Here is a 54678-nt window from a genome sequence, read left to right as displayed (position 1 = left end):
CTTCGGCAGCCGCGGTAAAGAAAAAGGTTGCGTTGCTCGACGAGTCCTTTGGCCGGTTTGCCGTGCGCTCCACCCTGGCGGGTGTGTACCTCGCCATCGGTACGGCGTTTGCTGCGGTGATGGGGATGGGCGTCGAGAAGCATGTGGAAGGCATGGGCTCGCTGGTGTTTGCCTGCCTGTTCGGCTTGGGCCTGTTTGCCATCGTCCTTCTCGGCGCGGAGCTGGCCACCGGCAACATGATGTACATGGTCTATGGCGCCGTAACTAAACAGGTGGGCTGGGGCAAGGGCCTGTGGCTGCTGGTGGTCACGACGCTGTTTAACCTAGTCGGTGCCGCCCTCTTTGCTGCAGCCATGGGAATGTCGGCCAAGCTGGGCGGAATCGACCCCAACCATCTCATTGCCAACCTCTCGATGGGCAAGCTGACCAAGGGCCCAGGCGGACTGCTGGTGGAGGCCATGCTGGCCAACTTCGTGGTCAACATGGCTATCGTCGGCGCGGTCTTTGCCAAGGATGTGGTGTCCAAGTTCTTCGTCATCGTGCCGATCATCGCCTGCTTCGTGGGCCTAGGCCTGGAGCACGTTATTGCCAACTTCTGCCTGATGACCCTGACCTTCTTCTGCGCCAGCCCGCTGCCGGAAGGCTTTACCCTCGGCGCGGTGTTGGCCAACTGGTCCATCGTGTGGGTGGGAAACCTCATCGGCGGCGGCTTCCTTATTGGCGGCGTGTACGCCTGGCTTAACTCTGGCCCGGAGGCGTACCGCGACTAGTCTTCTCACCGCCTCGGGCGAATCGGCCGTGGAGTAGCTTTCGGAACTGTTGGGGCTCTAAGAACCACGCAGTTCGTGGTCCGTGCAATGGTCCGGTTGGCCGATGGTTCGTCCAGTCATTCTTCCGTACTTCTTCAAGAATCCCTCCGCGGACAAAGACATCGGTTAAGGCACCGAGTCTCGTGGCTACGAAGACTGACAGTGCCGCTATTCGTGGTGTGGAAAAGCGGGCAAGATCTCTCCCTTCTTAAGAGCAACGCTGAGTCCATCTAGCGCAGATTAACGACAAGTAAACAGCCAAGATGGCCTAAAGATGAATCTTTTCTGTTGCGCCCAAAATATCCATTACGCCAGGTCAGCCAGAAAATTCGGGCGCTACACTGTGATTCGTACGTACTGAATTGTGCGAAGAGAGTTAGAGATTTCTTTTGGTATGAGGAGAGGCTATGACAATCGTTGTGTTTGATATTGGCAAGGTGTTGGTGCCGGAGGGAGATAGGGTTCCGCGCCTGGTTAACTTCATTACCGAGTGCGGATTGCCAGTGGATACAGAGGCGTTGATGAACGCGTATTGGGCCCATCGCGATGCTTACGACTTGGGGATGTCAGACGAGGAGTATTGGCCGAAGGTTCTTCTCGATGCGGGACTTGCACCTACTGAAATCGAGCATGTTGATTCCGCAGCATTGGGTGCCCTCGACGGTGAGCGGAACTCTGCAACTACCTCCGAGACTGCGGACTTCCTTGCGGAGCTTCATGCCGCTGAGGTGCCCGTTGCACTCTTGAGCAATGCACCGCATTCGATGGCGCGGGCGGTAAAAACTTCTCCGTGGGCGCAAGAGATTGCAGTACAAGTGTTTTCTTCTGAGGTGGGGGTTGCTAAACCGAGCCAAGAGATTTTTCGTATAGCCGAAAGGGAAATTGAGACATCCTTTGGCCCTCACAAGCGTGAAGACGTTGTGTTCTTTGACGATCGCCCAGTAAACATCGAAGGCGCCCAAGCGTTTGGCTGGCAAGGACAGCTCTGGGAGGGAGTGGGGGCCGCGCGTACTGTTCTAGCTGACGTATTGACCTAGCGTGACCCAGCTGAAAAAGATTGCCCTGGCCACACCAGAATGTGAGGCCAGGGCATTCTCTATTGTCTATCGCTCTCTCGGATCGAAGTAGAGCAAAGGCGGGAAGCTCTGCATGTCGTTAAACAAGGAGAAAAAAGCAGGTTCGAGGTTGATAACGCCCATCTCCTGTAACCAGGAATTATAAAGCTCCTCGGCCTCGGAGAGTTCCTCCAGGTTTCCTTCTGCCTGGGTAAGGCGGTAACCCAATGTGGAGTGTAGCTGGTAGTGCTCAAGGCTTGTCACGGGAATCTCGAGCGCCTCTCCAATATCACAACGAAACCGTTCGATCTCCTGACGAACTGACTCATCGGCCGGCTTCAATTTGACGGTCAGGTGTTCGTCGAGTGGGTACATCTCTACAGCGCGCACCGCAAGTGCCTTGGGCCCTTCAATGTTGGCTTCAACGAGGCGTTGACGCATCCGGACAACCGAATCAGGAAAATCATCGGTTTCGTTGAGCCAAGCTGGCCAAGCTTCTTTCTGACCGAGTAGAGATCGATGCTTGAGGCCATTGAGGAGGGTCATGTGGAAGCTGGAAGGAACGGTGAAGCCGTAATCGGTTTCCCAACCTCTAGACTTAATGTCGTCTTGAATTCTAATTTCAACTTGTTGGAACTCAGAGCCTTCAGGAACATGTGCAACAAAAGTAGAGCCTGGATGGCGACGAACATCGCCGCGCTCGGTGAACTTTTCCCAAGTATGGGGATTGGCAATCTTGGTCATTGAACTAGTACCTACTTACTTGCTCGTTTGTTATAGGAGGCAATGGCAGAGTCCGCCGTTTCTTGAGCAGTTTCGAATTCTGCCCTTGGGTCTTTGCCATTGGCGATGGCTGACATGGCTTGGCTATAGGACTTACGAGCGTCATTCAAGGCGCCGGTATGGCATCCAGCGGTAACAGTGTTGACTGGCGTAGAAGCATACTGCTCTAACAGCGACTTTTGCTGGGGGCTTAGATCTGTCAGAGAATCCATGGCTGCAGTTGTAGTCGGTAGGTAACCGGTTTCGTCAAAAATTTTCTTTTGAATTTCATCCGAACCGACAAACTTCATAAATTCCCAAGCAGCGGTTTGTTCCTCTTTTGAAGTACCTTCTTCGATTACCCACAGAGAGTTTCCTCCAGGAGCTGCGCCAGCGGCGTCAGTATCTCGTGGTAAGGCGTGAATGGACCAGTCCCAATCGAGGTTTGCCTCAGCGACGTTTCCGTAACCGCCAGAGGAGTTCATCTGGATAGCAGCATTTTGGCTAAGAAATGCGCCCGTGGCTGCAGACCCATCACTGCCCGCATCATGGATTGCGCCCTCCTTGTAGAGCTCACTGATGGTCGTCCACATATCGACAAGCTGAGGGTCGTCAATTCTGAACGTTGAAGCCTTTTCAGACGTAGTGCCATTCTCTGGTGTACAAAACTCGTTGCCCAACATGGCTGCCATCTCTTCGACATACCAGCCTGAGTGGTGGAAAGTTAATCCAGCCTTGCCAGTCTTGCCGTGCAGCTTTTCTACAGCTTCCATGAGCCCCTCGGTGGTGCTCAATGACGATGGATTGATACCAGCGTCTGCGAAGGCTTCGTCATTGACATACAAGACCGGTTGCGACACCATCGCTGGCATCGAGTAAATCTTGTCTCCCATCGTGTAGTAGTTGGCGACGATGGGAACAAGATCGTTGAAGTCATAGTCGCCATTTTCCTTTGCCAAGTCTTCAGCCGGGATAGCGAGCCCTGAGTCCATCATGAAGCGACTTTGAATGTCGCTAGCTTGCATGAGTGCTGGTAAATGGCCAGTTTGGACCGAGGCGATGAACTTGGAAATTGAGTCTTCATATGCTCCCTGATAAGAAGCATGAATTTCGTACTCGCCTTCATGCTCCGAATTGAATTGGTCAACAATAGCTTGGAGCGTGTCGCCAGAGGCACCTGAAGAGGAATGCCAGAAGTCCACCACAATTTCACCGGCTTCATTTCTTGGCACCGAGTCAGAGGATGAGCCGCAGGCGGTAACTCCAAAAGCAGGGATAGCCACGGCAGTGACTACAGACAAGAGCTTCGCGCGGGAAGAAAAAGGCATTACTTGACAGCTCCTTCGGTGAGGCCGCGGCTCAGGTATTTTTGGCCGAATATCACGAGGATTATTGTGGGCAGAGCGGCAATTAGAAGGCCAGCGAGCACAAGGCCAGTGTCGACGGCAGTTTCATCCGCCAAGGCTTTGATACCCGGCTGAATGGTGCGTACAGAGGGAGATTGGGTAATTAGCAGTGGCCACATGTAGCCATTCCAAGCGGCAATTGCACCGGTGACTAGTGCAGTCATGCATACCGAACGATTCAAAGGAAGAAGGAAAGTAAAGAGGAACCGAATCCTGCTGACGCCTTCGAGTTTCGTTGCTTCATAGATCTCCTTGGGAAACTGCTTGAAAGCTTGATAGAACAAGAAGATTGTGAAGGATGATGCGACATAGGGAAGGAAGATTGCGATGACTGTGTCGTAAAGGCCCATCTCACTCACAGTGAGATAGTTACCAATCACCGAGACCTCGGAAGGAATCATCATTGGGATGAGAAAGAAACCGAGGATCTTTCCAGGCATGGGAATACGGCCGAAAGCCAAGGCGAAGGCCGCAAGAACCGATGTAATAAATTGGCCTCCGGTTTGGCAAACCGTGACAATCAGTGAGTTCACAAGCTGTTGACCAACTTGGGACTGCTCCCATGCTCGTGGATAGTTTGAACCGACGAAATCACCGAAGAACAGCGTTTGGATGCCGGCTTGAATATCTGCTGTGGAACGTACAGACCCGACGAACGCGTAGACGACAGGAAATATGATAAAGATGCATGCAATAAGTAGCCAGACCCACATGAGTGCCGTCATCAACGGTGAGCGCAGCTGAGAACTGGGATTAGGAGTCGTTTGGGTAGTTTGGGAGCGCTTTTGTCGGCGGACCCGATTCACTCTTTTGTTCGGGGTGTCTGAGGTGCGAGACATCATGCTCCTCCTTTCAGATAATTCTTAAGACTGTTTCCGGCTTAGACGAAATTGGATGAGCGTGAGAACGAGGATGATGGCGAAAAGCACCATGCCGCGGGCTGAAGCTGCAGCAAAGTCTGCTGTACCGCCACCAAACGCCAAGTCATAGATGTCAAGTACGAGGGTCCTAGTGGATGATGCTGGGCCGCCGTCAGTAAGAACGTTGAAGATTGTGAATTCCTTCATTGCAGCCATGGACTGAGTCACAGCCAGGAATAGGAGCATTGGAGCAATTCCTGGAATGATGATGTAGCGCACGTACCTGATGCCGGTGGCGCCGTCGAGATTCGCAGCTTCTACGACGTCATCCGAGATCCCGTCGATAGCAACCATCAGCAGCAAAATGACAAAAGAAATACCGATCCACAGGTCTACTGTGATTGTGGAAAGTAGTGCGACTCGAGGACTGGTTAGCCACCCTACGGTCCCAAACCCGAGCATCGTCGCTAATTGATCAAAGAATCCGATGACGGGGGCAAACATATTTCGGAAAACGAGAGTGCCGATCGCCGTGGATACAGCCATAGGCACTAGCACTAAAGAACGCATCCAAAAAGTGCCCTTTAGTCGGTAGCTCAAGGGAAGCGCGATGGCCAAACCGATAGCGAGCTTGAGAACTACGGTGGTTACCGTAAACACCAGAGTTCGCACCAAAGTGGCACCGAAGGCTGGATCTGTGAACATAGCGACGTAATTCTCGAAACCAGCGAACCCTTTAGGTCGTCCAAAAAGGTCGGTTGAGGCGAACGACAAATACAGGGCGCGGAAGAATGGATAAAACTCAAAGATTAGAAAAAGGACAAGGGTTGGAAACAACATTGCCCAGGAAAGCCAGTCAATCCCTGCTCCGCGGCGCTGCTGTGCGTCCTCTTTGACGGTTTCCGCCGTACGGCGAGCTGAGGTAGCAGAGTTTGCGGTGATGCTCATTAGTTGATCCGCTCCTTTGTATGGCTGCAAAAAAGATGGAGCTTGTCGCGCTTGATGCGTACCGAAATGGGTGCGCCTTCGTCCAGCACCTCGGTGTTTGCAACGCGAACGAGAAGAGTTGCTGTGGTTTCCTCATCGCTGGTGTCAGAGGCTTTCGGGGGAGCGGCGACTGGTGAACTTTGCGGAACGATATGGACATATTTGTCGGAACCAAAGTTCTCGACATATTCAACAGTGCCCAAAATATCGGCCTCTGTTGACCCACATAACTCGAAGTCCTCTGGGCGAATACCAATGATGACTTCTCGGTCGTTTGGTTGATCTCGAAGTTCGGGTACAGGAAGAGTGAACCCATTGGCTTTCAGCTCTGAACCGTCTTTGACTGCAGAAACTAGGTTCATCGATGGTGACCCGATGAATGTAGCCACAAAAACGTTTGCGGGGCGTAAGTATAAATCCTCTGGAGTTCCGACTTGCTGCATGTTTCCTCCCTCCAGAACCGCGATTCGATCAGCCATGGTCATGGCTTCAGTCTGGTCGTGGGTGACGTAGAGCATCGTCGTCTCGAGCTTTCGCTGCAGACGGCTAATTTGCGAGCGAGTACTTACTCGCAATTTGGCATCGAGGTTGGACAGCGGCTCGTCCATCAGGAACACCTGCGGATTACGGACAATGGCACGCCCCATGGCAACGCGTTGGCGTTGGCCACCAGACAATGCTTTCGGTAGGCGGTCGAGGTAAGGCTCGAGTTCAAGTAGCTTTGCTGCTTCAGAGACGCGTTCAGCACGGCTCGCTTTGTCAACCTTCTGCATCTTAAGTGCAAACTCCATATTCTCACCGACCGTCATATGCGGATAAAGGGCGTAGGACTGGAAGACCATAGCGACATCGCGCTTAGAAGGCGGGAGCTGTGAGGCACGCTGATTGCCAATGAAGATTTCCCCACCTGTGACAGCTTCGAGACCTGCAACCATTCGAAGTGTCGTGGACTTACCGGAGCCGGAAGGTCCGACGACCGCTAGAAACTCACCGTCATGGACTGTGAGGTCGAGGTTATTGATGGTGGGTGTTTCATTGCCGGGGTAGAGCAGCGTAGCTGCGTCAAAAACTATGTCGGACATTGAGATAGCTTTCTGAACTAAAAGTGAACGAGCGTTATTGCTTTGATCTGCCGAATGCGGCGACATGGCGAAAGGTCGTAGGTCGCCGCCCTCTGGAAGCGAAAACACTGTCCCAGCTACAAGTAAACGGGATTACTCGGGTGCGTAAACAATAAACGAAGCGCCTCACGTCTTTTTTGGGGTGACATTTTTGCAGGTGGGAGCACTTTGCTTCGCTATTTCAAATCTGTGCAGCCTCCTGAACAGGGCGTTTACCTCTTTTGGTGATTGAGGGTTAGGTGAACAAGATTGCATGGTGGTTAACTGGCAGGATTTTGTTTACCCAATGCTCTGTAATGAGGCTAAGTTTCCCTTGGCGGAAGGGGGAAGTTTCCCCACTTGGGTAAAATGGCTTTTCTCACTTTTGGGTTAGTAGCGTCGGAGTATCTCCAAATGCCCCTCAAGCGGGGGTGTCTGATCGAGATATACTTAGTTGACGTGGCAAATGACCAGTTTCGATGAATGGCTGCGCAAATGGTGAAAGTAGAGCGGTAAAGGGCAACGGTGAGTACCGTTCAAGAAGGGCGACATAACGCAGCACTCTTCTAGCTCTGTCTTATGCTGCGAAGGAAGGGCTCTCCATGGGTGACTGTATTTCTAATGAAGCAGAGGGTCGACAGCCGACGCTGGGTGACATCGCTGCGCGAGCAGGCGTCTCTCGCAGCTCAGTCTCACGAGTTTTTCGGGGACAGAAGAAAGTGTCTGATGAAAACAGACGTAGGATCCTCGAAGCTGCGCATGAACTTGGCTACGTTCCGAATGTAATAGCTCGAAAACTATCGGCTCTTAGCGGGCGAACACTTGGTGCATTGGTCCGGGACCCTGCTAATCCTGCATACGGTTTACTTCTTCAGGAGCTGCAGGTTGCGGCTCATCGTCAAGGATATGATTTAGTTACTATGTCGGTAGCGCCAGGCAAGTGTGATGACCGGCAGCTAGACAGCTTGTCTCATCTCCTTGGCTTGGGGGTAGCGGGACTAATTGTCTCAACCGGAGATTTAGCGAGTGAGCTCTTGCTGCCGTTCTCAGAACGCGTACCAATCATCCGAGCAGGGCGACCGGAACCCGATGCGCTAATTCCCGCTGTGTCTTTCGATGCAGAACACGCAGGCAAGGTTTTAGCAGAGGCTGTTGTTAAAGCTGGCCACACGAAGATTGCGGTTGTGCGCACGTGTCCTGAAGTTTCGTTTCCTGAGTACACCCGAGCTCAGGCAACAATCGCGGAAATTCGTAAGCAAGGATTGGAGCCCTTTATTGTTGACGTGAAGTTCGATAGCGGGGAAGCGTATGTGGTACCTCTCATTAAGAGTGGAGCCATCACGGCTGTCATGTGTCCGACAGATTTGCGCCAGCTACATTACTTGCGTGTTTGCCAGGATGAAGGAATATCTGTTCCCAGCCATGTGAGCGTCACTGGCTGTGATGGGGCGTTGCCAGGCTTCGATATTATGGGTTTGACGACCTATTCTTGGCCTGTGCGAAAGCTAGCGACAGGAGCGGTAGCGTCCATTCTTGAGCTAATCGATGCTTATGGGGAGGTCGAGAAGCCGACCCCTTGGGTCCAGAGAAAGTACCAAGGAAAGCTAGTCCCCGGGCGTACTCTTTCGCCACCTAACCAAAGTTAGGTCTGGGATTCACGCAGTCGAGGTCGTGTTGTAAGCGAAGTATCTCCTGAAGAACTGCGCGGTAGAGCTGTGAGTATGATGTTTCCCGTAGTTAGGGAAACTGAGAACGCGGAGCCAGTTGAAGTGCTTGAGGTTTGGAAAGGTGCAATTGTAGCGATGGATCCGACGGTTTCGTAGCACTATTCATCGCGGTAATCGATCACTAGTACTACGAATTCCATATCCGGCGTTGCGACGATCCGCGCAGTACGCGAAGCTATCGTGTGACCAAGCTTCCGGAATAAAGGTTGAAGCGGTCGCCGCGGGCAAAGCCCACGAGCGCCATGCCGGTTTCCCGGGCGGTCTCAACCGCCAGCGAGGAGGCCGCGGAGACCGCAACGAGCATGCCGAAGCCGGCCATAGCAGCCTTGTTGACCAGCTCGAAGCTGGCGCGCGAGCTCATCACCAGGATGAGGTCGCTGGCGGGCAGCATTCCTTCCATCAGTAGGTGGCCGATGACCTTGTCGGCGGCGTTGTGCCTGCCGACGTCCTCGCGTACAACGACGGGTTCCCCCTCGAGCGTGAAGGCGCCCGCGGCGTGGATGCCGCCGGTTTTGCGGAACTGCTTCTGCTCCGCTTTCAAGGCGCCGGGCAGCTTGGCGACGACCCCCGGATCCACCGGCACCTGTGGGATTGAGTATCGCGACTGCTTCATTAGCGCCTCGATAGAGGAGGTGCCGCACACCCCGCACGCAGACGTGGTTGTCGTCAGGCGGAGATCGGCGAGGCTGATCGCGTGGGGGTTGGCTAGCTCAACGTCGAGCAAGTTATAGGGGTTGCGCCCGTCCACTGAGGCACCGGCGCAGTAGCGCGCCTCGGTGACATCGCTGGCCCTCTCGATGTGACCCTCGGAATGAAGAAAACCGTGGGTCAGCTCGACATCGTGGCCAGGCGTGCGCATCGTGGTGGTCAGCGTTTGTCCGCCCACGCGGATTTCCAAAGGCTCCTCGCCGGCGACGGTATCGCCGCGGGTATCGACCTGGATGACCTCTCCGTGCTCATCGAGGCGCACCTTGGTCACGGCGAAGGTGGCGTTGACGTGCCCGCTCATCGGTTGAGGGCCTCCTTGAGCGTGGCGATGTGGGTGCGGGCCTCGTCGACGTCCTTCGAGGCCAAACCGACCAGGTACGCCGTCAGCGGGGCAGCGGGGCGCGATTGGGTATGCGCGACGTCCTTGGTCAGATCGAGGAGTTCTCTAACCAAGGCGGTGGCGTCGGCCGGGGAGACGCCGACAAGCTCGGCAGCCTCCTCAAGCCACTGGTGTGCCGTGCGGATGGGGTCTTGTTCTTCACTCATGACTTCCCATGCTAACGCGTTTTGGAAAACAGCATGTCAGCGGGTAAAGTAAGCCGACGGACTTGCATTTTTCCTCCTCCGCGCCGCAAAAATGGCGCTGGAGGTGCGCAAATGTGCCAAGCCGGAAGAATTGAACACATCTACTTTGTTGTAGGCCCCTCGCCGTAGACAGCGGACCGTTGTCTGTATCAAAGGGTGGCGAGCGCCTCGCGGTATTGACCGCGGGGAGCGTGAGTAGCCCGAAATCACACGGAAAACGCTTTGGTGAGCTTTAAGGGAACCGCAACGAGAAAGGTTACAGGTCACTCATATGACTATGACTGATCCTATTGCCGACATGTTGTCGCGCGTGCGCAACGCATCCAATGCGCACCACGATTCCGTGTCGATGCCGACCTCCAAGCTCAAGGCGAACATCGCCGAGATCTTGAAGCAGGAAGGCTACATCGCTGACTACTCCGTCGAGGGCCGCGAGCTGTCCCTCGAGCTTAAGTACAACAATCGTGAGCGTTCCCTCTCGGGTCTGCGTCGCGTGTCTAAGCCGGGTCTGCGTGTGTACGCAAAGTCCACCGAACTGCCGCAGGTTCTGGGCGGCCTGGGCGTGGCCATCATTTCCACGTCTCAGGGTCTGCTTACCGACCGTCAGGCTCAGGAGAAGGGTGTAGGCGGAGAAGTTCTCGCCTACGTCTGGTAAGGGAGGATTGACACATGTCTCGTATCGGTCTAGCACCTATCGCCGTCCCGAAGGGCGTCGACATCACCATCAATGGCCAGGTTGTCAACGTGAAGGGGTCCAAGGGCTCCCTCGAGGTTGAGCTGCCGGAGCCGATCACCGCAGCCGTCGAGGACGATGAGATCAAGGTCTCCCGTCCGGACGACGACCGCAAGAACCGCGCACTGCACGGTCTGGCCCGCTCCCTGGTCAACAATGCCGTCGTTGGCGTGACCGAGGGCTACACCAAGAAGATGGAAATCTTCGGTGTTGGTTACCGCGTCCAGCAGAAGGGTAAGGACCTGGAGTTCTCTCTGGGCTACTCCCACCCGATCCTCATCAAGGCTCCGGAGGGCATCACCTTCGCTGTGGATGGCGCAACCAAGCTCTCCGTATCTGGTATTGACAAGCAACTGGTTGGACAGGTCGCCGCGTACATCCGCCGCCTGCGTAAGGACGATCCTTACAAGGGCAAGGGTATTCGCTACGACGGCGAGCAGATCCGCCGCAAGGTCGGAAAGACGGGTAAGTAAGCAATGGCTAACACTGAAAACGCAAAGCGCACCCCGGTTGGCAAGGACATTTCCTCGCGTCGTCGTGAAGCACGCGCGCGCCGCCACTTCCGCATCCGTAAGACCCTCCGCGGCACCCCTGAGGCACCGCGTCTGGTCGTTCACCGCTCCTCCCGCCACATGCACGTTCAGGTCATCGACGACCTGGCCGGCCACACCCTGGCCGCTGCTTCCTCCATGGAAGCCGACGTGCGTGCACTCGAGGGCGATAAGAAGGCCAAGGCTGCCAAGGTAGGCCAGCTCATCGCTGAGCGCGCCAAGGCCGCTGGCATCGAGAAGGTCGTCTTCGACCGTGCAGGCTACAAGTACCACGGCCGCGTTGCTGCGCTGGCCGAAGCTGCTCGTGAAGGTGGTCTGCAGTTCTAATGATTAAGGCATACGGAAACATCAACGGAAGGAACGCCTAATGTCGGACCGTGAACAGCGTGACGGCGGACGCTCCGCCGAGAACAACAACGACCGCAAGGGTCGCAACAACGGCCGTCGTAACGACCGCCGCAACCACCAGGACAACGAGCGCGATAAGTACATCGAGCGCGTTGTGACCATCAACCGCGTCTCCAAGACCGTTAAGGGTGGCCGCAACATGTCCTTCACCGCTCTCGTCGTCGTTGGCGACGGCCAGGGCATGGTTGGCGTCGGCTACGGCAAGGCCAAGGAAGTCCCGGCCGCAATCCAGAAGGGTGCAGAAGAGGCTCGCAAGAACTTCTTCCGCGTCCCGATGATTGCCGGCACCATTACCCACCCGGTTGAGGGTCGCGACGCAGCTGGCATCGTCATGATGAAGCCGGCCGCTCCGGGTACCGGTGTCATCGCCGGTGGTGCTGCTCGTCCGGTGCTTGAGTGCGCCGGTGTGCAGGACATCTTGTCGAAGTCCCTGGGCTCCGACAACGCTCTCAACGTCGTCCGCGCTACCGTGGACGGCCTCAAGCAGCTGGTTCGCCCGGAGGAAGTTGCTGCACGCCGCGGCAAGTCCCTCGAGGAGGTCGCACCGGCCCAGATGCTGCGCAAGCGCGCAGGTCAGGAGGCATAAGCAATGGCTCTGAAGATTACTCAGGTAAAGGGCCTTGTGGGCACCAAGCCGAACCACCGCGCCAACATTGAGGCTCTTGGTCTCAAGCGCATCGGACACTCTGTTGTAAAGCAGGACACCCCGATTATTCGCGGCATGGTTCACAAGGTGCGTCACCTGGTCACCGTCGAAGAAGTGGCAGGGGAGTAAACCATGGCTGATATCATCAAGCTCCACGACCTGCGCCCGTCCGCAGGCTCCAATAAGCCCAAGACCCGCGTCGGCCGCGGTGAGGCATCCAAGGGTAAGACCGCTGGTCGCGGTACCAAGGGCACCGGTGCTCGCAAGCAGGTTTCCGCTGCTTTCGAGGGTGGCCAGATGCCGATCCACATGCGTCTGCCGAAGCTCAAGGGCTTCAAGAACCCGAACCACGTTGAGTACCAGGTAGTCAACGTTGCTGACCTCGCAGAGGCTTTCGCTCAGGGTGGCGACGTCACCGTAGCGGACATCGTCGCTGCTGGCCTGGTTCGCAAGAACCAGCCGGTCAAGGTTCTGGGCAACGGCGACATCAACGTTAAGTTGAACGTCACCGCTGACAAGTTCTCCAAGTCTGCTGTTGAGAAGATCGAGGCTGCTGGCGGCACCGCCACCACCACCAAGTAAATCTCTACTCAGTAGATTTCTTCCCCCTGTCCACCGCATTCGTGCGGGGCAGGGGGATTTTTCATGCCTATTGTGCGCGCGGAGCTAAGAAGAGTAGTATGGCCCTTGGTTAAATCTTAGTAAGCGTTAAGGAGATTGTCATGTCGTCCGTATCTTCCATCGTGGCAACCGCCATCGCCGCACTTCTGCCCCTAGCTGGCGTTACTGGTCCCGTCGATGCACAGGAGATGCTCTCCCAGCCAGAGTCCGCCACCAGCACGGAGAACCTGCCCAGCGGCGAGCTGGCGGTGCAGCGCGAGCTGGCCCTTGCCACCCAGGAGCTCGGGCACGACTTCATGACCATTCGCTTTGAAGGCAATGACACCGCGCACATCGTCTTCCTGGAAACCTACAACCCGGATACCGACCAAGCCGCCGTGGACCGCGTGATGAAGGCTTTGGCCACCAACGGTTTTGATCGCGTCGATGCAGTTGCCTAGGAAGGCAGCGCGTTAGGCGTCGTTGACCGTCTTTTCATAGAGGCCGGGGAAGCGGCTGTCCGGGTCGGTGAGCGCTTTAATGCGCTCCGGCAGGTCACCGCCGTAGAGCTCGGCAAATTCTTCGGGGGAGTAGAAGGCTTCTGAGTACAGCGACTTATGCCCGCCAAGCTCGCTGACTTTAGCTTCGATGACGCGGTTGAAGGCGCCGTTGCCCGGGGCGGAGGGGTCGACGTGATTGCCCTCCACGCCCGACCAGAACCCCACGTTGACCCAGGTTTGGTCCGGGCGCAGCGGATACAGCGGCCACGGGGCGGGGGAATCAGCCGCGAGAGAGCCAGTGCCGACGAGGTCTTCGACGCCCTCACGTAGCCGAATCGGGCATAGCCATACCGGTTGTATATCTGAGGCGGTAAAGAACCAGCGCAGGAATTCCGGCAGGTTCTCCGGGGTGACCTCGATGTCCTGCACCACGCGCTCACCCCGCGGCAGGCCCTTTGGCTTCTTGATGAAGTTGTACTCCAGCTCGTATTTCCGGTCCAGGCGCACGAGCTTCCAGTAGAAGGAACTGCGCCGCAGCTGCCGCGGCCACACCTTGCGCACCCGCGGGTTCTGCGCGCCAAAGGCTCGCGAGCACCAGAACCAGTCAGTATCCCAGCGCCAGATGTAATCGCGCACCGTGAGGCGGTCGCGGCGAATACCCCGGGCGTGCTGGAGGCTGCGGTAGAAAATCTCCTCCCTCGTGTAGTCGGAGGTTGGGCCCTCCTCCTCCGTGAAACGGGCCATGACCAGGTAGGATTCCTCCGGAGAGAAGACCACGCCATCGAGGCCGTGGACATCGAGGCCGTCGTAGGAGTGGGTGCGGGAGACGTCGTCAAGCGTGCGTGCCAAGGACTCAAAGTCGTGGAAGCGCACCTCCCTCAGTTCCACGTAAGGCTTCACCGCGCGCAGCTCAATCTTGAGGCGCACCGCATAGCCCAAGGAACCGTAGGAGTTGGGGAAGAGGCGGAAGAGATCGACGTTCTCCTCACGTGAGCACGTGAGAATCTCGCCAGTACCGGTGAGGATGTCCATCTCCAGCACGGATTCGTGCGGCAATCCATCGCGGAAGCTCGTGGACTCCACGCCCATGCCCGTTACCGCGCCGCCGAGCGTAATGGTCTTGAGCTGCGGCACCACGAAGGGCATAAGGCCGTGCGGCAAGGTGGCGTCGACAAGGTCCTCGTAGGTGCACATGCCCTGAACCTCGGCGGTCTGCGCAATCGGATCGACCTCAATGACCCCACCCAGGCCGGACACGTCGAGCCCCACCTGCTCGCCGCTGCGCCCGCGGAAAAGGTTCGAGGTTTTCTTTGCCAGACGTACGCGCTTATCCTTCGGCACCGCGCGGAAGCTACGCAGGAGCTTATCGACGCCCTCCTCATGCGCCTTCCAGCCCACCGGCGGGATCTCCATGGCGTCGACGCTGCGGTGATTGCGAATGAGATCAGTCAACATAGAATTCCTTTAAGTCTTTAGAAGCGCGAATCTTCCCACCAGCGGCGCTCGGGCACGCCGGAACGAGAACCGGCCTCACCCAGCTTGACTCCCAAGAAGTGGTACAGGTTGATGATGTTGTGCTCGAAGCCCCACTCGGAGCCGGCCATATAGATGGCCCACAGGCGCGCGGTGGGAAGTCCAACCAGAGAGCAGGCCTCCTCCCACGTCTCTTTAAGGTTCTCGCACCAATCGTGCAGAGTGCGCATGTAGTCGAAGCGCAGGGATTCCGTGTGGACAACTTCGAAGCCGGCGTCCTGCATGCACTTCGTGATGGTGCCGGAGCCGGAGAGCTCACCATCGGGGAAGATATAGCGGTCGATGAAGCCGCCCTTCGGGGTCTTGTGATTATCCGGGTAGGTGATGCAGTGGTTGAGCATCAATCCACCCGGCTTGAGCTTGCCGTTGAGGAAACGGAAGAAGTCCGGGTAGTTCTTGACGCCGATGTGCTCGAGTAGCCCGATGGCGGAGATAGCGTCGAAGCCTTCCTCGGTGACGTCGCGATAGTCCATGAAGCGGATTTCCGCGAGGTCCTCGAGACCCTCCTCCTTGATCTTGGCCTGGCCCCACTCAGCCTGTTCCTTGGAAAGGGTCACGCCGAGGGACTTCACGCCGCGCTTGGCGGCGTAGCGCACCATGCCGCCCCAGCCGCAGCCGACGTCCAGGTGGCGGTCGCCCTCCTTGAGCCGCAACTTGTCAAAGATGAGGCGATACTTGTTTTCCTGGGCCTCATCAAGCGTGGCGTCGGGGGAGGGGTAGTAGGCGCAGGTATACGTCATCGAGTCGCCGAGGAAGAGCTCGTAGAAGTCGTTGCCCACGTCGTAGTGATCGGAGATGACTTCTGCGTCGCGCTCCTTGGAGTGCTTGGACAATCCTTCGTGCAGCTTGCGGCGCAGCCACGAGGCGCGCTCGACTTCCGGGACCGGCTGGATCTGGAAAGCTCCCATCGAGGCCAGGGAGCGTGCCACCCTGGCCAAGGTCTTCGTGTCCGGGCGGGTGAACTTGTCATACATGGCGTGCAGCGCATCGAAGATGCCGTAGGGGTGCGCCGGGTGCTCTCCCTCGACAGTGATGCCGTCGGTGACATAAGCGCGGGCAAATCCTACATCCCCTGGGTGAGTAGCGATATAGGCCAAGCCCTGGAGGTTGTTGATCTTGACGGTAAACTGCGCATCGGTTGGGCCGGTGGCGGAACCATCGAAAGCCTCCCAGCGGAAGGGGTTGGGGCTGGGGACGAAGGTATCGATAATCTCGGCCACGGTCATTGGGGAGAATCGCTTACTCATAAAACTACATACTTCTTTCGGTTCATTGGCTGGCAGAAAAAGAACGGCCATACTCCGAGACGCCCCGGGCGTCGCGGGGGAGGTCGAAAAGACGTAGAAATCTTGTAAGGACATTGCCTTCAGACAACACAGGCAATGGTAGGCCCAATCCGGGGATAGCGCTAAGGGAGAAACCAAAAAGGGGACCTCCGGGCGGCCATGTGCGGGGTTAATGTGGCGAAAGTGGCCAAGGCTGGTAGGGTAATGGGGTCAAAAGTGTTCAACCGTTCCTATGAGATGCCTTAAGAGGGCTCTTAGCTTTTGGGAACAGATGAGATCCACCCCCGTGCGCGGCGAATTCGAACCGCACAACAAGCGCGGTAGGCCAGGAGGATTAAGTAGTGTCCGCCATTTTGCAGGCTTTTAAAGATGCCGACCTGCGTAAGAAGATCATCTTCACGCTCGTGTTGATTATCCTCTACCGCGTTGGCGCGCAGATCCCGTCGCCGGGCGTTGATTACGCCACCATCGCCGGCCGCCTTCGTGACCTCACGGAGGAATCCGGCAACCTCTACTCGGTGATCAACCTGTTCTCCGGTGGCGCGCTGCTGCAGCTGTCGATCTTCGCCATCGGCATCATGCCGTACATTACGGCGTCGATTATCGTGCAGCTGCTCACCGTGGTGATTCCTCACTTCGAGCAGTTGAAGAAGGAGGGGCAGTCCGGTCAGGCCAAGATGACGCAGTACACGCGCTACCTCACCCTGGCGCTGGCGCTTCTGCAGTCTTCGGGCATTGTGGCCCTGGCGGACCGCGAGCAACTCTTGGGGCAAGGCGTACGCGTCCTGGCGGAGGACCGTAACTTCTTTACCCTCGTCGTGCTCGTTATCACCATGACCTCCGGCGCCATCCTCGTGATGTGGATGGGTGAGCTGATTACGGAGAAGGGCATTGGTAACGGTATGTCGCTGATGATTTTCGCCGGTATTGCTACCCGCCTTCCCACCGATGGTGTCAGCATCATGCAGAACAACGGTGGCCTCGTCTTCGCCATGGTGGTCGCCGGCCTCATCGTCCTCGTCGTGGGCATCACCTTCATCGAGCAGGGGCAGCGCCGCATTCCGGTGCAGTACGCAAAGCGTATGGTTGGCCGTCGCCAGTACGGTGGTTCGTCGACCTATCTGCCGCTCAAGGTCAACCAGGCCGGCGTTATCCCGGTTATCTTCGCTTCCTCGCTGATCTACATGCCGGTGCTTATCACCCAGATCGTCAACTCCGGCTCCCCGGGCGTGTCCGATAACTGGTGGCAGCGCAACGTGATTGCGCACCTGCAGGCACCGAGCTCCTGGCAGTACATCGTCCTTTACTTCGTCCTCACCATCTTCTTCTCCTACTTCTATGTCTCGGTTCAGTATGACCCTGCTGAACAGGCGGAGAACATGAAGAAGTATGGTGGATTTATCCCGGGTATCCGCCCGGGTCGGCCGACCGCCGAATACCTGGGATTCGTCATGAACCGCCTTCTGTTCGTCGGTTCGATCTACCTGGCGCTCATCGCTGTTCTGCCGAATATCCTTCTGGACCTCGGCGTGGGCCGCGCAGGTGCCAGCGGCACTTCCGCCTTCGGCGGTACCGCCATCCTCATTATGGTCTCGGTGGCCCTGACCACGGTCAAGCAAATCGAGTCCCAGCTCCTACAATCCAACTACGAAGGACTGCTTAAGTAATGCGTTACGTACTCCTTGGCCCTCCCGGTGCCGGCAAGGGCACCCAAGCCGCCCTCCTCAGCGAAAAGCTCGGCGTTCCGCACATCTCCACCGGTGACCTCTTCCGCGCCAACATTGGTGAGGGCACCCCGCTCGGCGTCGAGGCTAAGTCCTACATCGACGCCGGCAAGCTGGTGCCGACTGATGTCACCGCCCGCATGGTGGAGGACCGCCTCAACCAGGATGACGCCAAGGACGGCTTCCTTCTCGACGGCTTCCCCCGCACCGTGGAGCAGGCCGATATTCTTGAGAAGCTCCTCTCCGACAAGGGCCTGAAGCTCGACGGCGTGCTGAACTTTGAGGTATCCGAGGACGTCGTGGTCGAGCGCATGCTCGCCCGCGGCCGCGCGGACGACACCGAAGAGACCATCCGCACCCGCCTGGGCGTCTACCGCGAAGAGACCTTCCCGCTCATCGAGCACTATGGCGATGCCATCATCTCCATCAAGGCCGAGGGCTCCGTTGAGGAGATCAACGAGCGCACTCTGAAGGCGATGGGCAAGTAGCCCGTCTTTTTGTCATGGCTTTTCGTCGACGCACTAAAACCATCCCGGCCCGCACTCCGGGCGAGCTTGATGCCATGCAGGCGGCTGGCGAAATCGTCGGCCGCGCCCTGCAGGCGGTGCGTGCCGCCTCTGCAGTTGGCGTGAGCACGCTCGAGCTCGACCACGTAGCCGAGCAGACCATTCGGGATGCCGGTGCCGTGCCCACCTTCAAGGGCTACGGCGGTTTTCCGGGGTCCATCTGTGCGTCAGTCAACGACGTCATTGTCCATGGCATACCCAGCAAGGAGATTGTCCTCGCTGAAGGGGACCTTGTCTCCATCGACTGTGGCGCCACGCTTGACGGCTGGGTGGGGGATAGCGCGTGGACGTTTGGCGTCGGCAAGCTCAGCTCTGAGGCGCAGGCGCTGTCTGATGCCACCGAATGGGTCCTCCACGAAGGGCTTAAGGCCATGGTCCCCGGCAACCGGCTTACCGACGTCTCCGCCGCCCTCGAGCAGGCCACCTACCGCGCCGAGGATAAGTTTGGCGTTGACCTGTTTATTGTTGACGGCTACGGCGGCCACGGTATCGGCCACGAAATGCACGAAGACCCCTACCTGGCCAATGAAGGCAAGGCAGGGCGCGGTCCTATCATCCAGGAAGGCTCCGTCCTGGCCATTGAACCTATGCTGGCGTTGGGCACTGAGGACAACGCCGTGCTTGACGACGACTGGACCGTTGTCACCCTCGACGGATCGCTGGCTGCCCACTGGGAGCACACCGTGGCGGCAACGGAGAATGGTCCTCGAATTCTGACGCAGCGTTACTAAAACGCAACATTCAGGTAGGAAAACCGTGGAGGAAGGTTTATACTTCTCCACATGTCTAAGATTCGCTCCTTTGTTAGCGCTCGTTCCCTACGCCGTGCCACCGCAATTGGCCTGGTAGCCGCCACTCTCTCGGTTGCCCCCGCCGCAAACGCACAGACGGTCCCTTCGATTGATTCCCTGTCCTCCGACGTTCAGTCTCAGATTGATGAGTTCGCCGGCCAGACCCGTGAGAACGCGTGGAACAGCCGCAACCAGATGCTGGAGACGCTGCAGAACGTTAACCCGCAGGCCTCTGATGCCCTGCGTCCCGTCATCGACGGTGCCATTGAACTGGTCTTCCCGGGCCTCATTGAGCAGAAGAACGCCGAGATTCGTGCGGCTCGCGAAGCTGCAGAGCGCGCTCACGCTGAGCAGGTTGCACGCGAGAAGGCTGCCGCTGAGGAGGCTGCCCGCAAGGCCGAGGCTGAGCGCCAGGCTCAGCGCTTCGATGTTGGCCCGTGCCCCGCGGATGCCCGTATCTGCGTGGATCGTGATGGCCGCCGCTCGTGGCTGCAGGATGGCAACGGCAACGTGACCTATGTTGCTCAGGGCATGTCCACCGGTATGCCGGGCCAGGAGACCCCGGCCGGTACGTTCTACATCAACCGCAAGATCAAAGACGAGATTTCTTGGGAGTTTGGCAACGCTCCGATGCCCTACGCCATGTACTTCACCAATAACGGCCATGCTTTCCATGAGGGCTCCCCGGCATACCAGTCCAATGGCTGCGTACGCCTGACCCACCAGGATGCTGTGCGCTACTGGAATGATGTGCCGATGGGTTCCAAGGTCTTCATCTACTAGAACCGCAGCGGCTAGTAGCCGACTCTCTCGCATACCTCCCGCGCCTTTGGGCGATGGGAGGTTTTATATTTGGAAAACGCGTATCCGCAGCGTATGCTTTAGAGCTGGTGTCTGTACGCAGCCAAAGTGGTTGTGGAGGACACCAGGCAGTAGACACCAAACATGCAGGTGGGGGCGTCGTCAAGCGCGGCGCGAAGAACCCCACCAGAAAAGTAGAGGTTATGGCTAAGGAAGGCGCAATCGAGGTTGAGGGTCGCATCGTCGAACCCCTGCCCAACGCAATGTTCCGCGTCGAGCTCGACAACGGGCATAAGGTACTTGCCCACATTTCGGGCAAGATGCGTCAGCACTACATCCGCATCCTCCCGGAGGATCGCGTTGTCGTGGAGCTGTCTCCTTATGACCTAACCCGCGGACGCATCGTCTACCGCTACAAGTAAAGACAGTAAGCCTCCTCACCCACGGGACGCACTTGGTGCGTCCCTTTCTACCTCAGGCTGCGATGGCCTGAGCCCACGCTGCTAAGCATGCCCACAGTTCCCCGGCACGGCCCGGGGCGAAGCGTATGCGTGGCGGGGGACGGATGAGGAGAAAACCATCGTAACAACCCGAAAGGACTAGCCATATGGCACGTCTAGCTGGTGTTGACCTCCCGCGCAACAAGCGCATGGAGGTTGCTCTCACCTACATCTACGGCATCGGGCCTGCCCGTGCCAAGGAGCTGCTGGAAAAGACCGGCATTTCTCCTGACCTGCGCACCGACAACCTCGACGACGATCAGCTGTCGGCGCTGCGTGACGTCATCGAAGCTACCTGGAAGGTCGAGGGTGACCTCCGCCGCCAGGTTCAGGCTGACATCCGTCGCAAGATTGAAATCGGTTGCTACCAGGGCATCCGCCACCGTCGTGGACTGCCTGTTCGTGGTCAGCGCACCAAGACCAACGCTCGTACGCGCAAGGGTCCGAAGAAGACGATCGCAGGAAAGAAGAAGTAACACATGCCACCTAAGACTCGTTCCGGCGCGCGCCGTGGTGGTCGTCGCGTCGTAAAGAAGAACGTGGCCGCTGGCCACGCATACATCAAGTCCACCTTCAACAACACCATCGTGTCCATCACGGACCCGCACGGTGCTGTCATCTCCTGGGCATCCTCCGGCCACGTTGGCTTCAAGGGTTCCCGTAAGTCCACCCCGTTCGCAGCGCAGATGGCTGCTGAGAACGCGGCCCGCAAGGCCATGGACCACGGTATGAAGAAGGTTGACGTTTTCGTCAAGGGTCCGGGCTCCGGCCGCGAGACCGCCATCCGTTCCCTGCAGGCTGCAGGCCTCGAGGTTTCCTCGATCACGGATGCCACCCCACAGCCGCACAACGGCTGCCGTCCGACCAAGCGCCGCAAGGTTTAAGGGAAAGGAAGAGGTAAGAAAATGGCTCGTTATACTGGCCCCGCTACCCGCGTATCCCGCCGTCTGCGCGTCGACCTGGTCGGCGGCGACATGGCATTTGAGCGCCGCCCGTACCCACCGGGACAGGCTGGCCGCAACCGCATCAAGGAATCTGAGTACCTGCTGCAGCTCCAGGAGAAGCAGAAGGCAAAGTACACCTACGGTGTGCTGGAGCGTCAGTTCCGCCGCTACTACGCCGAGGCTAACCGTCTCCCGGGCAAGACCGGTGACAACCTCGTCGTTCTGCTCGAGTCCCGTCTCGACAACGTGATCTACCGCGCTGGTCTGGCCAACACCCGCCGCCAGGCTCGCCAGCTTGTCTCCCACGGTCACTTCACCGTGAACGGCAAGAAGATCAACGTTCCGTCCTTCCGCGTTACGCAGTATGACATCATCGATGTTCGTGAGCGTTCCCAGAAGATGGAATGGTTCGAAGAGGCTCAGGACCGCCTGGTAGACGCCAACGTTCCGGCGTGGCTGCAGGTCGTTCCGGACACCCTGCGCATCCTCGTGCACCAGCTGCCCGAGCGCGCTCAGATCGACGTTCCGCTGCAGGAGCAGCTCATCGTCGAGCTTTACTCGAAGTAATCCTTCGGCATTTTCATCTTTACCCCTTCTACCGGCGTCATATAGCGGGCGCCGACAAGGAGAAACTCCATGCTTATTTCCCAGCGTCCTCAGCTCACCGAGGAATTCATCGACTCGTCTCGCTCCAAGTTCGTCATCGAACCGCTCGAGCCGGGTTTTGGTTACACCCTCGGTAACTCGCTTCGTCGCACGCTGCTCTCGTCCATCCCGGGCGCGGCAGTAACCTCCATCAAGATTGATGGTGTGCTCCACGAGTTCACCACCATCAACGGCGTGAAGGAAGACGTTTCCGAAATCATCCTGAACATCAAGGGTCTGGTTCTGTCCTCCGACTCTGACGAGCCGGTGGTTATGTACCTGAGCAAGGAAGGCCCGGGTGAGGTAACTGCAGGCGATATCCAGCCGCCGGCTGGCGTGGAGATCCACAACTCGGATCTGCACATCGCATCGCTGAATGATTCCGCCAAGCTGGAGATGGAACTCGTCGTCGAGCGCGGCCGTGGCTACGTCCCGGCTGCCTCCACTTCCGGGGAAATCGGCCGCATTCCGGTCGACCAGATCTACTCCCCGGTGCTGAAGGTCTCCTACAAGGTCGAAGCTACTCGTGTTGAGCAGCGCACCGACTTTGACAAGCTGATCATTGACGTCGAGACCAAGAACTCGATTTCCGCACGCGACGCCCTGGCTTCCGCCGGTGGCACCCTGGTCGAGCTCTTCGGCCTGGCCCGCGAGCTGAACACCGCTGCAGAGGGCATTGAGATTGGCCCGTCCCCGCAGGAGACGGAGTACATCGCCGCCTACAGCATGCCGATCGAGGATCTGAATTTCTCCGTCCGCTCCTACAACTGCCTGAAGCGCCAGGAAATCCACACCGTTGGTGAGCTCGCAGAGTGCACCGAATCGGACCTGCTGGATATCCGTAACTTCGGTCAGAAGTCGATCAATGAGGTAAAGATCAAGCTGGCTAACCTGGGCCTGGCTCTCAAGGACACCCCTGAGGACTTCGACCCGACCCAGCTCGAAGGCTACGACGCTGAAACCGGCGACTTCAAGGACCCGGCTTCCGACGATTCCGAGTAAAGAATTCCACTGAATCGTGACGGCGCGACTTGTGCGCCCCGTCGCGCGCTCACTTAATCCGCACACGAGGAGTACACAATGCCTACCCCCAAGAAGGGTCCGCGTCTCGGCGGCTCCGCCAGCCAGCAGAAGCACCTGCTGAGCAACCTGGCAGCGAGCCTGTTCGAGCACGGCGCAATCAAGACCACCGACGCTAAGGCGAAGCTGCTTCGTCCTTACGCCGAGAAGATCATCACCAAGGCGAAGGCCGGCACCGTTGCTGACCGTCGCGCTGTTCTCAAGCTCATCCCGCACAAGGATGTCGTTGCCTACCTCTTCGACGAGCTGGCACCGAAGTTCGAGAACCGTGAGGGTGGCTACACCCGCATCATCAAGCTGGACAACCGCTCCGGCGACAACGCCCCGATGTCCCAGATCTCCCTCGTTCTCGAGGAGACCGTGACCTCCGAGGCTAACCGCGCTACCCGCGCTGCTGCCTCCAAGCAGGCTGAGGAAGCTAAGGCTGAAGAGGCTGAGGCTGAATCCGCTGAGGAAGCAAAGGCAGAGGCAACCGAGGCAGAGGTCGAGGAGACCGCTGCTGAGGAGTCCGAGGAGAAGTAAACTTCTCTCGCCTTAACTAGGCCGCAGTACCACCTTAGGTGGGGCTGCGGCCTTTTGTTATGCTTTCTGGGCTATATAACCCCGACCAGAACGTATACTCTATGACCCCGCTGTTTACTGTGCTGTACGTAATCGGCATCGTCTCCGAGGCGATGACCGCTGCGCTGTCCGCTGGCCGGCAAAAGATGGATCTATTTGGCGTCATCATGTTGGGCGCAGTCACCGCATTGGGCGGCGGCACGATCCGCGACATGGTGCTGGGCGCCTACCCGTTGACGTGGGTGGCGGAACCGCGCTTCCTCTTGGCCGTGGTGGCCGCCGCCGTCGCCACGGTTTATATGTCCTTCCTAATGCACTATTTCCGGCATGTATTCTTGCTTCTCGACGCCCTGGGCCTTGCGGTATTCAGTGTCCTTGGTGCTCAGAAGGCCTTGGAACATGGCCATGGGTTGGTTATCGCTGCCGTGGCTGCGGTGCTGACCGGTGTCTTTGGCGGTATTTTGCGTGACTTGTTGTCCGACCGTATCCCGCTGGTCTTGTCCGCCGAGCTGTACGCCTCCATTTCTGTTCTTGCAGCCTTTTCTTATGCGGGATTGATGGAGCTGGGGCTCAGCGATGAGGTCGCTGGCGTCGTGACGGTATGCCTAGCGCTGGCGCTGCGCGTGGCTGCGATCTACTTTGGATGGTCGCTGCCGGTGTTTGAATACCGGGGAGCCGAACAACCCATGGACCCGCGCCTGCGCTTGTCTGCCCGCATTGTTCGGGATGGCGCCCGCAAGGCCAAGCGCAAAGCCGGCCAGGCCAAGAAGAATCTAAAGCACCCCAAGCGGGCTGGCTATGCCGCTTTGAGCAAGCTGGGCGTGAGCAAGAGCGCGAAGCGCCAGCACGCGGCCCAGGATTGGGAACTCAATCGCGAGTGGAATGCCAACGACTAGGTAGAATCAGCATCCATGACTAACGTTCGCCTTCGCCTAGACTTGGCCTACGACGGCACCGACTTCCACGGGTGGGCCAAGCAGAAGGGCGGCCTGCGCACTGTTCAGCAGACCGTTGAGGAGAAGCTGAGCATGGTGCTGCGCCACCCAGTGGAGCTCACCGTGGCTGGGCGCACCGATGCCGGAGTGCATGCCAGCGGTCAGGTGGCGCACTTAGATACCACACGGGCGGCGCTGGGACAGCGCAGCATTGACGGCGATCCCACCAAGCTGGTGAAGCGCTTGGCCAAGTTGCTGCCTGCCGACGTCCGCGTCCACGCCTGCACCGAAGTTCCCGCAGATTTCGACGCGCGCTTTTCTGCCTTACGCCGCCGCTACGTCTACCGCATCACCACCCATCCGCGCGGTGCACTTCCGACTCGCGCACGCGATACCGCGACGTGGTTCAAGCCAGTGGACCTGGAGCTAATGCAGGCCGCGGCCGATCAGCTGGTGGGGCTCAATGACTTCGTGGCTTTCTGCAAGGCGAAGCCGCACGCCACGACCATTCGCGAGCTCCTTGCCTTTGAGTGGAAGGACGTGTCGACGCCCGCGGAGCCGCAGCTCTACGAGGCGCACGTAACCGCGGATGCCTTTTGCTGGTCCATGGTGCGCTCGTTGGTGGGCTGCTGTTTGCGGGTGGGGGAGGGCTCGCGCGGAGTTGACTTCGCCGCCCATATGCTGCGGGAAGAAAGCCGGTCCTCAGAGATCCCGCTTGCTGATGCTCAAGGTTTGAGCCTGGTGGGCGTGGACTATCCCGATGCGGACCAGTTAGCCGCGCGCGCGGAGATGACCCGTGGTCGTCGCGCTGCGGAGGACACCGAGTTGGGTTAATCTAGAACCCACTGCGCCGTGGGAGGGTGGCGCTGCGATTCGGGGGAGGATTCTCATGGCACGCGCGTTGCCAACTACCAAGGCCCAGGTATCGGGCCACAAGTTTCTATTGCGCCGCCTCGAGCACGGACTCGTGTTCGGGGATATCCGTATGATTCATGATCCATTGAAAAGGCGCCAACGCGCCCTGCTGGGCGGGGTAGCCGCAGTAGCCTTCTTGAGTCTTGGCTCGGGGCTCATCGCCTGGATGCAGCCGGACCCGCAACCCGGCGATGCGCCCGTCGTGCGTTCCTCCGAAGGGCAGCTCTTAGCGCTGGTCAACGGCACGTATCATCCAGTGGCTAACTTGGCTTCGGCCAGACTCATTGCCAACGAGCCGGTCGAACCGCATGTGGCAGGGGATAGCTTCTTAGAAGAGATGAGCCTGGGCACCCCGCTGGGGATTGCAGACGCCCCCAACCTTCTTGCAAGCGCAACTGGGCAGGAACCAGGATGGTCGGCCTGCTTGGAAGAATCAACACAGGGCGCGAACTGGCAATCCAGCAGCCGCGTTGGCACCGTGACCGTGGTTGCGCACCGCGCTGTTCCCAGGTTCGATGAAGAGCACGCTGCCGTAGTGGAAACCGATGGCACGCAGTGGCTGCTCACCGGCCAGGGGCGCGTCGTGCTGCCCGAGGCTACGAGCACACAAGGCCGGGTTCTGCGGCGCGCGCTGGGGATGACCGCGGAGACCGCCGTGTGGGCCATGCCCGCGGAGCTGCTCAACACATTTGCCGAACTGGAGCCGCTGAGCTTTCCGGCCGCCCCGCCGGAGATTCTGGATACTGGTGAGCAGCTCTGGGCGCGCACGGAGCAGGGTGTTTTCTCCATCACCCCCACACAGGCGGAGATGCTGGTCGGCCTGGGCGCACAGCGTTTGCCTGCGCAGGCGCAGGAGGTGGCCGCGCTGGGCGACGTCCCACCGTCCTTCAACCTCCCCACCACCCGTGTGGACTTCCTGTCCCCTGAGCAAGGCTGGTTGTGCGCAACTCACAAGCAAGGTGCCGGAACTATGCGGCCGGTGGCGGCCACGGTGGACTTGCCGGGGGACTCGGCCGCGCAGCGTTTCGCCGGCCTCCAGGCCGGCGTGGGCGTGGACAGCGGGCACGGCTACCACGTGGTTTCCGCCACCGGCAGGCGCCACGAGCTGGCTAGCGCGGCAGAGCTTAAAGCACTGGGTGTGGGGGAACCGGAGCGGGTGCCGTGGGAGATCCTGCGGCTGCTGCCGGAAGGCTCTGCTTTGAGCCGCGCGGAGGCCTTAGAGTCTGAGCACTGAGGGTGGCTACGAGGGCGAGGATGGCCACGGCGCCGAGGAGAAGGCGAACAATCGGCCAGCCCTTGGCTGGTGGCGCCGCCTGCGGCCTCACCGCGACGGCACGCTCCTCACGGGATTCGCTCGCGGGCCGATAGGTCACTGCTGTGAGAGGATCAACCACCCCATGCCCGGGCTCTGCTGAGTCAATGATGCGCTGGCGCAGCTGTGCTGGGGAGTCCCCGGGGTAGCGCTGCGCCAACAAGGCGATCGTGCCACTGACCAGGGGAGCTGCAAAGGACGTTCCCTGAAAGACGGTGTCCTCCTTTCCCGTGGCCCATCCGCCGCCGGGCTCCAGCGCGAGGGGAACGCTGCCTTCCGCGCTGAGCGGTGCCGTGATGGAATACTCCGCGAGGTCGTGCGGCGTGGCCAGAGCACCAACCGCGAGGACGGTTTCGGCTTCCGCGGGAAAGACCACGTCATCCTTTTCACAGCCGCCGGCCGTCGCGTTTCCCGACGCCGCCACAACCACCACCCCAGCCCCTTCCGCGCGCTGCAGCGCCGCGTCCAAGGCGGAACGATCGACCCGCGTGGCGGCCTCCGGTGGAACGCACGACACCACGGAGACGTTGATGACCTGAGCACCCGCGCTGACGGCGTCTTCGATGGCGGCAGCCAGGCTGGCCAGCGTGCCGGCCCCGGCGCGGTCCGCCTCACCGTTGTCCGGCGCTGGGGTCCGGTAGTGCGAGCTGGTCTGCCGGATGGAGTAGATTTCCGCATCCGGGGCCACGCCGAGATCCTTGCCAGCGATGACGCCAGCCACCACCGTCCCGTGCAGGTCGCAGTCCCGCAGCGGGTCAGGCTCCTCCGGGGTCACGAAGTCTGCTCCTGGCGTCACCCGTAGTTGTGGGTGGGCGGCCACCCCGGTATCGATGACCGCGACCTTCACCCCAGCACCCGTGGCAAAAGAATGCAGCCGTGCCCGGTACTCCGAGTACTGCGCGGAAGGCTGTGGCCCTGCCGTGGCGAGCGTGGCCTTCGCGCAGGCGGTATCCGGTTCGCGGGCGACGGCTACGGGCGCACACAGAGCACTGGTACCCCAAGCCAGGCAAACACCAAGCGCAGCGCCGACAGCGCCTATTTGGGTCAGCGTATTCATGATCCCAACCCCCGAATGAGCTCGAAGAGCCCCGCCACGTGCGCGGCCAGCGGCAGGCACGCGGCCAGGGCGAGAGCCTCGGCGCGCTCGAACCACACGATAGTGGTCGGCTCAATCTGCCGTAGCTTGCCTGCCCACACCGGCACGGACAGCATGGCCGCGATGACCAGACCCGCAACGATGCTAAGAACCCACGTTCCCGTCGTTGGGGCGGAAAGCAGCTGCCACTCGCGTAGAGGTACGGCCACCGCGGCACACGCAGCAGCAAGGCCATAGATTCCCAGCGCCCACGCAGCGACGGGCCGGGCGTGGCGTGCCGCATGCACGATGACACCGCCCGCGACACTCAGGCACAGGGCTTGGGAAACAATGACGGTTGCGCCCTCGTGAGCGTTGAGCGCGACGAGGAGAAGGGAAGGAACGCCCGCCAGCGCGCAGCCCACTGCGATTCCCTCGTAGGCCTGCCCGGCGCGCCGGGCTTTGAGCGAGTTATCCGTAGGGTCCTCATCGGAGATGCTCAGGTCTTGTCCGGCGGTGGGAAGTTGTGGCACCCGGAGGCCAGCGAGCCGCGTGGTGAACAGGGGAGCGCCTGCGAGTAGGGCCACGGTGGCGGCAAGCAGCGGGGCGGGGCCAAGCAGGCCGATGAGCACGAGCAGGCACCACGTCGCGGCACTTGCCCGAGCACGTATTCCGCCGATGCGCACCAGATGGGAGAGCACCGCCACGGTACCCACGGCCGCCGCCGCAGCCACGAGTGGCGCGGCCGGAATCGCGGTTCCGGATGGGCCAGCAAAGAAGGGCACCCCAGTGGCCAGCGCCCCCGCCAGCCCGGCAGCCACGTGGGAGGCCGCGAGCAGGGAGCCGCGCCGGGTCCACGCCGCGAGCACGAGGCCGATTATCGCAGCGGCGGTGCAGCCAACCGCGGGAGACAGCGCGGCGGCGAGCAACGCGCCGACGGCGATGAGCCCCGCTGCGCCCCAGAACCCGGCCAGGCCGGAAAACTGCGCTGCAGAGACGTCGGCAGCGAGCGCCTCCGCGGCATCGCGCACAATCGGCGCCGGCGATGGCTCATCGGGGCTGAGCACGAGGACGGAACCGTCTTCCACGCTGGTGCGATCCAGCGGCGTGGTCATCGAAATGGTCTTGCCCGCCGCGGTGGTAGCGCGCCACAGGATGGGGGCTGGTGGGACGTCGACAAGCACGAGCAGTTCCCCCAGCACCTCCCCGAGGCTGGAAGAAAGCGGCAAGGATATGTCCGCCTCTTTGCGGGTATGACCTGCGTGGATGCGGACGGTGACGTGGACAGAATGCGCGAGTGCGCGGGTCATGGAATGTACCTCCCCCGAGAAAAATTTCTGGGCAACCCCTTGCCCATTGCCTCACATTGTGGCTTACTAGTGGCACGCTGTCCACCGCTTCAGGAGGCGGTGGAGTACTTCGGGGGGAAGGACTTTGACATGCGCGTACCCACACGCGTCGTGGACACTGGGCAGCCGGCCTATCGGGAGCCGGCACCGCCGTTGCCGCAGGGCAGCATTAACGCCGAGGCCGTGCCGGAGGCGGCTCGCGCTCAACCCGTGCCACTGGTTCGCCTACTTATGCCGCTGGTCATGATCGCGGCCATGCTGGGCATGGTGGCGCTCATGGTTCTCGGGGCGGGGGACGCCCGCCGGATGAGCCCTATGAGCCTCATGTTTCCGCTCATGATGCTGGCCAGTATGGCCATGATGTTTAACCCGCAGGGAGGCGGGCAGGATCCGGATGAGACCCGCCGGACCTACCTGCGCCACCTCAAGGCGCTGCGGGAGGAAGCGCTGGAGCGCGGGGCGGCGCAACGCGCGCACGAAGAACACCGCAACCCTGACCCTGAGCAGCTTGGCGCGTTGATTCCGACAATGCGCCTGTGGGAACGGGATGCGGATGCCCCGGACGCCTTGGAGGTGCGGGTGGGGACGGGGCCGATGGCCCTGTGCACGCCCATTAACGTGCCGGATTCGGGCGCGGCGGAGGACCTCGATCCGGTGTGCGCGGTGAGCTTGCGCCAGACCGTGCGCGCGGTGGGAACGCTGGCGGACATGCCGGTGGTTATCCAGTTGCAAGCCTTTCCCATCGTTGGCCTGGCCGGCGAGGATGCGGCCGGGGTGGCCCGCGCGCTGCTGCTACACCTGGCCGTGCTGCACGGTCCGGAAACAGTGGGCATTGAGTACCACGGTGAGGAGTGGAACTGGCTGAAGTGGCTGCCACACGTTAGGGATCCGGGCCAAGCCCAGTTCCGCATCCGCGTTGTTGAGGAGGACCAGGCAAGCGGCGTTGCCGTGCCGCGCGGTGACGAGCTGGAGGATACCCCCACAACCACCATCGCCGTGGGCGTAACACCTCATTCGCCGCTCGGGCGCCGCGCTGAGGAAGAAGGCATCTACCTGCGGGCGGAGGGCGCGCTCTCCGTGGTTACTGCCGCGGGGGAGGAGGAGCTGGGACGCTGTGCGCTTGTCGACGATTCCACGGCCCTCCTGCGCGCCCGTACGCTTGCGCCCTATCACCGCCCCTTTGGCAGTGATGCTGCGGCAGCGCCCCGGCACGGTCGCGATGCAGACCTGCCGACCTTGCTGGGCTATCGGGACGTGGATGCGCTTCAGGCCTCCGGCATGTGGCAGGGACGTAGCCCGGCTGAACGGTTACGTGTGCCCATCGGCGTGGACGAGTCCGGGCACGCGCTGATGCTTGATGTGAAGGAGTCCGCGCAGGGCGGGATGGGGCCGCATGGTTTGTGCATTGGTGCTACTGGCAGCGGAAAGTCGGAATTACTTCGAACGCTTGTCGTAGCGCTGGCCGCCACCCATAGCCCGGAGGAGCTCAACCTCGTGCTCGTTGATTTCAAGGGTGGCGCAACCTTCCTAGGGTGTGAGGAGCTGCCGCATACCTCCGCCGTGATTACCAACCTGCAGGAAGAATCGACCCTGGTGGAGCGCATGTATGATGCCATCTCCGGCGAGATGAACCGCCGCCAGGAGCTGCTGCGCAAGGCAGGCAATTTTGCGAACGTGGGCGAGTTCAATGCCTCGGCTGCTGCGGTGGCCGAGCACGGACCTCTGCCGGCGTTGGTCATCGTGGTGGATGAGTTCTCGGAGCTCTTAGGCCAGCACCCGGACTTCGCCGAGCTCTTCGTCGCGGTGGGAAGGCTTGGCCGCTCGCTCCATGTGCACCTGCTGCTGGCCTCCCAGCGCTTGGAGGAAGGGCGCTTGCGGGGATTGGATTCGCACCTGTCCTACCGCATCGGATTGAAGACCTTCTCCGCGGGGGAGTCCCGCCAAGTTCTCGGAGTGGTCGATGCCTATCACCTCCCCGCCCAGCCGGGAGCCGGCTACCTCAAGACGGATGCCGATGCCCCCACTCGCTTCCACGCCTCCTATGTGTCTGGCCCGGTCACGCGCCGGGTAGCGCCTGATGATTCTGAAATGAATGCGCGGCACGCCGCGCGCGTGGAGCTTTTCACAGGGCAGCGCGCGGTGGAAGAAGAACTCGGATTTGCAGAGCTCGTAGATTCCTCGAGCACGCTCCTGGACACCGTTGTGGCCGCCGCCCGGGATGAGGCTGCTCGGCGTGGCCAGTCGGCGCGAAGAATCTGGCTGCCTCCCCTGCCGCCCGTGGTGGAGCTGTCCAGCGTTGCTTCCTTGCGGGAAGATTCTCCCGGCGCGGGCGGAGAGTTGCGCGCCGAGGTGGGGCTTATTGACCGCCCCTACCACCAGCGCCAAGACCCGCTCACCGTGGACTTTAAGGCAGGAGGTGGGCACCTGGCGTTGTGCGGTGGACCGCAGTCGGGTAAGTCGATGGCGCTGCGCAGTATCGCCTCCGGTCTGGCGCTGCGGCATTCGCCGGGACAGGTGCGTTTCTATGTCATTGACCTGGGCGGCGGGCAGCTGCAGGTGCTGGACCGGCTGCCCCACGTGGCGGGGGTGGCCGGCCGTGAGGAGCCGGAGAAAATCCGTCGCATCGTTGATGAAGTTGCCGGCCTTGTGCGTCGCCCGGAGCCCCGCCACACCTTTTTAATCGTGGACGGCTGGCACCACATCGGCACCTCCGGCGCGGATTTTGAGGACCTTGCTGAGCCGATCACCCAGCTGGTCGCCGACGGCGCCTCCGCCCGCGTCCACGTCGTGATCGCTGCAGCGCGGTGGACGAGCCTGCGGCCGTCTATTCGGGATCTCATCGCGGCCCGTATCGAGTTGCGGCTGGGCGAAGCAATGGATTCACTCATCGACCGCAAGGCGCAGCAGAAGCTCCCGGCAACGCCCGGACGGGGAATCACACCGGCAGGGGAAAACCTGCTTTTTGCCGCAACGTCCCCGCAAGACATCGCCCACATCTGCGGTGTGCATGCTGGTGCCGAGCCGGTTCCACCGCTGAAGATGCTGCCCGCCTTTCTCACCGAGTTGCCCGTGCCAGAAGACGGCTCGCCACCGGACGGGGTGGCCTGGGGAATCGGCGGGCCGGACCTCGAAGTCCTTAGCTGGGATCCGGCCGCGCAGCCGCACCTGGTGTGCATTGGCTCCCAAGGCTCCGGCAAATCGAACTTCCTCAGCGTAATCCTGGCCGGAATTAGCCACCTGGGCAGGGAAGCCGCCCGCCTGGTGGTCATCGATGAGCGCCGTGCACATTTGGGGACGTTGGATGAGGAGATGGTGGCGGCGTATGGGGCGTCGGCAAGCGCGGCCACCCAAGCCATCCTCGATACCGTGCGCACCTTGGAACAGCGCCTTCCCGGCCCCGAGGTCACCCCCGCCCAGCTTGCAGCGCGCAGCTGGTGGGAGGGGCCGGACATCTACCTGGTTATCGACGACCTCGACCTGGTCAGCGACATTGCCCTGGCACCCCTGCTCGAGCTCCTCCCGCACGCCCGCGATGTGGGGCTGCACCTGGTGCTTGCGCGCAAAGCCGGCGGCATCGGGCGCGCGATGTTTGGGCAGTTCCTCTCTGCGGTGCGGGACCTGCAGCCGGCGCTGCTGCTTCTCGACGCCGACCGCGACGAAGGCGCCATCTTCGGCATCAAGCCAACAGCGCTGCCGCCAGGCCGCGGCCAATGGGTCCTGCGCGGCATATCTCAGGGCTTGGCGCAGGTGTGTGCCGAGCGCCGATAGTTCACACAACCCACCACAGACCACACGCAACAAAGGAGACAACCAATGACCGCGACGCACGCACTGCGAACACCGACAACCGCGCCAGAGACCACGCTGATCGTCACGGTGCTCGATGCCGCCACAATTTATGAAGGCCCGGAAACGATTTATCGCTATGACCTGCCCGGCACGGGAATCGCCGAGGGGTGGGCGCTGGAGGCCGTCCTTGACCAGGCAGAAAAAGTCTGTGGGGCGGAATGGCCGGACGTCACCGTTGAGGTGGTAGCGGATCCATCCGGAACGGATGTCAGTGTCGAAGCTGTGAGTATCCTGCGCCGGCAACTCGCTGGTGCCGGTGCGACGGTCCTAGAGCCAGAACCATCGCCGCCGCCGGCACCGGTTGTAACCGGCACATCACAGGCTGCTTCCCGCTCGGCGGTGGGGGAGCAACAGTACGACTATGACGGTGCGAAGGAGATAACTGCTGAGCGGCCTCGGGCAGCTCGCCGTTTGCGCTCCCATCGCGCGGCGCAATCCCGTTGGACGGCGCTTTTGGGAGGCGTCGATCCCTTCTACATCGCGATAGCGGTCATGGTGGTTGTCGTCGCCGGGGTGTCCTGGTGGGCGGTGGGGCGCAAGGATGCGGCCGTGGCGGCGTCGACTTCCGAACAGGTGGATGAGAGCGCGTCTGTGGCTGCCGGCGCGCCGGGTACGGCCGCAGCACCCGATGGGGATGAGCGCCCTGGGGGTGCTGCAGCGGAGGTGGAGTCCGGGGGAGCCGGTAGCACGCAGCTGCGCCCTGGCCAGCAGGCCATCGAGGTGGAAGGGATGTCCCTGGTACTCCCGCAGGGATTCCGCACCAGCGTGGAGGATGGACTTGTCACTGCGGCCGGCGAAGACCCCAATTTGCGCATCCTTTTGGCAGCTGATCCGCTCTTCAATGTCCCCGTCGACGTCCTCTTCGCCGAGATTAAAGGACAGATCGACTCCGATCCCGCCCTCCGTGATCCGGTCGAGGAATCTGGGCGGCTGACGTATACCGAGGACCCTGGAGACGGTTCGCAGGTGACGTGGATGATGTGGGAGGACAAGGGCCATCAGATGTCCGTGGGGTGCCACACCAAGTTTGAGCCCAACGTGGTGCAGAAGGCCGCCTGCCGGATGGCTGCGGAATCTCTGGTCAAAAAGGAGTAGGCGGGAGCACGCCGCGAAGCTAAAAGATTTTTGAACGCGGCGGGAACCGATGAGCCACTAGCTCAGTCCAATAAGGGTGAGAAGGACACAGGGTGCTTCTCGGGGGAAAGAAACACGCACCAAGCCCTTGGAAAAGGGATATACCCCAGGTAGGGAACAAGACAGAAAGAGAAGAACATGACTCAAACGTTCCGCACAGAAGCCGACGTAATGGTGGCCACCGCCGGCCGCGTCGACTCCACCAATGACGAGGTACAGGGTGAGCTCACCCGTCTGCAGGGTGTTGTGGATTCCGTTCGCGGCAGCTGGGCAGGCCGCGCGCAGGTTTCCTTTGACAACCTGATGCAGCGCTACAACTCCTCCGCGCAGCAGCTGCGTGAGGCGCTGACCGCCATCAGCGAAAACATCAGGGATAATGCCCGCAACTTCGACACGGTTGAGGCGGATAACGCCCAGTCCTTCGAGAACGTCGGCGGCGCGGGACTGGCCTTGTAGCGCTAGCTGCGTTCACTGACTACAGCACACGTTGAATTACACACGAGCACACAGAAGATAAGGAACACGCAATGTCTGGAATCAAGTATCAGTTCGGCGCCATCGCCGGCGCCGCAGCCGACATCAACTCCACCTCCGGTCGCATCAATGGACTTCTCGGTGACCTGAAGGCCACCCTGCAGCCGATGGTATCGACCTGGGAGGGAGATTCCGCTGCGGCATATAACGCGGCGCAAGCTAAGTGGGATAAGGCGGCCGCCGAGCTCAACACGGTGCTGGCGACCATCTCCACCACGGTCTCCCAGGGCAACGACAACATGAGTGACGTCAACCGTCGCGCTGCCGCCAGCTGGGGATAAACCGACCCGGCTGTGAGTCTTGAACTGGGTGGGTGAGCTTTTTCTTTAACACCATTCACCACCATGAGTGATGAGCGGTAGGTAGGAAGGCGCGGAGGCTAGGAAAGGAAGGCGCAGGGAATGGAAGGGCTGGACGCGCCGCCTTGACTCAGTTTCTACCGCCCGCCCAGTGAAAGGCGCCGGTATCGCTTTTCATCAACGTTTCTGTCTCTACCCCCACCCCGAATGAATTGAGGTGGAGGCGTTGGTGAGGGGCGATATCGGCGTTTTGGGTTTTCAAACTGCTGCGTACTAAAGTGAAACACCTATGTGTCCGCACCCCGTCGTTAGTGGGTGCGCGCGGGCTGCAGGTCTCCACCGGCCGCTGTATGTACCGCGTCAAGGCTTACATAGCGATGGCCGGCAGTTCCGAGACAGACTTTCAAGGAGTCATTTTGTCTACTTTCCACCCGAAGAGCGGTGACATCACCCGCAAGTGGTACGTCATCGACGCTACCGACGTGGTTCTGGGCAAGCTCGCTTCCACCGTGGCTGACATGCTGCGCGGCAAGCACAAGCCCCAGTACGCACCGAACGTTGATTGCGGCGACCACATCATCATCCTGAATGCGGACAAGATCCACATTTCTTCCAACAAGCGCGAGCGCGAGATGCGCTACCGCCACTCCGGTTACCCGGGCGGCCTGAAGTCCATGACCCTTGGTCAGTCCCTGGACGCCAACCCGGTCCGCGTTATCGAGGAAGCTGTGAAGGGCATGATGCCGCACAACAAGCTTTCCAACGCCTCCATCAAGAAGCTGCACGTTTTCGTGGGCGAGGAGCACCCGTACGCCGGCCAGAAGCCGGAAACCTTTGAGTTTAAGCAGGTGGCACAGTAATGACCGAGCAGAACATCGACAACAATGTAGCCGACGCTGCCGACATCGCTGCAGCAACCGCCGCTACCGAGGAGTTCACCAACACCATCGGTGATTCCCTGGCAACCGATACCGAGGCTGAGGTTGAGACCGCTGCCCCGGCTATCCATGAGGGCCCGATCCAGACCGTTGGTCGCCGTAAGCGCGCCATCGCTCGTGTTCGCCTCGTTGCTGGTTCCGGAAACATCTCCGTCAACGGCCGTGCCTTTGACGAGTACTTCCCGAACAAGCTGCACCAGCAGGACATCCTGCAGCCGCTGACCATCCTTGAGCGCGATGGCCAGTTCGACATTAAGGTCACCGTCAACGGTGGTGGCCCGACCGGCCAGGCCGGCGCTCTGCGTCTGGCTATCGCCCGCGCACTGAACGTCTACAACCCGGCTGACCGCCCGGCCCTCAAGAAGGCCGGCCTGCTCACCCGTGACGCTCGTGCCGTGGAGCGCAAGAAGGCTGGTCTGCACAAGGCACGTCGTGCCCCGCAGTACTCCAAGCGTTAATCTTCGCGCACTGCATTTTCGAAAGCCGCTGCTTCCCTAGTACGGAGGCGGCGGCTTTCGCTTTGTGTAGGGCGTGCACAACGTGAAGCCGCGAGTCATAGACAGACATCGTTGGTGGCCCGATCTGCGGAAGCTATGGGGTAGCAGGCATAATGAACAACTATGACTCGACTTTTTGGAACCGATGGAGTTCGCGGCCTAGCGAACAAGAAGCTCACTCCGATCCTGGCCTTGCGCTTGGGACAGGCGGCGGCGGAGGTATTGACCTCGGACCGTGAGTCCTATGAGCGTCGACCGCTCGCGATTATCGGGCGCGATCCGCGCGTGTCGGGTGAGATGCTGGATGCGGCGATTGCATCGGGCTTAGCATCGCGTGGCGTCGACGTCGTACGCGTCGGCGTGCTGCCTACCCCGGCTATCGCGTTCCTCACCGATGACTTTGGGGCAGATCTCGGCGTGATGATCTCCGCCTCCCATAACCCGATGCCGGACAATGGCATCAAGTTCTTCTCCGCGGGCGGTAAGAAGCTGCCTGATGAGGTGGAGGATCGCATCCAGGCTGCCATGGGAAGCCTCACCGAAGACGGACCTACTGCGACCAAGATTGGTCGCATCATTTCGGAGGCCCCCGACGGCCGCGAGCGCTACCTCAAGCACTTGGCCGAGGTCGTGACCACGGATCTGAGCGGCATCAAGGTGGTCGTCGACACCGCTAATGGTGCTGCCTCCAAGGTGGCACCGCAGGCCTACGAGGCTGCGGGTGCTGAGGTCATTGCCATTCACAACAAGCCCAACGCTTTCAACATCAACGAGGACTGCGGTTCGACGCACATCGAGAAGACACAGGAGGCCGTCGTCGAGCACGGCGCCGATCTGGGCTTGGCTCACGACGGCGACGCTGACCGCTGTTTGGCCGTGGATGCCGAGGGCAACGTTGTTGACGGCGACCAGATCATGGCGATCCTCGCCGTGGGCATGAAGGAAGACAACGATCTCCGCTTCAACACCTTGGTGGCTACCGTCATGTCGAACCTGGGCCTGAAGCTGGCCATGCAGGAACAGGGCATCGAGGTCAAGGAAACCGCCGTGGGTGACCGCTACGTGCTGGAGGAGCTCAACCGCGGCGATTATTCCCTGGGCGGCGAGCAGTCCGGCCACGTGGTGTTGCCGGATGACTGCACCACTGGTGATGGCACGCTGACCGGCCTGTCCATCATGGCGCGCATGGCGAAGTCCGGGAAGTCCATCAAGGAGCTGGCTTCCGTGATGACGGTATTGCCGCAGGTGCTCATTAACGTGCCGGTTTCCGATAAGACCGTCATTCTTAAGGCTCCTGAGGTCAAAGAAGCTATCGCTGCCGCCGAGTCGGAGCTTGGAAACACAGGCCGCGTTCTGTTGCGCCCGTCCGGCACGGAGGAGCTCTTCCGCGTCATGGTGGAGGCTGCTGAAGAAGAGCAGGCGCGCAAGGTGGCGGGCAAGCTCGCTGCGGTTGTTGCTGCAGTCTAGTTCTACGCACCCACGCTAAACCCCGGGCCATGTGGCCTGGGGTTTCGTGTTTTGTGGGTGATGGGGGAACCGGAGGGGAGGTTTCTCAGTCCAATAAGGGCAGGAATCACTGTTTGTTGTGGACGAGAAGGAGGGCGCTCATGCCCGACGTATTTTTTGATGAGGACGAAGCCACGCGGCTTCTCGACGCCGTCGTGGACCAAACCCGCGCCCAAAGTGACGCGCATCGTGGGGACAGACCGAACTTTCCCGCGTCATCCGCGGGCAGGGACTTCGGCGGGCATGGGGCGCAGATTCAGGCGTTGCTGAGCCAGCTGCATGAGCGCGGAGCGTGGCGGTTGGACAACATATCGGCCACAGCGGATGCTGCACGCGCACAGCTGCGTGCTTTCGGGGAGATCGACCGTGGTCTTTCTGGCCAGCTTGGTGAGCAGGAAGCGGGGATGAACTGATGTCCACGATGGTCAAGTCACTTCTAGGTGATTATTCACAGGCGGTGTCCCAGTTCCAGGCCGCTAGCCTAGGAGGTTACTCCGGACCCAGCACACCTATTGGTCTGCTGGGGGACATGGTGGGCTCGGTCGATGGGATAAAAACGGATGACCTGGTTAGCAGTACCGCATCGGCGATGGGCGCTCGGCGCCCGCGGCGTGGCGGCAATGGTTTACGGGATTTCCTTTTAGGGACGGTCCTATCGCTTGCCGGGGGAGCGCTCATGGATCACCTGCGCGGCGTGCAGGATGACTTTGAGAAGGAAAGGGAGGAAGCCGATGACCTAGTGGAATCCGCGCAGCAGTGCTCGGAGGCCATTGAGGATGTGGTCGATGTTTCCGATTCTGCGGTGGCAGAGCTCATCTCCGCGGTCATTCCTCTGCTCAATATCCTGACGATGCTATTGCAGCGGCACCCTCTGGGGAAGGCCATCGTCCCGGTGATTTCGAGCATTGGTGGGGACCTGATCGATCAGACGAATGACACTATTACGCAGACCTGCCGGGACCGCGATACTGCCATCGAGAATTGCTATGGCGAGTTTGAGAGGCGTTGTTCTGAGGTGTGTGAGCGCGAGCTCCCAGAGACCCCGCCGGAACCCGAATGTGGCTGCGAGGACAAACCGAAGCAGTGTGCGCAACCTGCGCCTGAGCCTTGTGCGCCGACGAAGCCAGCCCAGTCCACTGAACCTGCTGTGCCAGCGCAGCCTTCTCCCGCACCGGCTCCTTCCACACCTGCCCCGCCGCAGCAACCGGTTGAGCAGGGGGTTGAAAAACCGGTAGCGCCACCGGAGGAACCGGCGCCGACTCGTCCCGCTGCGGCGCAGGAAAAAGAGTGCCCACCGGATGAAGAGAAGCCACAGCCTGCGAAACCGAGCCAGCCTCCAAGCGCACCAACTGAGGCGGTAGCGCAGCCTAAGCCGGAATCCACTGCGCCAGAAGCGCAGCACACACCGTGCGGCTGCCATGCGGAGAAAGAAGCGCAGTCCTGCGGTTGCAGTGAGCAGCAACGTGAAATAGAAACCACGAAGCCAGCCGATGCAGGGGTGGAGAGTCCCACCGAACCCCTGCAACAGAAGGTGATTGACTGCCCGGAGGATATGGAGCCGGTGGCTGAGGAGAAGGAGTGCCCTGAGGAACCAGTAGAAGGTGAAGACTGTGAGGCGCCAGAGCAGCTACCAGTTGCGGAGCCGGGTGAGTGCAAGCCTGAAGAATCCTGCTGTGGAAGCTTGGGAATCCTCGGCGTAGGGGTTGCCATCCTGGGGCTGGGCCTTCTGGCCGAGGCGGCTGTGGACTTTATCGAAAACCTGCCGGAACCAGAACCTGTACCGGTGCCTGAGCCCGAGCCCGAACCCCAGCCAGAACCAGAGCCCTGTCCGCCGCCTGCGCCGGAACCTGCTCCTGACAATGGTGTTACGCCGCCACCGCCGGAGCTGAACAATGTCCCGGAGCCAGAAGCACCGCCGGAGAAGCTTGCACACATGCAAGCAGCGGAAGTACCGGTGCCAGCACCGGATCCTGCGCCAGCACCCGCACCCGAGCCAGCGCCAGGGCCAGCTCCCGCAACTGAGGCTGCACCAGACATAGCGCCGCAAGAAAGCTCAGAGACATCGTCTGTACACGCACGAAAGGCAGGGCAGTGGTAATGCCGCACAATGATTTTGATGAGTTCGCGCGCGGATTCCGCGAGCGCACAGCAGCACGGCTACTGGAGTTTGAGAAAGCCATGGCTAAGGCACAGGATGAGCTGGAAAGATCTGCGCAGCGCGCGGCCCAAACCCAAGTGCACCCGGACCCACAGAGGCGAAGCCCAGCCGCCAGGGGTGTAGGGCACGGCCAAAGCCAGGGGCAGGGGCGGGGCCGCCCGCGCGGTCAAGTGCAATCGGTGCTCAGGCGCGGGTGACACGGAAACCGGGAAACTCCTCTGTGCGCCAGCAGCCCCAGGTGCTACCGTGGCGTGAGTAATCGCTGTACGTATCAACCAGGGTTTGGAGGAAGACCGCATGACAGTTCCTTGGCTTTATGACGTCTTGTGGGGCGTTCTTCCCATGCTGTACCTCTTGGTGGCTTTTGTTGTGCTTGGCATTGAGATTAAATACGACAGAGAAATGGCCCACATAAAACTGTGGACGGCCGCTCAGTTGCTTCTGCCGGGCATTGCACTTATCGCTTGGCTTTTCATTGAGGTTCCTCGGTTAAAACGACTAAAGCAGGACGAATAAACGATCGTCCTGCTTTAATCGGAGCACATGTGCGCCTTGCGGTGCTAGCTCGTCGAAACCTCTTCTGTCGTGCTAGAAACCGGCGCGTTTGGTGAGGTCTTCGCCGACGAAGCTCTCGACGCCCTTGGCGGAGGCGTCGGCAGCCGCAAAGTCGTCGTACTTGGATTCGCCAGCGAGGGTGGACAGGAAGAAGCCAGTGACAAGGCCGCGGGCAGTTTCGACTGCGGAACCTTGGAAGAAGCCGGAGCCAAGCGCCAACTTGAAGAGCTTGTCCTCGCTGAAGCCGGACTGCGTGCCCTTAGCAATTTCGCGGTAAGCCACCGGACCGCCCCAGGCGTTGGCCAGCTTCGCGGGGTTTCCCGCGCGGAAGATATCATCTTGGCCCGCGCCAATAACGAGGCCGCGTGCCTTCACTGTGTGTGCGGCCTGAACCGCGGACGGGGAAGTATCGGCGGGGTAGAGGGCCGCGACGGCGCGGACCTTCGGGTTATCCACGGCAGCCAGGGTAGCCACGCCGCCGCCCATGCCGTGGCCAAAGACACCCAGCTTGGAAGCGGAGACCGAAATCTTGCCAGCACCCAGCCTGACGCCGGCGGCAATTTGCAAGGCCGATTCGAGGTCGGCAGCCAAGTCGCGGTGTTTGGCAAAGACGCCCGTCTCCGTATCCGGAGCAACCACCACGATGCCCCAGCTGGCCAAGTGGCGCAGGGTGGCGTGGTAGTCCTTGATGCTCTTCGTCCAGTCGTGGGCAAACGCCACGGCGGACAGGCCCTTGCCCTCAACCGGGGTGTACACCTTGCCCTCAAGCCCTGCATAAGACAGGTCTCCGACGAGGACGCGGTGCGGGCCGCGCTTAGACAACGTACCGAGATGCTTCTTCAAATTCGCAGACACGCTTTACAGAATAGAGGAAAGAATAAGCAAAGCGGTGAACAGTGCGGGAGATTAAGTAGGATCCTTGCGATTCGGCATGTTAAATCATGCTGTAAAATTTCGACCTATGTGTGGAATCGTTGGATACATTGGCCATAACACCGATGGCCGTGAGTACTTTGCCCTAGACGTTGTGCTGGAGGGCCTGCGTCGACTGGAGTATCGCGGCTATGACTCAGCAGGCGTCGCAATGTACGCCGATGGCAAGATCGGCTGGCGCAAGAAGGCCGGAAAGGTCGCCGCGCTGGAAGCCGAAATCGCCGCGCGTCCGCTTCGGGATTCCGTCCTGGGCATCGGGCACACCCGCTGGGCCACCCACGGTGGCCCGACCGATCTGAACGCCCACCCGCACGTGGTGGATGGCGGCAAGCTCGCCGTCGTTCACAACGGCATCATCGAGAACTTCGCCGAGCTCAAGACCGAGCTGGAGGCCAAGGGCCACAACTTTGTGTCCGAGACCGACACCGAAGTCGCCGCCACCCTCCTGGCGGATGTGTTCCACAACGAGGCCGGCGGTGACCTCACCAAGGCCATGCAGCTGACCGGCAAGCGCCTGGAAGGCGCGTTTACCCTCTTGGCTATCCACGCCGAACAGGCAGACCGCATCGTGGCCGCGCGCCGCGATTCGCCGCTGGTTATCGGCCTGGGTGACGGGGAGAACTTCCTGGGTTCGGACGTCTCCGGCTTCATCGACTACACCAAGTCCGCCGTGGAGATGGACAACGATCAGGTCGTCACCATCACCGCGGATGATGTCGAGATCACCGACTATGCGGGCAACCCCGCCCAGGGCAAGCCCTTCGAGATTAAGTGGGATGCCGCCGCGGCCGAAAAGGGCGGCTTCAACTCCTTCATGGAGAAGGAAATCCACGACCAGCCGGCAGCCGTGCGCGATACGCTGCTGGGCCGCCTCGATGAGACCGGCAACCTGGTCCTCGATGAGATTCGCATCGAGGAGTCGGTGCTCAAGTCCATCGACAAGATCATCGTCATCGCCTGCGGCACTGCCGCCTACGCAGGACACGTCGCGCGCTACGCCATCGAGCACTGGTGCCGCATCCCGTGCGAGGTGGAGCTGGCACACGAGTTCCGCTACCGCGATCCGATCGTCAACGAAAAGACCTTGGTTGTGGCCCTGTCCCAGTCGGGCGAGACCATGGATACCCTCATGGCCGTGCGCCACGCCCGTCAGCAGGGTGCCAAGGTAATCGCCATCTGCAACACCCAGGGTTCCTCCATCCCGCGCGAGTCCGACGCTGCCCTCTACACCCACGCCGGCCCGGAGATCGCCGTGGCCTCCACCAAGGCCTTCCTGGCGCAGATCACCGCGACCTACCTGCTGGGCCTCTACCTGGCCCGCCTGCGCGGCAACATGTTCTCCGATGAGGTCAACTCCGTCCTCGAGGATCTGCGTGATATGCCCGATAAGGTTCAGGCAATCATCGACAACGAGCAACAGGTCTACGACCTGGCCAACGCCATGGAGAACGCCAAGTCGGTGCTCTTCCTGGGCCGTCACGTCGGTTTCCCCGTCGCGTTGGAGGGCGCGCTCAAGCTCAAGGAGATCGCCTACCTGCACGCTGAGGGCTTCGCCGCCGGCGAGCTCAAGCACGGCCCCATCGCGCTCATCGAAGAGGGCCAGCCGGTCTTCGTCATCGTGCCTTCCCCGCGCGGCCGGGATTCCCTGCATTCCAAGGTCGTCTCCAATATCCAGGAGATCCGCGCCCGCGGCGCCATCACCATCGTCATCGCGGAAGAGGGCGACGAGGCCGTCGAGGCCTACGCCAACCACATCATCCGCATCCCGAAGGCGCCGACGCTTATGCAGCCTCTGCTTGCCACCGTGCCGCTGCAGATTTTCGCCTGCGGTGTAGCCACCGCCAAGGGCTACGACGTGGACCAGCCGCGCAACCTGGCGAAGTCGGTGACCGTCGAATAGCGCCGCACCCTTAAGTGGCACAATGGTGGGCATGTTGAAAACCACCGTTGACCTCAACGCTATTGCCCACAATGTCGCTCGCGTGAAGGAGGCGGTGGCCCCGGCCCGCCTCATGTGCGTGGTCAAGGCGGATGCCTATGGCCACGGCATCGAGCGTTGCGCCCCGGTCATGGCGAAGGCGGGAGCGGACGCCTTCGGGGTGGCCACGCTGGCCGAGGCCGTGGCGCTGCGGAAGGTCATTGACACCCTTCCCATTGCCGCCTGGCTGTGGGAGCCGACGGAGGACCTCGCCCCGGCCCTAGCCGCCGGAATCCAGATCGGCATCCCTTCTTTGGCGCACGCGCAGGCGCTCATCGCCGCCACTGATGCGCCCACCGAGGTCTTCGTGATGGTGGAGACGGGGATGCACCGCTCGGGCGTCGACAAGCACGCGTGGGAGGAGACCTTCCGCCTGCTTGCCGACGCCCCCCACATCACCGTCCTGGGCCTCATGTCCCACTTTGCTTGTGCGGACGAGCCGGAGCACCCGCACAATGATCATCAGGAATCGGAGTTCCGCCAGGCCCTAGCGCTTGCCCGTGAGGTCGGGCTTGAGTGCCCGCTGAACCACCTAGCCAACTCGCCCGCGGCCTTGACCCGCCCCTCGGCGCGCTTCGAGCAGGTGCGCGTCGGGCTGGTCCTGTATGGGCTCGAACCGGTGGCCGGGCGCGACCATGAGCTGAAGCCCGCCATGACGTGGGAAGCGTCCGTCGTCGCGGTGAAGCCGATTTCGGCGGGGGAGTCCACCTGCTACGGCCTGACCTGGACCGCAGATAGCGACCGTCAACTCGCCACCGTCAGCGTGGGCTATGCCGATGGCCTGCCGCGAGCCTTTCAAGGGGCGCTGCAGGTAGGGATCGGCGGCGAGCTCTACCCGCAGGTGGGCAGGGTCTGTATGGACCAAATTGTCGTCGACCTTGGGGCCAATCCCCACGGTGTGCGCGCCGGGGAGACAGCCGTTATCTTTGGCCGTGGCGGCATGAGCGCTACCGAACTGGCCGAGGCAGCCGGGACCATCAACTACGAAATACTGTGCCGCCCCACCGGGCGCACCCAGCGCACATACCGCGAAGGAGCTAGCGATGCGCAGTGATTTTCCACACGAAGGACGCCGCGAGGCCGAAACGCCGGAGGATGCTCAGGCCTTCGGCGAGGAGCTGGGCGCGGCTTTAGAGGCCGGGGACCTGGTAATTCTTGATGGTCCCCTGGGCGCCGGGAAAACCACCTTCACGCAGGGCATTGCCCGCGGAATGCAGGTGAAGGGGCGGGTGACGTCGCCGACCTTCGTCATTGCGCGCGAGCACCCTTCGCGCGTGGGCGGGCCGACGTTGGTGCACGTGGATGCCTACCGCCTCTTGGATCATTCAGAGGATCCGTTGGGGGAGCTGGACAGTCTAGACTTAGACACCGAAATAGAGGACGCCGTCGTCGTCGCCGAATGGGGCGGGGGCTTCATGGAGCGGCTATCTGACTCGTACCTCGCCGTTACAATCAACCGCGATTCGGACGATGACGTCCGCGTATTCACATGGAAATGGGTGAATTAACGTGCTGGCTTTCCTTGCTGAACAGCCCCTGCTCACGCTCTTTCTGATCATAGCGGTGGGATTAGCCGTCGGCAAGATCAATGTCTTCGGCATCTCGCTCGGCGCCGCCGCTGCGATGTTCGTGGCCCTGGGATTGTCCGCGGCCAACCCAGACATCGTGGTCCCGGCGTTCGTGTATCAATTTGGTTTGGCCATCTTCGTCTATGTCATCGGCCTGAACTTCGGCCGTAGCTTCTTCCAAGATTTCCGCCGGCGTGGATGGAAGATGTCCATGGTGGTCATCGTCTTCTTCTTCGTGTTGGCGGGGCTGACCACCCTGGCGATGCGCATGTTTGATCTCGACCCGGCGATCAGCGTGGGCACGCTGGCGGGGTCGGTGAGCTCGACGCCTGGTATGGCCGCGGTCGTCGAAGCCTTGGGTGGCGATAGCACCCCGGTGGTGGGCTATTCCCTGGCCTACCCGGGCTGCATCATCGGAACCATTCTGGTTGCCGCGATTGGCGCCAAGGTGCTGCGCGTGAACCACATTGAGGACGCACGCGCCGAGGGCATGATCGCAGAACCGCTCGAGTGGCGGGCAGTGCGCCTGAACCGTGACTTCGACGCAACGGTGGGGGACCTCCAAGAGGTGACCGGCGAGCGCGTCATCGCCACCCGCCATGTCAACAACCCGCACGAGCACGACCTGGCCTACCCGGAGCTCCCGCTGCGCGCCGGTATGGAATTCCTACTCAACGGCACCGCGCCCGCGTTGGATAGCGCGATTTCCCAGTTGGGTGAGGAGATCCACATCAACCTTCATGAGGAGGATGGCCTGGTCTACCGGCGCCTGACCGTGTCCAGCCCACGTGTTGCGGGCTATCAGCTCAAGGACTTGGACACTGTGAAGGAAGGCTTCCTCATCGCGCGCGTGCGCCGCGGCGACTCCGACGTCGTGCCGAACGAAGAGACCGTCCTGAACTACTCCGATCGCGTGCGCGTCATCACCGCGCCGGGCAGGCTTGACGACGTCCGCCGTTTCCTCGGTGACTCCGAAGCCAAGCTCGGCAACGTCGATTTGTTGCCCTTTGCCCTAGGCCTCTTCATCGGTCTGCTCTTCGGCGCTATTCCGATTCCGCTTCCGGGCGGCACCACGTTGTCCTTCGGTTTTGGTGGCGGCCCCATCGTCGTTGGCCTCATCTTGGGCGCGCTGGGCCGCTCGGGCCCAATTAACTGGCAGCTTCCTTTCCACGCGAAGCAGACGATTTCCACGCTGGGTTTGACCTTGTTCTTGGCGGGCGTGGGTACGTCGGCAGGCGGCCAGTTCCGTGATGCGCTGTCGGATCCGACCTCCCTGAAGTACATGGGCGTGGGCATTGTGCTGTCGCTGGTGTCTGCCATCGGCATCGTTGCGGTGTCCATGCTGGCGCTGCGCCTCAAGTTTGATGAGTCGATGGGCATCGCCGCCGGCATGACCACGAACCCGGCGATCATGGCCTACCTCAACCCGCAAACCGGTACTCAGCTGGCAGAGCGCGGCTATGCCACCGTGTACCCCACGGCGATGATCGGAAAGATTCTCATGTGCCAGGTCTTGGCCTTGATTATTGTTTGATGGTTGTCGCGTAGGATATCCCCGTACTGTTTATTCCCGCTACCCCCGCGTGAGGAGCTAAAACACCTTTATGAACAAGCTTGGTCAATTCATCACCACTGTCGTTATCGGCGGCTTCGCCGTATTCCTTGCCGCCCTCATCGTGCTGCCGATGGTCCGGCCAGCGCAGGCGGAGACGAAGGAGCCGTCGACCGTTGCCCAGTCCCTGAGCGCGTACCCGAAGAACCTGGACTTCGCCATGTTCATTCCGCAGGATGTGTACGGCCAGGAGTGGGGTGCGGTCGCCGCCGTCTGCCCGGGTGCCACCGAAAATCAGCTCAAGAAGGGCGGCGTGGAGACGAAGAACCTGAACATTGACTTCGCCGACGGGGCCGTGCCTGATGACGTGAACTACATCCTGCTGGCTTCGCAGACCGGTGAATTCAAGGCGGAGAAGCTCCCGCGCGCACAGGTGGACCTGTGCGATGGTCTGCTGCAGCAGCTGAAGTCGCCGGAAGCAGCCAAGCAGGACATCCCGCCGCTGCTGCCGTTCCAGCAGGGCCAGCCGCTGCAGTTTATTCGCGATACCCAGGATTACGTGGAGCAGATGGGTAAGAACAATCCCGACTACGTCGATACCGACTGGCACCTCGCAGGCTAATGAAGGTTCTTGCACTCGATACCGCCACCACGGACCTGGTGACGGGCATCGTTGATACCGACACCGGGGAGAGCATCGACTGCGTCATTAGCGGCACGCGCGCTCACAACGAGCAGCTCATCCCCGCTATCGAGGAGCTGCTTGCCGACGCCTCCCTGACCTACTCCGACTTCTCCGCCATCGTCGTCGGCACGGGGCCCGGACCGTTTACCGGCCTGCGCGTGGGCATGGCTACCGCTTCCGCTCTGGGGGTGGCTCTTCACCTGCCGGTGCATGGCGTGTGCACATTGGATGCCATTGCGCACGGGCGCACGGGGGAGTGGCTGGTGGCTATCGACGCCCGCCGCAAAGAGGTCTACTGGGCCACCTACGCCGACGGTAAGCGTCTCAGCGGCCCGAACGTGTCGAAGCCGGAGGCCCTGGAACTGGGCGCCGCTGGGGTGTCGGGCGCGGATACCACGCGCCTGGTTTTCCCCGAGTCTATTGCCCCGCGCCTTCCGGAAGGTATCGCCGGCCTTCCCCGCGAGTGGGCTACCCCGCGCGCGGCGGGACTGGTTGCGTGCGCTGATCTTTCTGCCGAGCCCGCGCCGCTCGTCCCGCTGTACCTGCGGCGTCCCGATGCCGTGGAGCCGAAGGCGAAGCCGCGCTCGGCCGCTTTGGTCGGCGGCATCGGGGAAACACCGGCATCATGAGGCTGCGTCCGCTCGTGCTTGAGGACGCACCCCGCTGCGCCGAACTAGAAAAAGTACTCTTCCCCGGTGAAACTCCCTGGCCGGCGCGTGCCTTCGAGCAGGAAATCGCGGCGGGGCACACAACCTACTGGGCGGTTGACGCAAGCGTCAACCGCGATGACCACAACGACAACCGCGTGGGCCATAACGTCAACCGCGTGGGCCATAACGTCAACCGCGGCGAAGCTCTCGGCTACGCCGGCGTGGGGCGGATGGGGCCCGCGGCGTGGCCGGAATACGAAATCCGCACCATCGGCGTCGACCCTGCGGCCCAACGGCAGGGCATCGCGCGGCTGATGATGGACGCCATCGTCGAGCTCGCAGATTCCCACGACGCCCCCATCTTCCTCGAAGTGCGCGTGGGCAACGATCCCGCCATCCGCCTCTACGAGGCTTATGATTTTGTCATCAACGGCCTGCGCCGCAACTACTACCAGCCCTCCGGCGCGGACGCCCACACCATGTACCGACCACGAAAGAGTGAGAGATGTTAATCCTCGGCATCGAGTCCTCCTGCGACGAAACCGGCGTGGGAATCATCGAGCTGTCTGACAACGGCCACATGGAGATCCGCGCCGACGTCGTCGCCTCCTCCATGGAGCAGCACGCGCGCTTCGGCGGCGTGGTGCCGGAGATTGCCTCCCGCGCCCACCTCGAAGCGATGCCGCAGGTGATGAAGGCGGCGCTGGAGGAGGCGGGCGTCGAGAAGCCAGATGCAGTGGCCGCCACCGTGGGGCCGGGACTGGCCGGCGCGCTCCTCGTCGGGGCGTCGGCAGCCAAGGCCTTCGCCTCCGCGTGGGGCGTGCCCTTCTACGGCGTCAACCACCTCGGCGGGCACGTCGCGGTGGCCAACCTGGAGGGCGATGAGCTTCCGCACTCGGTGGCGCTGCTCGTCTCCGGCGGCCACACCCAGCTGCTCGAGGTCGAAGCCGTGGGCAAACCCATGAAGGAACTGGGCACCACGCTTGACGACGCCGCCGGCGAAGCCTACGACAAAGTCTCCCGCCTGTTGGGTTTGGGGTATCCGGGAGGGCCGGTCATCGATAAGCTGGCCGCCCAAGGCGAGCCCACCATCGATTTGCCGCGTGGTTTGTCCAAGGCCGAGGACCTGCGCGGGCCCAACCGCCACAACTTCTCCTTTTCCGGCCTCAAAACGGCAGTAGCGCGCCACGTGGAAAAAGCCGAGCGCGAGGGCGCGACGGTCCAGGTTGAGGACCTGTGTGCCTCCTTCCAGGAGGCGGTGGCAGATGTGCTGACCGCCAAGGCCGTGCGCGCCTGCCAGGACACTGGCGCCAAGGTACTGCTGCTCGGCGGTGGCGTGGCGGCGAATTCGCGGCTGCGCGCACTGGCGGCGAAGCGCTGCGAATCCGCGGGCATCGAGCTGCGTGTGCCGCGCTTCAAGCTGTGCACCGATAATGGCGTGATGATCGCGGCGGTGGCCGCCCAGCTCATCCACGAAGGCGCAGAACCCTCCGGCCTGGCATGCGGGACCGATACACAGCTTGAGGTGGAAGTGCCGCTCGTGGCTGCTGCGCGCTAGCGGATGCGCAACCCCCGGGGTGCAGGTAGTGTGATGACCGATAATTGCCTCGCTCGCACATAAGGAGCTCACACCGCTATGACCACTGGATTCCTCGTTAACCCCGATCTGTCCCGCCGCACCATCGAGTTTGAGCTCGAGCACGCAAATCAATTCCTCGGCGGCACCACCGAGGATCGCGTCTCTGTGGCCTTCCAGGATGATGGCCAGACCTACGCGGCGCTGTTTAACCCGAACGCCAAGGCTGAAGGCGCCGACCCGAACCCGGTGGCTTCCCTGGCGCGCAATGCAGCTGCGACCGGCAATTCCGCCTTCTTGCAGGACCCAATCCGTTCCATCTGCGGTCCGGTTATCTTCGTTGCTGCCGACGGCGACGACAAGAACATCGACGAGGTCGCCGAGGCCGTGGAGCACGGCATCCGCGCGGTGAAGAACTACCACGAGGACAACCCGGAGGAGTACCAGCTGTGGCGTGCGGCTGTGCTGAACTCCCACCGGCAGGTCTAATTCCAGCCCTTGTTTGTAGGGCCTCAGCGCTTTTCTAGCGCCCGGTGTGGCGCAGCCATGCCAATACGGCCTTCACCCGCCGGTTGGAGTCCTCGGGTCGAAACCCGAGCTTTATAAATACATTGGAGACGTGCTTGCTTACTGCTCCGGAGGTAAGGACGAGTGTGTCTTCAATGTCTTTATTGCTCAATCCTTGGGCCATAAGCCCCAGTACCTCCCGCTCGCGAGCGGTGAGTCGGGCTAGACCAGTGTGCCTTGCAGAAAGCAGCGCCGTGACCACCTCTGGGTCCACCACGGTGCCGCCGCGGGCGACATCGTTAAGCGTGCGCACGAATTCTTCAACATCAGAAACGCGCTCCTTGAGTAGGTACCCGAATCCGCCGTGCTCCAGGAGGCGGTCGAGATAGCTCGCCGCTACGTATTGGCTCAGCACCACCACGGGTTGGGTGGGGTCGGCTGCCCGTAGATCGTGCACGGCTTGAAGCCCGTCATCGGTCATCGTGGGCGGCATGCGCACATCGCTGATAATGAGGTCGAAGTCTTCCTGCCCTGCGATGGCGCGCAGTGCTTCGGCATCTGTGACCGCCGTGACGCTATGGCCGAGAGCACCGAGTAGTTGCTCCAGACCCGCGCGCAGGAGCGCGGAATCTTCTGCGAGTAGTAGCTTCATTCCGCCTCCTTCAGCGGTAGTTTGACCAGCAGCTGGCCGCCGCCTTTACCTGTAGCATTGGTGCTATCAGCACCAAAGGTTACTGTGCCGCCGAGTGCAGCAGCACGCTCGCGCAGCCCGGCGAGGCCCGTGCCCGAACCCACAGCTGCACTCTCACCGTCCGGCTCTTCGTCCGTGGGGCCCGTGCCATTATCTACGATTTTTAGGCGCAGCATATCCCTAAAAGCGACCGTTACCACGGCTTCGGTGGCTGCGCCGTGCTTAGAGGCATTTGTGAGCGCCTCGGCGACTGCATGGTAAGCCAGCAATGCTGTGGTCTCGTCAATCGAGCTCTCGGCGCCCTCTACGCGAAGTGTGGTCTCAAGCCCGGAATGGGCGAGTAACTCGTCGAGGGCGGGGATAAGCCCGTCATCGAAAAGCACCTGCGGCGCAATGCCACGCACTGTCGCCCGCAATGAAGCCAGAGCCAAAGAGGCATTATGTTCTGCGTCAGTCAAGGCCTGTTGTGCCTGGGGCGGGGCTTGTAGTTTTGCCGCGGCCAAGTTGAGCTTGAGCGCGGTGAGGTACTGCTGCGGGCCATCGTGCAGTTCGCGTTCGATGCGGCGGCGCTCGCCGGAGAAGGCATCGATAAGCGTGGCACGCGAGGCCGCCATTTCCTCGGCCGAAGGACTCAATGCCAGTCGGGTCAGCGAGACCGACACTAAGACCAAGAGGCGGTTGAGACCTACCAGTAACACCACAAGCAACAGGGCAGCCAGCCAGCAGGTTAAGAAAATGAGCGGTCGGTTGGAGGTGGACCACTCGCCAACGGAGAACTCGGCCTTAGGTACGAATGGCGTTATCGCTAGCACACCCGCTGTGAAACCCAGGGCCGTCCACGCGGTAAAGCATGCAGCCGAAATCAATAACTGCAACACAAGGTGATAGAACTGCTGCCAATCAAACCATCGATCTGCGCGCCGGGGTGGAATTTCCACGCCCATCCACTGCGCGCCCAACCGGCCGACAAGTTCCGCGGCGCGACCCACCAACGGGATCCACGGCAGCATCAGCACCGAAATCACCAAGGTTGGGATACACAGCATGCCGAGGAGGAGGCTCCACGCACAAGCTTTGAAGGTTCGCATAGTTTTCGACCCTATCCGCCATGCCGGTGGAAGGGCAGTGGAGCTAGCTCCACCATTTTCCGGGCAGCCCGCCCCATGTCATTGTCGTGCGTGGCCGAGTGGAATCAAAGGCATGTTAAAAGCAGAAAATCTTAGTAAGCGCTACGGCCGCCGCACCGTGCTTAATCGCGTCAATGTGTCTATCGCCCCAGGCGAATTCGTTGCCATCATGGGGCCATCTGGAAGCGGCAAAACCACGCTCCTGAACCTGCTATCCGGGCTCGATAAGCCCACTTCCGGCCGAGTCAACGCGCCGGGGCGCAAGCAGCGTGCATTTGTATTCCAAGACTACAACCTGCTGGAATCCCTCAACGCGCGACGCAATGCTACCTTGACGGCGCGTTTTTCCGGACGGCGCCCTGCACGCGGCCGGGTGGCAGAGGTCTTCGACTCGCTCGGTCTCGCTGGATTGGAGAGCCGCCTGCCCGCACAGCTTTCTGGTGGGCAGCAGCAACGCGTGGCTGTCGCCCGGGCATTGCTGGCCCAAGCGCCCTATATCTTCGCTGACGAGCCCACGGGCGCGCTTGACGACGCCACCGCTTCCACCGTCCTTTCCCACCTTCGCGCCGTTGCCCGCGATGGAGCCAGCGTGATCATGGTGACTCACTCGCACCTTGCCGCCGAGGCGGCCGACCGGGTCATTTCCTTGGAGGAGGTGGCCCATGCTGGTGTGGCTTAAGGACTTACAGTCCAATTGGCTATCGTGGCTGGCCGTAGCGCTGACCCTGGTGGTGTCTTCCACCTCGTGCACCCTAGCGCTAGCCATGCTGGTCGCTTCCCCCGGAGCCGAAGAAAACCCCGCCGGCCAACTGGGCGGCACGGTGCTGGGTATGTCACTGTGCGTGGTGGTGCTAGTGACGCTCTCGCAGATGCGCCTTATTATCGCCGAGCGCGAACCGGTCTACCGTTCCTGGCGCATGGTGGGCATGCCTGGGTGGGTGATCCTGTTTTTCATTCTGGGCCAAGTCGCGGTGGTCAGCGCGGGCGCCGGGCTGCTCGGCGTGCTGCCGGCCCTCCCTCTGCTTGCCCCGTGCGTGCGCGCCCTGCGCAGCGACGGCATCCCCTTGCCAGACATTGCTATTACTGGCCAGGTCGTAGTCATTGCAGTAGTTGTTTGTATGTCCGCGGCCCTGGTTGGCGCGCTTCCTCCACTGCGCCGCGTGTTCCGGCCGCGGGCCGCCACGCACCCAGCATGGCTCATGGTGAAATTCCTGCTCGCGTCCGTTGCTGTCGGCAGTACGGTCTATGGATGCCTACACATCGATGATCCCGGCGACCTCCTCTCGGCCGAGATGGGTTTGGTCATCCTTGTCGCACTCTTTTTGCCCTGGCTTATGCCCGTCCTGGATCAATGGACCCGCGCGGCCGGCATCGCTGGGGCTAATGTGCGCGTGCGCCGAAGCTTTTCCACCCCGCACATCGTGCCGTGGGTGCTCGTCGGCGGCTTTATCGTCGCCGTCGGCTCGGGCCTGCGCTTTGGGAACGACGCAGGCGCCGGAGGCACCCTGTCCTCGTGGCAGGCCTTCCTCGCCCTTTTGGGTCCAGTCTTCGCACCTAGCATCGTGGGCGCCGTGCTTACCTCGCTGCTTATGCACGGGCGCATCGCGGCCGATATTCGTGGCCTCACCTTGGCGGGCGCCGCCCCCTCGGCCTGGGCGCGCGTGCAAGTGGGGGAGGCGGCGTGCCTCACCCTGACTGCGGCCGGCGTGGTCTGGGCGCTGTGTTTGGCGACGCTCCTGCCCCTCCAGCACCTGCTCACCCCACAGGCTTCCTTCGGTCGAACGCTGGTAGAGGAGTTGTGGTGGCCGTCCTTCGCCGTAATATTCGGCGCAATGTTTATTGCCCTGGGCGTCGTCAAGCTGGCGTTGGCCGGCTTTGTACACACCCGAGCCGCGTCGTTCGCGGAGGGCGAACGGGTTAGCGGCCCACAACGTTGAGGGCTAGCAGTCGCGAGGGTAGAGTGCTAGGCAGGTTGTTTTGACCCACAGTTGTTCACCCGCGACGACGGCTGTGCTGGACACCCACAACCGGCACGCGCGCGTCCATGTGGACGCGCACTAGGAACACTTTGGAGGAAATCATCATGGCAAACATTAAGCCGCTGGAGGACAAGGTCCTCGTCCAGATCGTTGAAGCTGAGACCACCACTGCATCCGGCCTGGTTATCCCGGACTCCGCGAAGGAGAAGCCGCAGGAGGCCACCGTCGTCGCTGTCGGCCCGGGCCGCACCAACGACAAGGGCGAGGTCGTCCCGGTTGGCGTCAACGAGGGCGACACCGTCATCTTCTCCAAGTACGGCGGCACCGAGCTGAAGTACGACGGCCAGGAGTACCTCCTGCTGTCCGCCCGTGACCTGCTCGCTGTCATCGAGAAGTAAAAGTAGGCGATTAACCCTATGCCAAAGCTGATTGCATTTGACCAGGAGGCCCGCGAGGGCATCCAGCGCGGCGTAGACACGCTGGCCGACGCCGTCAAGGTCACCCTCGG

The 54678-nt window shown here is 61.1% G+C and carries 59 protein-coding genes (1 of these 59 running past the window's edge); 45 read left to right on the top strand and 14 right to left on the bottom strand.

The features are described from left to right. Together HMPREF2967_RS04620 and HMPREF2967_RS04615 are read left to right on the top strand one after the other, a co-directional pair. Nucleotides 1-770: the 3' portion of a formate/nitrite transporter family protein gene (locus tag HMPREF2967_RS04620; protein ID WP_070530801.1), read on the top strand. The gene continues 16 nt to the left of window position 1, outside the view; 770 of the gene's 786 nt are visible here — the last part of the coding sequence; its start codon lies beyond the left edge, outside the window; the stop codon is at nucleotides 768-770. A gap of 446 nt (nucleotides 771-1216) precedes the next feature. Then, nucleotides 1217-1846, top strand: a complete 630-nt coding sequence (locus HMPREF2967_RS04615; RefSeq protein WP_070563562.1) for an HAD family hydrolase — start codon at nucleotides 1217-1219, stop codon at nucleotides 1844-1846. A gap of 66 nt (nucleotides 1847-1912) precedes the next feature. On the opposite strand, the gene HMPREF2967_RS04610 is transcribed toward HMPREF2967_RS04615, so the two are convergent. From HMPREF2967_RS04610 to HMPREF2967_RS04590, 5 genes are read right to left on the bottom strand one after another with little or no spacing between them, the layout of a single operon-like run. Next, on the bottom strand, nucleotides 1913-2608 hold the full coding sequence (locus HMPREF2967_RS04610) for a DUF1868 domain-containing protein (RefSeq protein ID WP_070521719.1): 696 nt from the start codon (nucleotides 2606-2608) through the stop codon (nucleotides 1913-1915). Between the two features lie 11 nt (nucleotides 2609-2619). Beyond that, nucleotides 2620-3954 (bottom strand): ABC transporter substrate-binding protein, encoded by a 1335-nt coding sequence (locus tag HMPREF2967_RS04605; RefSeq protein WP_083303817.1) that lies wholly within the window; start codon nucleotides 3952-3954, stop codon nucleotides 2620-2622. Beyond that, entirely contained in the window at nucleotides 3954-4874 is a 921-nt protein-coding gene (locus HMPREF2967_RS04600; protein ID WP_083303816.1) for a carbohydrate ABC transporter permease, read from the bottom strand. Before HMPREF2967_RS04600 ends, HMPREF2967_RS04605 begins: the two co-directional genes overlap by 1 nt. Nucleotides 4875-4895: 21 nt before the next feature. Further along, complete coding sequence (locus HMPREF2967_RS04595) at nucleotides 4896-5840, bottom strand: carbohydrate ABC transporter permease (RefSeq protein WP_070563560.1); 945 nt, start codon at nucleotides 5838-5840, stop codon at nucleotides 4896-4898. Continuing rightward, on the bottom strand, nucleotides 5840-6961 hold the full coding sequence (locus tag HMPREF2967_RS04590) for an ABC transporter ATP-binding protein (protein ID WP_070563557.1): 1122 nt from the start codon (nucleotides 6959-6961) through the stop codon (nucleotides 5840-5842). Before HMPREF2967_RS04590 ends, HMPREF2967_RS04595 begins: the two co-directional genes overlap by 1 nt. Nucleotides 6962-7581: 620 nt before the next feature. Between HMPREF2967_RS04590 and HMPREF2967_RS13540 the strand changes: the two genes are divergently transcribed. Beyond that, the gene (locus HMPREF2967_RS13540; RefSeq protein ID WP_083303815.1) at nucleotides 7582-8625 is read left to right on the top strand and encodes a LacI family DNA-binding transcriptional regulator; all 1044 of its coding nucleotides are present in this window, start codon (nucleotides 7582-7584) and stop codon (nucleotides 8623-8625) included. A 256-nt stretch (nucleotides 8626-8881) separates the two neighbouring features. Here HMPREF2967_RS13540 and fdhD read toward each other — a convergent pair whose 3' ends face one another. Both fdhD and HMPREF2967_RS04575 read right to left on the bottom strand, forming a co-directional pair. Then, nucleotides 8882-9715, bottom strand: a complete 834-nt coding sequence (gene fdhD, locus HMPREF2967_RS04580; RefSeq protein ID WP_070563551.1) for a formate dehydrogenase accessory sulfurtransferase FdhD — start codon at nucleotides 9713-9715, stop codon at nucleotides 8882-8884. Further along, nucleotides 9712-9960 carry a DUF6457 domain-containing protein gene (locus HMPREF2967_RS04575; protein ID WP_070563549.1) on the bottom strand — a complete coding sequence of 83 codons (249 nt, stop codon included), beginning with the start codon at nucleotides 9958-9960 and terminating at the stop codon, nucleotides 9712-9714. The genes fdhD and HMPREF2967_RS04575 overlap by 4 nt, the downstream gene beginning before the upstream one ends. Before the next feature lie 310 nt (nucleotides 9961-10270). Between HMPREF2967_RS04575 and rpsH the strand changes: the two genes are divergently transcribed. The 7 genes from rpsH (at nucleotide 10271) to HMPREF2967_RS04540 (ending at nucleotide 13398) form a co-directional block, all read left to right on the top strand. Further along, nucleotides 10271-10654, top strand: a complete 384-nt coding sequence (gene rpsH, locus HMPREF2967_RS04570; protein ID WP_070521703.1) for a 30S ribosomal protein S8 — start codon at nucleotides 10271-10273, stop codon at nucleotides 10652-10654. Nucleotides 10655-10668: 14 nt separating this feature from the next. Beyond that, nucleotides 10669-11205 carry a 50S ribosomal protein L6 gene (gene rplF / locus HMPREF2967_RS04565; RefSeq protein WP_070521700.1) on the top strand — a complete coding sequence of 179 codons (537 nt, stop codon included), beginning with the start codon at nucleotides 10669-10671 and terminating at the stop codon, nucleotides 11203-11205. 3 nt (nucleotides 11206-11208) lie between these two features. Further along, nucleotides 11209-11610 (top strand): 50S ribosomal protein L18, encoded by a 402-nt coding sequence (rplR, locus tag HMPREF2967_RS04560; RefSeq protein ID WP_070521697.1) that lies wholly within the window; start codon nucleotides 11209-11211, stop codon nucleotides 11608-11610. A 40-nt stretch (nucleotides 11611-11650) separates the two neighbouring features. Then, on the top strand, nucleotides 11651-12277 hold the full coding sequence (gene rpsE / locus HMPREF2967_RS04555) for a 30S ribosomal protein S5 (protein WP_070521694.1): 627 nt from the start codon (nucleotides 11651-11653) through the stop codon (nucleotides 12275-12277). A gap of 3 nt (nucleotides 12278-12280) precedes the next feature. Then, the gene (gene rpmD, locus HMPREF2967_RS04550) at nucleotides 12281-12466 is read left to right on the top strand and encodes a 50S ribosomal protein L30 (RefSeq protein WP_039673747.1); all 186 of its coding nucleotides are present in this window, start codon (nucleotides 12281-12283) and stop codon (nucleotides 12464-12466) included. Nucleotides 12467-12469: 3 nt separating this feature from the next. After that, nucleotides 12470-12919, top strand: a complete 450-nt coding sequence (rplO, locus tag HMPREF2967_RS04545) for a 50S ribosomal protein L15 (RefSeq protein ID WP_070685196.1) — start codon at nucleotides 12470-12472, stop codon at nucleotides 12917-12919. A gap of 140 nt (nucleotides 12920-13059) precedes the next feature. After that, nucleotides 13060-13398 carry a hypothetical protein gene (locus HMPREF2967_RS04540; RefSeq protein WP_070563546.1) on the top strand — a complete coding sequence of 113 codons (339 nt, stop codon included), beginning with the start codon at nucleotides 13060-13062 and terminating at the stop codon, nucleotides 13396-13398. 12 nt (nucleotides 13399-13410) lie between these two features. On the opposite strand, the gene HMPREF2967_RS04535 is transcribed toward HMPREF2967_RS04540, so the two are convergent. Then, on the bottom strand, nucleotides 13411-14892 hold the full coding sequence (locus HMPREF2967_RS04535) for an FAD-binding oxidoreductase (protein WP_070685195.1): 1482 nt from the start codon (nucleotides 14890-14892) through the stop codon (nucleotides 13411-13413). A 17-nt stretch (nucleotides 14893-14909) separates the two neighbouring features. Further along, nucleotides 14910-16217, bottom strand: coding sequence for a class I SAM-dependent methyltransferase (locus tag HMPREF2967_RS04530; RefSeq protein ID WP_070561301.1), 1308 nt, complete (start codon nucleotides 16215-16217; stop codon nucleotides 14910-14912). A gap of 380 nt (nucleotides 16218-16597) precedes the next feature. Between HMPREF2967_RS04530 and secY the strand changes: the two genes are divergently transcribed. From secY to eccB, 13 genes are all read left to right on the top strand, one after another. After that, entirely contained in the window at nucleotides 16598-17923 is a 1326-nt protein-coding gene (gene secY, locus HMPREF2967_RS04525; RefSeq protein WP_070521679.1) for a preprotein translocase subunit SecY, read from the top strand. Further along, nucleotides 17923-18468: an adenylate kinase gene (locus HMPREF2967_RS04520; protein ID WP_070521676.1), complete on the top strand. Its 546-nt coding sequence runs from the start codon at nucleotides 17923-17925 to the stop codon at nucleotides 18466-18468. The genes secY and HMPREF2967_RS04520 overlap by 1 nt, the downstream gene beginning before the upstream one ends. A gap of 14 nt (nucleotides 18469-18482) precedes the next feature. Then, a complete protein-coding gene (gene map, locus HMPREF2967_RS04515) occupies nucleotides 18483-19277 on the top strand; it encodes a type I methionyl aminopeptidase (protein WP_070685192.1) in 795 nt (264 codons plus the stop codon). Between the two features lie 51 nt (nucleotides 19278-19328). Next, nucleotides 19329-20120 carry a L,D-transpeptidase gene (locus tag HMPREF2967_RS04510; protein WP_070685190.1) on the top strand — a complete coding sequence of 264 codons (792 nt, stop codon included), beginning with the start codon at nucleotides 19329-19331 and terminating at the stop codon, nucleotides 20118-20120. A gap of 221 nt (nucleotides 20121-20341) precedes the next feature. Then, complete coding sequence (gene infA / locus HMPREF2967_RS04505; protein ID WP_003854422.1) at nucleotides 20342-20560, top strand: translation initiation factor IF-1; 219 nt, start codon at nucleotides 20342-20344, stop codon at nucleotides 20558-20560. A 185-nt stretch (nucleotides 20561-20745) separates the two neighbouring features. Beyond that, entirely contained in the window at nucleotides 20746-21114 is a 369-nt protein-coding gene (gene rpsM, locus HMPREF2967_RS04500; protein ID WP_010189542.1) for a 30S ribosomal protein S13, read from the top strand. Between the two features lie 3 nt (nucleotides 21115-21117). Continuing rightward, nucleotides 21118-21522 (top strand): 30S ribosomal protein S11, encoded by a 405-nt coding sequence (gene rpsK, locus HMPREF2967_RS04495; RefSeq protein ID WP_010189540.1) that lies wholly within the window; start codon nucleotides 21118-21120, stop codon nucleotides 21520-21522. A 21-nt stretch (nucleotides 21523-21543) separates the two neighbouring features. Then, complete coding sequence (rpsD, locus tag HMPREF2967_RS04490) at nucleotides 21544-22149, top strand: 30S ribosomal protein S4 (protein WP_010189536.1); 606 nt, start codon at nucleotides 21544-21546, stop codon at nucleotides 22147-22149. 69 nt (nucleotides 22150-22218) lie between these two features. Continuing rightward, nucleotides 22219-23229, top strand: a complete 1011-nt coding sequence (locus HMPREF2967_RS04485) for a DNA-directed RNA polymerase subunit alpha (RefSeq protein ID WP_070521667.1) — start codon at nucleotides 22219-22221, stop codon at nucleotides 23227-23229. Between the two features lie 78 nt (nucleotides 23230-23307). Further along, nucleotides 23308-23829, top strand: coding sequence for a 50S ribosomal protein L17 (rplQ, locus tag HMPREF2967_RS04480; RefSeq protein WP_070521664.1), 522 nt, complete (start codon nucleotides 23308-23310; stop codon nucleotides 23827-23829). A gap of 101 nt (nucleotides 23830-23930) precedes the next feature. Further along, nucleotides 23931-24764 (top strand): trimeric intracellular cation channel family protein, encoded by an 834-nt coding sequence (locus HMPREF2967_RS04475; protein WP_039674330.1) that lies wholly within the window; start codon nucleotides 23931-23933, stop codon nucleotides 24762-24764. Between the two features lie 15 nt (nucleotides 24765-24779). Beyond that, a complete protein-coding gene (truA, locus tag HMPREF2967_RS04470) occupies nucleotides 24780-25637 on the top strand; it encodes a tRNA pseudouridine(38-40) synthase TruA (RefSeq protein WP_070521662.1) in 858 nt (285 codons plus the stop codon). A gap of 55 nt (nucleotides 25638-25692) precedes the next feature. After that, complete coding sequence (eccB, locus tag HMPREF2967_RS04465; protein ID WP_070624273.1) at nucleotides 25693-26952, top strand: type VII secretion protein EccB; 1260 nt, start codon at nucleotides 25693-25695, stop codon at nucleotides 26950-26952. On the opposite strand, the gene HMPREF2967_RS04460 is transcribed toward eccB, so the two are convergent. Together HMPREF2967_RS04460 and eccD are read right to left on the bottom strand one after the other, a co-directional pair. Continuing rightward, nucleotides 26843-28087 carry a S8 family serine peptidase gene (locus HMPREF2967_RS04460; protein WP_070685188.1) on the bottom strand — a complete coding sequence of 415 codons (1245 nt, stop codon included), beginning with the start codon at nucleotides 28085-28087 and terminating at the stop codon, nucleotides 26843-26845. The two genes, eccB and HMPREF2967_RS04460, sit on opposite strands and share 110 nt — an antisense overlap. After that, entirely contained in the window at nucleotides 28084-29415 is a 1332-nt protein-coding gene (gene eccD / locus HMPREF2967_RS04455) for a type VII secretion integral membrane protein EccD (protein ID WP_070521649.1), read from the bottom strand. The genes HMPREF2967_RS04460 and eccD overlap by 4 nt, the downstream gene beginning before the upstream one ends. Nucleotides 29416-29544: 129 nt before the next feature. Between eccD and eccCa the strand changes: the two genes are divergently transcribed. From eccCa to HMPREF2967_RS04400, 10 genes are all read left to right on the top strand, one after another. Further along, complete coding sequence (gene eccCa / locus HMPREF2967_RS04450) at nucleotides 29545-33222, top strand: type VII secretion protein EccCa (RefSeq protein WP_070685183.1); 3678 nt, start codon at nucleotides 29545-29547, stop codon at nucleotides 33220-33222. A gap of 45 nt (nucleotides 33223-33267) precedes the next feature. Next, a complete protein-coding gene (locus tag HMPREF2967_RS04445; protein ID WP_070565024.1) occupies nucleotides 33268-34398 on the top strand; it encodes a type VII secretion-associated protein in 1131 nt (376 codons plus the stop codon). Nucleotides 34399-34575: 177 nt separating this feature from the next. Next, nucleotides 34576-34893, top strand: coding sequence for a WXG100 family type VII secretion target (locus HMPREF2967_RS04440; RefSeq protein ID WP_070521640.1), 318 nt, complete (start codon nucleotides 34576-34578; stop codon nucleotides 34891-34893). 71 nt (nucleotides 34894-34964) lie between these two features. Further along, entirely contained in the window at nucleotides 34965-35252 is a 288-nt protein-coding gene (locus HMPREF2967_RS04435) for a WXG100 family type VII secretion target (RefSeq protein WP_070521638.1), read from the top strand. Between the two features lie 434 nt (nucleotides 35253-35686). Then, entirely contained in the window at nucleotides 35687-36130 is a 444-nt protein-coding gene (gene rplM / locus HMPREF2967_RS04430) for a 50S ribosomal protein L13 (RefSeq protein WP_010189505.1), read from the top strand. Continuing rightward, on the top strand, nucleotides 36130-36666 hold the full coding sequence (gene rpsI / locus HMPREF2967_RS04425) for a 30S ribosomal protein S9 (RefSeq protein WP_070521636.1): 537 nt from the start codon (nucleotides 36130-36132) through the stop codon (nucleotides 36664-36666). Before rplM ends, rpsI begins: the two co-directional genes overlap by 1 nt. Nucleotides 36667-36828: 162 nt before the next feature. After that, on the top strand, nucleotides 36829-38172 hold the full coding sequence (glmM, locus tag HMPREF2967_RS04420; protein WP_070685181.1) for a phosphoglucosamine mutase: 1344 nt from the start codon (nucleotides 36829-36831) through the stop codon (nucleotides 38170-38172). A gap of 140 nt (nucleotides 38173-38312) precedes the next feature. Then, nucleotides 38313-38624: a hypothetical protein gene (locus HMPREF2967_RS04415; RefSeq protein WP_070563739.1), complete on the top strand. Its 312-nt coding sequence runs from the start codon at nucleotides 38313-38315 to the stop codon at nucleotides 38622-38624. After that, a complete protein-coding gene (locus tag HMPREF2967_RS13505; protein WP_070685180.1) occupies nucleotides 38624-40309 on the top strand; it encodes a prolipoprotein diacylglyceryl transferase in 1686 nt (561 codons plus the stop codon). The genes HMPREF2967_RS04415 and HMPREF2967_RS13505 overlap by 1 nt, the downstream gene beginning before the upstream one ends. Before the next feature lie 357 nt (nucleotides 40310-40666). After that, nucleotides 40667-40885, top strand: coding sequence for a hypothetical protein (locus tag HMPREF2967_RS04400; protein WP_070521584.1), 219 nt, complete (start codon nucleotides 40667-40669; stop codon nucleotides 40883-40885). A 72-nt stretch (nucleotides 40886-40957) separates the two neighbouring features. On the opposite strand, the gene HMPREF2967_RS04395 is transcribed toward HMPREF2967_RS04400, so the two are convergent. Next, nucleotides 40958-41779 carry a dienelactone hydrolase family protein gene (locus HMPREF2967_RS04395; protein WP_070685178.1) on the bottom strand — a complete coding sequence of 274 codons (822 nt, stop codon included), beginning with the start codon at nucleotides 41777-41779 and terminating at the stop codon, nucleotides 40958-40960. A gap of 106 nt (nucleotides 41780-41885) precedes the next feature. On the opposite strand from HMPREF2967_RS04395, the gene glmS reads away from it, so the two are divergent. The 9 genes from glmS (at nucleotide 41886) to HMPREF2967_RS04350 (ending at nucleotide 50355) form a co-directional block, all read left to right on the top strand. After that, nucleotides 41886-43757, top strand: a complete 1872-nt coding sequence (glmS, locus tag HMPREF2967_RS04390) for a glutamine--fructose-6-phosphate transaminase (isomerizing) (RefSeq protein ID WP_070685176.1) — start codon at nucleotides 41886-41888, stop codon at nucleotides 43755-43757. Nucleotides 43758-43782: 25 nt separating this feature from the next. Further along, nucleotides 43783-44889, top strand: a complete 1107-nt coding sequence (gene alr / locus HMPREF2967_RS04385) for an alanine racemase (RefSeq protein ID WP_070563967.1) — start codon at nucleotides 43783-43785, stop codon at nucleotides 44887-44889. Beyond that, nucleotides 44879-45343 (top strand): tRNA (adenosine(37)-N6)-threonylcarbamoyltransferase complex ATPase subunit type 1 TsaE, encoded by a 465-nt coding sequence (tsaE, locus tag HMPREF2967_RS04380; protein ID WP_070563754.1) that lies wholly within the window; start codon nucleotides 44879-44881, stop codon nucleotides 45341-45343. Before alr ends, tsaE begins: the two co-directional genes overlap by 11 nt. Nucleotide 45344: 1 nt before the next feature. Further along, entirely contained in the window at nucleotides 45345-46937 is a 1593-nt protein-coding gene (locus HMPREF2967_RS04375) for an aspartate:alanine exchanger family transporter (protein ID WP_070685174.1), read from the top strand. Nucleotides 46938-47007: 70 nt separating this feature from the next. Further along, nucleotides 47008-47577, top strand: a complete 570-nt coding sequence (locus tag HMPREF2967_RS04370; RefSeq protein WP_070685171.1) for a hypothetical protein — start codon at nucleotides 47008-47010, stop codon at nucleotides 47575-47577. Then, nucleotides 47577-48269, top strand: coding sequence for a tRNA (adenosine(37)-N6)-threonylcarbamoyltransferase complex dimerization subunit type 1 TsaB (gene tsaB, locus HMPREF2967_RS04365; protein ID WP_070565014.1), 693 nt, complete (start codon nucleotides 47577-47579; stop codon nucleotides 48267-48269). The genes HMPREF2967_RS04370 and tsaB overlap by 1 nt, the downstream gene beginning before the upstream one ends. Further along, nucleotides 48266-48802 carry a GNAT family N-acetyltransferase gene (locus HMPREF2967_RS04360; protein ID WP_070565011.1) on the top strand — a complete coding sequence of 179 codons (537 nt, stop codon included), beginning with the start codon at nucleotides 48266-48268 and terminating at the stop codon, nucleotides 48800-48802. The genes tsaB and HMPREF2967_RS04360 overlap by 4 nt, the downstream gene beginning before the upstream one ends. Beyond that, nucleotides 48796-49848, top strand: a complete 1053-nt coding sequence (tsaD, locus tag HMPREF2967_RS04355) for a tRNA (adenosine(37)-N6)-threonylcarbamoyltransferase complex transferase subunit TsaD (RefSeq protein ID WP_070685170.1) — start codon at nucleotides 48796-48798, stop codon at nucleotides 49846-49848. Before HMPREF2967_RS04360 ends, tsaD begins: the two co-directional genes overlap by 7 nt. A 78-nt stretch (nucleotides 49849-49926) precedes the next feature. After that, nucleotides 49927-50355 carry a hypothetical protein gene (locus HMPREF2967_RS04350; protein WP_070527889.1) on the top strand — a complete coding sequence of 143 codons (429 nt, stop codon included), beginning with the start codon at nucleotides 49927-49929 and terminating at the stop codon, nucleotides 50353-50355. 34 nt (nucleotides 50356-50389) lie between these two features. On the opposite strand, the gene HMPREF2967_RS04345 is transcribed toward HMPREF2967_RS04350, so the two are convergent. Next, nucleotides 50390-51025 (bottom strand): response regulator, encoded by a 636-nt coding sequence (locus tag HMPREF2967_RS04345; protein WP_070685168.1) that lies wholly within the window; start codon nucleotides 51023-51025, stop codon nucleotides 50390-50392. Further along, nucleotides 51022-52152, bottom strand: a complete 1131-nt coding sequence (locus HMPREF2967_RS04340; protein WP_070563773.1) for a sensor histidine kinase — start codon at nucleotides 52150-52152, stop codon at nucleotides 51022-51024. Before HMPREF2967_RS04340 ends, HMPREF2967_RS04345 begins: the two co-directional genes overlap by 4 nt. A 112-nt stretch (nucleotides 52153-52264) precedes the next feature. Here HMPREF2967_RS04340 and HMPREF2967_RS04335 point away from each other — a divergent pair, with 112 nt between their 5' ends. From HMPREF2967_RS04335 to groES, 3 genes are all read left to right on the top strand, one after another. After that, nucleotides 52265-52870, top strand: a complete 606-nt coding sequence (locus tag HMPREF2967_RS04335; protein ID WP_070685166.1) for an ABC transporter ATP-binding protein — start codon at nucleotides 52265-52267, stop codon at nucleotides 52868-52870. Further along, a complete protein-coding gene (locus tag HMPREF2967_RS04330; RefSeq protein WP_070685164.1) occupies nucleotides 52854-54128 on the top strand; it encodes an FtsX-like permease family protein in 1275 nt (424 codons plus the stop codon). The genes HMPREF2967_RS04335 and HMPREF2967_RS04330 overlap by 17 nt, the downstream gene beginning before the upstream one ends. A gap of 140 nt (nucleotides 54129-54268) precedes the next feature. Continuing rightward, nucleotides 54269-54568, top strand: a complete 300-nt coding sequence (gene groES, locus HMPREF2967_RS04325) for a co-chaperone GroES (protein ID WP_167595557.1) — start codon at nucleotides 54269-54271, stop codon at nucleotides 54566-54568. Nucleotides 54569-54678 lie beyond the last annotated feature (110 nt).

It is taken from the genome of Corynebacterium sp. HMSC059E07, assembly GCF_001814395.1.
In the GTDB taxonomy this organism is placed as follows: Bacteria; Actinomycetota; Actinomycetes; order Mycobacteriales; family Mycobacteriaceae; genus Corynebacterium; species Corynebacterium hesseae.
The sequence above is the reverse complement of the archived record's forward strand: the minus strand, read 5'-3'. Positions and strand labels throughout refer to the sequence as shown.

Bases quoted from the DNA above. Each gene is read 5' to 3' on its own strand.
- HMPREF2967_RS04615 (WP_070563562.1), top strand. From the start codon at position 1,217: ATGACAATCGTTGTGTTTGATATTGGCAAGGTGTTGGTGCCGGAGGGA.
- HMPREF2967_RS04610 (WP_070521719.1), bottom strand. From the start codon at position 2,608: ATGACCAAGATTGCCAATCCCCATACTTGGGAAAAGTTCACCGAGCGC.
- HMPREF2967_RS04605 (WP_083303817.1), bottom strand. From the start codon at position 3,954: ATGCCTTTTTCTTCCCGCGCGAAGCTCTTGTCTGTAGTCACTGCCGTG.
- HMPREF2967_RS04600 (WP_083303816.1), bottom strand. From the start codon at position 4,874: ATGATGTCTCGCACCTCAGACACCCCGAACAAAAGAGTGAATCGGGTC.
- HMPREF2967_RS04595 (WP_070563560.1), bottom strand. From the start codon at position 5,840: ATGAGCATCACCGCAAACTCTGCTACCTCAGCTCGCCGTACGGCGGAA.
- HMPREF2967_RS04590 (WP_070563557.1), bottom strand. From the start codon at position 6,961: ATGTCCGACATAGTTTTTGACGCAGCTACGCTGCTCTACCCCGGCAAT.
- HMPREF2967_RS13540 (WP_083303815.1), top strand. From the start codon at position 7,582: ATGGGTGACTGTATTTCTAATGAAGCAGAGGGTCGACAGCCGACGCTG.
- fdhD (WP_070563551.1), bottom strand. From the start codon at position 9,715: ATGAGCGGGCACGTCAACGCCACCTTCGCCGTGACCAAGGTGCGCCTC.
- HMPREF2967_RS04575 (WP_070563549.1), bottom strand. From the start codon at position 9,960: ATGAGTGAAGAACAAGACCCCATCCGCACGGCACACCAGTGGCTTGAG.
- rpsH (WP_070521703.1), top strand. From the start codon at position 10,271: ATGACTATGACTGATCCTATTGCCGACATGTTGTCGCGCGTGCGCAAC.
- rplF (WP_070521700.1), top strand. From the start codon at position 10,669: ATGTCTCGTATCGGTCTAGCACCTATCGCCGTCCCGAAGGGCGTCGAC.
- rplR (WP_070521697.1), top strand. From the start codon at position 11,209: ATGGCTAACACTGAAAACGCAAAGCGCACCCCGGTTGGCAAGGACATT.
- rpsE (WP_070521694.1), top strand. From the start codon at position 11,651: ATGTCGGACCGTGAACAGCGTGACGGCGGACGCTCCGCCGAGAACAAC.
- rpmD (WP_039673747.1), top strand. From the start codon at position 12,281: ATGGCTCTGAAGATTACTCAGGTAAAGGGCCTTGTGGGCACCAAGCCG.
- rplO (WP_070685196.1), top strand. From the start codon at position 12,470: ATGGCTGATATCATCAAGCTCCACGACCTGCGCCCGTCCGCAGGCTCC.
- HMPREF2967_RS04540 (WP_070563546.1), top strand. From the start codon at position 13,060: ATGTCGTCCGTATCTTCCATCGTGGCAACCGCCATCGCCGCACTTCTG.
- HMPREF2967_RS04535 (WP_070685195.1), bottom strand. From the start codon at position 14,892: ATGTTGACTGATCTCATTCGCAATCACCGCAGCGTCGACGCCATGGAG.
- HMPREF2967_RS04530 (WP_070561301.1), bottom strand. From the start codon at position 16,217: ATGAGTAAGCGATTCTCCCCAATGACCGTGGCCGAGATTATCGATACC.
- HMPREF2967_RS04520 (WP_070521676.1), top strand. From the start codon at position 17,923: ATGCGTTACGTACTCCTTGGCCCTCCCGGTGCCGGCAAGGGCACCCAA.
- map (WP_070685192.1), top strand. From the start codon at position 18,483: ATGGCTTTTCGTCGACGCACTAAAACCATCCCGGCCCGCACTCCGGGC.
- HMPREF2967_RS04510 (WP_070685190.1), top strand. From the start codon at position 19,329: ATGTCTAAGATTCGCTCCTTTGTTAGCGCTCGTTCCCTACGCCGTGCC.
- infA (WP_003854422.1), top strand. From the start codon at position 20,342: ATGGCTAAGGAAGGCGCAATCGAGGTTGAGGGTCGCATCGTCGAACCC.
- rpsM (WP_010189542.1), top strand. From the start codon at position 20,746: ATGGCACGTCTAGCTGGTGTTGACCTCCCGCGCAACAAGCGCATGGAG.
- rpsK (WP_010189540.1), top strand. From the start codon at position 21,118: ATGCCACCTAAGACTCGTTCCGGCGCGCGCCGTGGTGGTCGTCGCGTC.
- rpsD (WP_010189536.1), top strand. From the start codon at position 21,544: ATGGCTCGTTATACTGGCCCCGCTACCCGCGTATCCCGCCGTCTGCGC.
- HMPREF2967_RS04485 (WP_070521667.1), top strand. From the start codon at position 22,219: ATGCTTATTTCCCAGCGTCCTCAGCTCACCGAGGAATTCATCGACTCG.
- rplQ (WP_070521664.1), top strand. From the start codon at position 23,308: ATGCCTACCCCCAAGAAGGGTCCGCGTCTCGGCGGCTCCGCCAGCCAG.
- HMPREF2967_RS04475 (WP_039674330.1), top strand. From the start codon at position 23,931: ATGACCCCGCTGTTTACTGTGCTGTACGTAATCGGCATCGTCTCCGAG.
- truA (WP_070521662.1), top strand. From the start codon at position 24,780: ATGACTAACGTTCGCCTTCGCCTAGACTTGGCCTACGACGGCACCGAC.
- eccB (WP_070624273.1), top strand. From the start codon at position 25,693: ATGGCACGCGCGTTGCCAACTACCAAGGCCCAGGTATCGGGCCACAAG.
- HMPREF2967_RS04460 (WP_070685188.1), bottom strand. From the start codon at position 28,087: ATGAATACGCTGACCCAAATAGGCGCTGTCGGCGCTGCGCTTGGTGTT.
- eccD (WP_070521649.1), bottom strand. From the start codon at position 29,415: ATGACCCGCGCACTCGCGCATTCTGTCCACGTCACCGTCCGCATCCAC.
- eccCa (WP_070685183.1), top strand. From the start codon at position 29,545: ATGCGCGTACCCACACGCGTCGTGGACACTGGGCAGCCGGCCTATCGG.
- HMPREF2967_RS04445 (WP_070565024.1), top strand. From the start codon at position 33,268: ATGACCGCGACGCACGCACTGCGAACACCGACAACCGCGCCAGAGACC.
- HMPREF2967_RS04440 (WP_070521640.1), top strand. From the start codon at position 34,576: ATGACTCAAACGTTCCGCACAGAAGCCGACGTAATGGTGGCCACCGCC.
- HMPREF2967_RS04435 (WP_070521638.1), top strand. From the start codon at position 34,965: ATGTCTGGAATCAAGTATCAGTTCGGCGCCATCGCCGGCGCCGCAGCC.
- rpsI (WP_070521636.1), top strand. From the start codon at position 36,130: ATGACCGAGCAGAACATCGACAACAATGTAGCCGACGCTGCCGACATC.
- glmM (WP_070685181.1), top strand. From the start codon at position 36,829: ATGACTCGACTTTTTGGAACCGATGGAGTTCGCGGCCTAGCGAACAAG.
- HMPREF2967_RS04415 (WP_070563739.1), top strand. From the start codon at position 38,313: ATGCCCGACGTATTTTTTGATGAGGACGAAGCCACGCGGCTTCTCGAC.
- HMPREF2967_RS13505 (WP_070685180.1), top strand. From the start codon at position 38,624: ATGTCCACGATGGTCAAGTCACTTCTAGGTGATTATTCACAGGCGGTG.
- HMPREF2967_RS04400 (WP_070521584.1), top strand. From the start codon at position 40,667: ATGACAGTTCCTTGGCTTTATGACGTCTTGTGGGGCGTTCTTCCCATG.
- glmS (WP_070685176.1), top strand. From the start codon at position 41,886: ATGTGTGGAATCGTTGGATACATTGGCCATAACACCGATGGCCGTGAG.
- tsaE (WP_070563754.1), top strand. From the start codon at position 44,879: ATGCGCAGTGATTTTCCACACGAAGGACGCCGCGAGGCCGAAACGCCG.
- HMPREF2967_RS04370 (WP_070685171.1), top strand. From the start codon at position 47,008: ATGAACAAGCTTGGTCAATTCATCACCACTGTCGTTATCGGCGGCTTC.
- tsaB (WP_070565014.1), top strand. From the start codon at position 47,577: ATGAAGGTTCTTGCACTCGATACCGCCACCACGGACCTGGTGACGGGC.
- HMPREF2967_RS04360 (WP_070565011.1), top strand. From the start codon at position 48,266: ATGAGGCTGCGTCCGCTCGTGCTTGAGGACGCACCCCGCTGCGCCGAA.
- tsaD (WP_070685170.1), top strand. From the start codon at position 48,796: ATGTTAATCCTCGGCATCGAGTCCTCCTGCGACGAAACCGGCGTGGGA.
- HMPREF2967_RS04350 (WP_070527889.1), top strand. From the start codon at position 49,927: ATGACCACTGGATTCCTCGTTAACCCCGATCTGTCCCGCCGCACCATC.
- HMPREF2967_RS04345 (WP_070685168.1), bottom strand. From the start codon at position 51,025: ATGAAGCTACTACTCGCAGAAGATTCCGCGCTCCTGCGCGCGGGTCTG.
- HMPREF2967_RS04340 (WP_070563773.1), bottom strand. From the start codon at position 52,152: ATGCGAACCTTCAAAGCTTGTGCGTGGAGCCTCCTCCTCGGCATGCTG.
- HMPREF2967_RS04335 (WP_070685166.1), top strand. From the start codon at position 52,265: ATGTTAAAAGCAGAAAATCTTAGTAAGCGCTACGGCCGCCGCACCGTG.
- HMPREF2967_RS04330 (WP_070685164.1), top strand. From the start codon at position 52,854: ATGCTGGTGTGGCTTAAGGACTTACAGTCCAATTGGCTATCGTGGCTG.